Genomic DNA, 57,671 nt, shown 5'->3' on the forward strand with positions numbered 1-57,671 from the left:
CACCCCGAGTGGGCCGTCTACGTGTGGTCCGGGGCCCGGGCGGCGCTGCTGGACATGAAGTACCGCGAGGGCAAGGAGGTCATCGGCTACGCCGGCGCCCTGCACGCGAAGCCCGGCAGCGTCGTGTACTTCGGCACCGACGGCATGGGCCTGACCGAGCGCCAGCCCTGGCCCTACCGGGGGGAGCCCGGCGACTACCTCCTCAAGGGGCACCTGACCGGCCCGGTCGAGCACCCGAAGTCCCAGGAGGAGTACCTGAAGCTGCGCGGCCTGGGCCGCGCCGAACTCGCCGCCGGAGGTGAGCGGTGAGCCCTGCCGACCCGAATCGGCCGAACGAGGCCGCCCGCCTCACCCAGGAACTCGTCGACCAGGGCTACACCAAGCGCCAGGTCGCCGCGATGCTCGGCCGTGACGCCTCCCTGGTCTCCCAGTTCTTCACCAAGGGCAAGGGAGCCAGCATGGTCGCCGCGTTGCGCCAGGTCGTGCGCGCGGTGCGCGGGGGCGAGCGCGACCCCGAGGCACTGTCAGCCGTCGCGCGGGAGAACGTGCAGCGGCGCCGCACGAGGACCGGGCAGAAGGCGCGGGTGCGGGGCAAGGACGTGATCGGCACGCCGGGCGGGAGCATGGCCGGCCGGGCCGGGAGGCAGGCGATCAGGTCCGGCGCAGCGCACCTGGCCGGCGTCATCCACGCCGCGGCGCAGGCGGACGGCCGGGTCGCCCTGACCGTGCGCATGCTGTCCCGCTACTTCACCCTGCCGGCCGGCTCCCGGGAGGACTCGCCCGGCGTTCGGCGCGGCGTGGTCCCGCGCGCGGACGGCACCCAGGAGCGCAGCTACGGCTCCTCCGCCACCGGCGGTTTCCTTGCCGCCGAATGGTCCCGACGGGTAGCCGCCTCGCACGGCGACGTCGTCCACGCCGTGAAGACCTGGCTGGTGGAGACCGGCCGCGCCACCGAGGACGCCGAGATCGTCTACCTGGAGATCCGCACCTGGACTCCCACCGGCCATCAGGCCACCGAAGTCCCCATCGGCTGACGACCGGCCAACCGTCCGGCGCCCGCCCGCCCCCGGGCCACCCGGATCCGAAGCGGGGCGGGCCGACCGGTTGCGCGCCCACACCGTTGCGGTGAAGGCGCGCCCGGTGGAGACGGGCGGCGCCGTCGAGGACACCACCATCCTGTGGCTTCAGATCCGCAGGTGGGTCCCGGCGCCGCCGGCCCGTCGCTGACTTCCGGCCAACCGTCCAAGGAGGCACCCCCGATGCGCAGGAAGTTCGACTTCGACGCCGAGACCCGCACCACCACCTGTCGGACGTGCTGGCGCTCCGGCTCGGACACCGCCACCGAGGAGGAGGCCAAGGTCTGGCACGCCGGCCATCGCTGTCCGCTCCCGGCGTCGGAGCGCGACGCGAAGATCCTGCCGACGCGCCCCCGTCGGCCGCGATGAACCGATGATCACACTAAGTGTCATCACGGCTTCTCAGGGTTGCGCCATTAGGGATTGGCTTGCCATACTTGGCAAGCCAGTTGCTATCCATGGCAAGGAGAATGAGTCGTGCTCCCCGTACTTCCCTCGCATCTGCCCTACGTCGAAGGCCTCGTCCCCTACACCTCCGCCGACGAGAAGATCCCCGCCTTCCACCTCGGGCTGACCCCCCTGCAGACGTTCTGCCAGGTCCCCGTCCTCAAGACCCTCGACGGCCACCTGCCCGCCGATGCCGACCCCGTCGAAGCCCGCCCCGGCCTGTGCACCCACTGCCTCGACGCCCTGGAGGAGTACCGCCAGCTGACCTCCACCACCAAACGCGCCGTACTGACCTGGAACGAAGCCCTCAACCCCGGCGGACACCGCACGACCGAACTCGTACGCGCAGCCCTCAACGCCCGCGAACACCTCTCCCTGATCAACCACCGGCTGTACGCCGCCCCCGAGGACCAGCGCGCCGACACCCTGCTCGCCCTGCTCGGCCACGTCTCCGACGCCCAGAAGGCGTTCGACGCCCTGGCCGACGAACTCGTCCTCGCCCTGCGCGACGTCTGCACCCCCGCCCCCTCCTGGGCTCGCATGGGCCAGCGCCTCGGCGTCACGGACAGCGCGGTCCGCAACCGCTACGCCCGTGGCTCCCTCGCCCACCCCGAACGCCTCCAGCTGTGCACCATCGGCGGCACCGGCTGCGGCGAGCTCCGCCCGGCCACCCGACCCGGCGGCTTCGACCCCTGGAAGCACCACGACCTCGACCACGAAGGCAACCCCGAGCTGCCGCAGGGCGACGACGACAACGACAACCCCCGAACCCATTCCGTCGACAGCGTCCGGATCCTGGGCGAGGGCGTCGACATCGGGACCGTGGACGAGACCCCCTTCACCAGCCCCAGGAACACCCCCGGCGACGAGAACAACGGCTGACCCGTACGGAAGAGGAACCCTGACCGTGGACACGTCCTCCACCACCGCGCAGACCCCCGAACGAGAGCTGGGCGAGTCGGCCCGCGCACTGCCGAAGCCGACCCGCCGCCGCGGCGCCCCGCAGATCACCATCACCAGGCTGCGGGACTACCAGAAGAGCCTCGCCACCGCCGCGTGCCGGGAGGTCAAGAACGGCGGCCGCGCCACGGTCGAGATGACCTGCGGCTCCGGCAAGACCGCCGTGTCGGCCGAGTGCGCCCGCCGACTCGCCCGCTACGGCCGTGTCCTCGTCCTCGTGCCCACCATCGAACTGCTGGAGCAGACGGCCAACGCCTGGAGCACCCGCTTCGGCCGCCGCGGCCTGGCCGTCGCGGCGTGCTCACGCGACGAGGCCCTGGAACGCGCCGAGGCCGGCGGCCACATCGAGGCCGAGGTCACCACCGACGCCGCCCGCCTCGCCGACCTCCTCGCCTCCGTCCGCGGAAGCGGCGGCAACGAGGCGCTGATCGTCTCGGACAAGCCCGACCAGCCGATGACCGTCTACGCGACCTACGCCTCCCTGGAACGCCTCGTCCGCGCCCACAGGGACTTCGGCCTGCCTGCCTGGGACCTGGTCGTCATCGACGAAGCCCACCGCACCGCGGGCGCCGTCGACAAGCCGTGGGCGGCCATCCACGAGGACGACAAGGTCCCGGCCCTGCGCCGCCTCTACTTCACCGCCACCCCCCGCATCGCCGCCCCGCGCTCCGGCTCCGACGACCTGAACGACCTGGTCGTCGGCACGGCGGCGCCCGCCCTGTACTCCATGGACGACCAGCGGGTCTTCGGCAAGCCCATCACCCCCTACACCTACGTCCAGGCCCAGGACGAGGGCTGGGTCGCGGACTACCGGGTGCTGGTGCCGGTCGTCACCGACGAGGACCTGGCGAACCTGCTGATGCTGCCGGCCGTCGCGGACCTGCGTTCCCAGCGGACCAATGAGGACCTGCAGCGCCTCGCCCTCCAGGTCGCCGTGCTGCGCGCGGTCGCCGACCTTGGGCTGCGGCGCGTCATCACCTTCCACTCGCGCATCAGTGCCGCCCGGAAGTTCTCCGACACCCTCCTGGAGACCGCGGACCTGCTCGTCGATAAGGCGCGCCAGGCCGCCGGTGACCCGCTCGCCGACTGGGCCCGGCCTGAGCGGCTGTGGACCGCGGCCATCGCCGGCAACGACCGCCTCAAGGACCGCCGTGCGGCGTTCAGCCGCTTCTCCGCCCACACCGGCGAGGACGGCGAGGAGTGCGGCATCCTCTGCAACGCGAGGCTCCTGGGCGAGGGCATCGACATCGAGGCCGTCGACGCGGTCGTCTTCGCAGACCCCAAGTCGAGCGAGATCGACATCGTGCAGGCCTTCGGCCGGGCCGTGCGGCAGAAGCCGCAGCAGGGCAAGATCGCCTACATCATCGTGCCCGTCTACCTGCCCACGCCGGACGCCGAGACCGACGGCAGCGAGGCGGACGACCTCGCCACCTCCGACCCCGCCGACGTCATCGAGGCAGGCACGGCCGTCCAGGCCGAGGCCGAGGATGCGATCACCGCCAGCCCGTTCAGGCCGATCCTTCAGGTGCTGCGCGCCCTGGCCTCCGTGGACTCCCGGGTGGTCGGGCGTATCACCGAACTGCGCACCCGCCGTGCCGGCACGAGCGGCCCGCGCACCCTGCCGAAGGCCGGAGCCCACCCGCAGGGCGCCACCGGCGGCGCTGACGGCGCCCTCCTGGACGAGGCGCTGGAGGAATCGCCGGTCAGCTGGCTGCGGATCGACGCCGGAGACCACGAAGACGAGATCCTGCGCGCCCTGAAGCTGCGCGCGTTCTCGCCCCGCGCCCAGGAGTGGGAGCGCCTGTACAGGATCGCCGCCGCCTTCCACACCGAGCACGGCCACCTGGACGTGACCGACAAGGAGAAGTACCGCGAGCTCATCACCTGGCTCGACCAGCAGCGCTACCTCAACGCCTCCGGCACCATGGCCCCCGCCCGGAAGACGGAGCTCGACGAGATCGGCATGATCTGGTCCAAGCACGCCAACGCCTGGGAACGCGGCGTCGCCTACGCCCTCGTCTTCCACCGCCAGGAAGGACACCTGGCGATCCCGAGTACCCACACCATCGACGGCTACAAGGTGGGTGCCTGGATGGGACGCCAGCGGCTCAACCCGGACGCACTCACTGCCGACCAGCGCGCCCGCCTGGACAAGCTGGACCCACTGTGGCGCCAGGACCTGGACTGGAACCGCTCGGCCCGCCGCTACGCCGCCTACCTCGCCGCCGGCGGGACCGTCGAAGGCCCTGTCAACCGCGACGGCCTCGGCGACGACCCGAAGTTCCGCCCCGGAAAATGGCAGGCCAAGCAGGTTGCCGCAGCGAAGGACGGCACGCTCGACGCCCAGCAGATCGCCGTCCTGCGGTTCCTCGGCATCCTGCCGGCCAACACCGGCACGGCGCCGACCAACCCGCTCGCCCTCGCGCCCGCGACCGCCGGGCGCACCGGAAACGAGGACGAGGCCGGGGGAGCGGGGGAGTGAAGCGGGACCTCAACGCCAGCGACTCCGAGGCGTGGCGGGCCATGGCCCGGGAAGTGCTCCGGGCCTTCGACCTCGACATGACCCCGCCCCGAGGCCTGGGCGCCGAGCAGGGGAGCAAGGCCATGGCGGCGCACATCGAGCGCGGCCGTGAACTCCTGGACGAGATCATCGACCGGCACGTCGCCGCCGCGTGCACCGCCGTGGGCCGGGCCTGGCGCCGTCGCAGGGCGCAGCACGGCGTCTACGCGGAGGCCTTCGACGAGGCCGCCGCGTACGCCCGGGCGGTCCGGGACGGCCGGGACAGGGACCTCCCGGCCCCGGTCCTGTTCAGCCGGGGCGGACTGCCGCTCCTCGACCGCCACACCCATGACCGCATCGCGCTCTCGGAGCCGATGCGGTGACCGGAGACGAATCCGACGCGGAGCAGCGCCGGGCCTTCGCCGAACGCATCCGATCGGCGCGCCGCGCCGCCGGGCACCCCCAGAGCCGGATCGCCGCCGCCCTGGGCGTGCCCCGGTCCGCTGTCAGCGAGATCGAACACGCGCGGCGCGGCGTGAACGCGGTCGAACTGCGCCGGATCGCCGCCGAGCTGGGCGTCACCGCTGACTGGCTCGTCGGCACCGACGACCCCGGCCCCTTCGCCGCGCTCCACCCGGCTGACCGGCGCTCCGTCGAGCTGTACGCCGGCTACCTGCTCTGGCGCCGTACACCGACGACCTGACCGGCTTCCCGCCAGAGGACAAGCATCCCGGTCCGGGGGAGACCGTCACCCGCCCACCTGCGTCAGGGGAGACATCCAGTGGACAGCCCGAACCCGACCCTCGAATCCGCCGAGAAGCGGCGGCTGGTCGAGGGTGCCACCACCGCGCTGGGCCTGGAGCCCCGACTGCTGCGCCTGCTCAGCGCCGTACACGAGGCCGGGCACGCCATCGTCGCCCACACCGTCGGCCTGTCCGTCACTGGTGCCGCCGTGACCAGCTACGAGCTGATCGGCCTCGGCGGCGACCACATCGCCCTGGACTACTCCGCCTACGGCAACCGCATTCCGCTGCCCAGCCTGCTGGCCATGCGCGTCGGCGGCTTCCAGGCGTCCTTCCTGTGGATGGAAGGCCGCGGCATCGACGGAACCACCGAGCCGTACCAGGAGGTCCTGAACGGCCTGGCCGGCGGTGACCTCAACTGGTGCGCCGACGCCTGCCGGAACCTTCTGCCCCACGCGCACGCCCAGGACACGATCGAGATCGCGGGCCGCATCCTCCTCTACCGCTGGCGCTCGACGCTGCGTCTCGCCTACGACCTCGCCAAGGCCGGCTCGATGGGCGAGTCCACCCTCCGGCCGTACCTCGAAGCCGATCCGCTGCAGGCGCTCAAAGCGATGGATTCCTACCAGACCTGGCGGAAGGAGACCGCCGCCCACTGGACGGCCGCGACACAGCAAGGAGATACGCGATGACGGACCTGCCCCGACACCCGCCCAGGGAGAAGTCCATGACGGTACCCGCCGACCCGCCCGCCACGTCCCCTGCCTGGCCTGCCGTGTGGGGCGAGGGCCTGTACAGCAGAACCGCTCTGCTGTTCTGGCTTGTGCTGAAGGCACAGAACGACCAGGACGCCCAGGCCCTCGTCGCCGCGTTCGAGGCCGACATCCTGGACATCGCCCACCACCTCAACGACGTGATGCTCGGCATGGACCGAGGCCACGGCGAGGACTACGCCCGCGGCTGGAACGCCGCGAACAAGGCCCTGTACGACAAGCTGGGACCGCGCATCGACGAACTCCGCGACCAGGTCCGCGACTGGCAGCAGGGCCGCGGTACCCGCCTGGCCGACCAGACATCCCACACCTGGACCCGGGACGGCATCACCGCCAGCGAACTGCTGCACACCGCCCTGCCCCTGTACGCCGAACTCGCCGGAGCCCGGCCCTTCGACCTGGAGCTGACCACCACCATCGCGGACACCCTGGCCGCAGCGATCGCCGACGACGCCACCGCCTACACCGCCCGGCTGCGCGCCTTCACGGCCGCCCACCGCAGCCGGATCGAGGCGCTGCTGGCCGACTACGGCCCCGGCAGCAGCCACGACCGGCCCGGCGGCCGGTTCCAGCTCGCCCGGCAGCCCGAGCTCCTGCCTGTGCTGGAGCGGCTGCACACCGAACCGCTGAGCCTGCTCGGGGCGTTCGAGGACGTCCTACCCTCCACCTTGCTGCTGGACCTGGCCGCCGCCTGGGGCGTCTACCTGCCCGAACGTCCCTGACTCCCTGCCTGAACCCTCACCCGGAGCCCACCGTGACCACCCAGCCGTCCGCCGTACAGACCACCGCGACCACCGTCACCGTCCAGCCCCGCCCCCTGCTGCTGGTCGACATCGACGGCGTCCTGTCGCCCTACGGCGCCGCCGCGAACCTCCCCGGCTACACCACCCACCCGGTCAGCCCCCAGGCCTGGAAGGACTACCCGGCCTACCCCAAGCCCAAGTACCACTGGGTGCACCTCAACCCCGAGATCGGCGCCCGCCTGGAGGCTCTGCCGCTGGACCTCACGATGGTCGGTCCCTGGCAGCCGGAGGAGCTCGAAGAGCTGCTCCCGGCGGCCGGTCTGACCCGTCTTCCCGGCTTCATCCCTGTGCAGGACCGGTCGTTCTTCGCCCGCCCGGACGACCCGGGCCGGTCCATGTGGGACCCGAAGGCCACGATCCGCGACCGGAGCCGGGACGTGGTCGCCGCCACCTGCCTGGAGCGCGCCGGCGCCGACCTGCCGTTCGCATGGCTCGCGGCCGGCTTCCCCGAGAACCTGCAGCGCGATCTGTCCCGTGACCACGGTGCGCCGGTGCTCCTCCACGTGGTGGACCCGCGTACCGGACTCACCGATGCCGACTTCGCGGCGCTCACGCAGTGGGCCGCCGCAGTGGCCGCCCGCCCGCCGGCTCCGGAGCTGAAGCTGCTCCGGTGCCGAGATTGCGGCGATCGCTCGTCCATCGTGGTCGACGGCCGTCGCGAGGACCGGACCCACGAGGTGTGCAGGAGTTGCTGCGAGTGCTACTGCCCCGACCCGCAGTCGGACGGCGGTGACCGCTTCCAGCCCTGCGGTGACCTGGAGCGCGAGCGCTGCGAGGACTGTGGCTGGTGCGCGAACTGCGGCTGCGGCTGCTGAAGCCGAAACGGCGGGGCCTCCCGGGAGCCGGGAGGCCCCGCCGCTGCTTTCTCGGAGCCTGCACACCCTACCGTCGCTTCAGGGCCCGCCCGGACCGGACGAATCACCGGCCATCGGCCGGACCGGCCGGGGTGATGGTGACCAGGCCCTTGCCCTCGGCGATCGAGAGCAGGACGTCGCGTGCCGCCTGTGCGTCGCCCAGGGCGCGGTGGGGACCGTAGAGCTTGTAGTCCCGGTGGACCTCCCACACTGACCGGGCGTTCATCAGGCACCACCAGGAGGCCTTCTCCCCGAGGCGGCCCGGGCGGCGACCGACCGCGCGGGTGTGGTCGGCGATCACGCCCAGGTCGAAGGAGCTGTTGTAGGCCAGCAGCCGCCTGCCGCGGGTGATTCGGCGCAGCTTCGGCAGGATCTCCTCCCAGGTAGGGCAATCGGCGACCATCGCGTTGGTGATGCCGTGGATGTGGGTGGCACGATTCGGCACCTGCGGGTTGATCAGCTGGTTCAGCCGGGTCTTGCCGGTGTGGGCGTCGATCACCGCGATCTCGCACACCCGCGCGTCGTAGAGGTCGGTGGTCTCGGTGTCGATCACCAGCCCGGAGCCCGGAGCCGATACCTCCCGGGCCGTCAGCAGCGTCTTCAGCCGGGCGTCCTTCAGGCGCAGTCCGCGGGCGAGCGTCTCCAGGTCGGCGCTGCCGTCCGCGGCAGCGAGGAGCAGTTGCCGGGTGAGCGGCAGTTCGTTCTGCGGGGCGCAGGCGATGCTCCAGGTGTCCTGCACGTTGTCGTGGAGCAGGTGCACCGGCACCTGGTGCTGCTCGGCCACCGCGGTTGCGAGGCGGCGGGCGAGCTCGGCCCGGCTGGGCTTCTTCTTGGTGTGGGCGCGCAGGGCGGAGGTCCGGCCCGGCGGGACGGCCCGCACGGCTTCCCAGTCCACCCCGGCGCGCTCGCGCAGCGCGAGGACGTCCGCAGTCCGGTAGAGCCTGACCTCCACGGTGCGCACCGTGCCCGCCCGCTTGGACCACGAGCCTGCCGGCTCCAGCCAGCCGGCGGCCAAGATGTACGGGAAGTCCCGGGTGTAGCTGATGTCGAGGAGGTCCGCCGCGCGTTCCCCCGGGATCAGGCGCCGTCCCTCCACCAGTTCGGCGAGTTCGGTGTCCGCCGCCAGCGCTTCGACTGCGGCGACGGCCCAGCGGCCGAGACGCCCGGGAACCGCGCCGCGCTGCTCGACGGCCCACGTGAACTCGTCCTCGGTCTCCGCCCAGGGGCAGGCCTTCGCTGCGCCGGCAGTGGACAGCGAGGCCTCGATCCAGGCGGTGCGCTCGCCGACAACAGCGGCAAGGGCGGCCGTGTCCGTCCACTGCTCGGCCTCCAGCGCACCGTAGGTGGGGTGACCCTCGAAGGTGCCCAGGCGCCGCAGGAGGCCCTGGTCGGCCAGGATCGGCACGTCCTCGGCGGCGACGGCCGCCACACCGGTCACCTGGCGCAGCGTCTCGGCGATCCTGCGGGCGCCGAGCGGGCGCAAGGCGTCGAGGCGGGGCAGCAGCTGGGGCAAATCGGTGCGCAGTTGGTGGACGACGGCCGCCGACCAGCGGCCGCGGTCGGTGTCGGCGGCCGGGATGATCCCGGCGGCGCGTCCGAGGTCCCAGAGGTAGCGGTTGATGCCGGCGGTGTCGGCGGCCTGGTAGGAGCCGTGGTCGGCGCGTTCGTGCGCGGGGGCGGTCTGGGCGGGGGCGGTCATGTTCGGTGGTCCTCCCGTTCGGCGGCGTGACACATAGCACACATTCAGAACATTTGACCTATTAAGCATCAAATGCCTATGAACACAGGCTAATTGGGCCCACCGACAGCGCGGGACAACTACGGAACGCGGCCACGCGGGTGGCGGCGGCCCCTAAAGTGGGCACTTGGCACACCAGGGATTCGGGGAGGAGCAGTGAGCCGCCGCAGGATGGACGACGGACGTCACGGCATCCGGCACCGGGAGGACGTCGGCGCGTCCGTCCTCGCGGGCGAGCAGCGCACTGAGACCGTCTGCGAGTGCGGCGTCGTCACCGGCGACTTCGCCGGCCACCTCGTCCACGCCCGCGCCGTCGAGCACGTCCCCGGTCCGGCCTGGTTCCCCGTCGGCGCACGTCTGGCCGCCATGCTCCTCGGCGGCGTCGCACTGCTCTTCGGACTGATGGCCTTCGCCGACTCCGCGCTCAACGGCACCGCGCGCACCGTCGCCCTCGGGCTCTCGCCCGTGACCGTCTTCGCCCTGATGATGGGCGCCGCCCGCGCGCTGCGCCGCTTCATCGTTCCGCTCGCGCCGAGCGGACGGTAAGGGGAGAACGGCAGTGCCCGGCGGCCTCAGCCGCCGGGCACCCTCGTTGCTGGCTTCTCCGGACCCCGCTGCTACACCTCCAGCCCGGCCGCCCACGAGTGGAACTGGAGCCAGGACTCCACGGGGACGACGAGCGTCGGGCCGTCCGGGTCCTTGGAGTCCCCGATTTCGATCCTCTGCCCAGGCGTTCCACCCGGGGGGTTGCGCCACTGGACGCACTGGCCGCTGTCGCCGGAGTAGGACTCCCACTCGTCCGGCGGGATGAACGGTGCTGCTGGCATTGTGCCTCTCTCGCTGTGTTGCTACGCCGCGTGTGCGGCGCGTTCGAGGAACGCCTTGGACTCGTCGATGTCCAGGGCGAGGTCGCGGATCTGGTCGAACGCGGCGGTGTAGGTGGCCAGGGAGTACTCGTCCTCCAGGTAGAAGGAGTTGAGCAGGGCCTCCAGGGCGACGAGCCGGCCGCCGTCGGGGAAGTCGAAGAGCGTGAACGGGCCGTCGAGACCGAGGTGCGGGCCGCGGTTGCGCGGCAGGATGCGCAGCTCGATCTCCTTGCGGTCGGCCTGCTCGCGCAGGTGTGCGCTCTGGCGGCGCATGACATCCGGGTCGCCGATGTGGTTGTCCAGGACGGCACTCTCGCTGAGCACCACTTCGTAGGGATGTGCGTGGAGCCGGTTCTGGCGTTCGAGCCGGACGGCGACGCGTGATTCGAGCTGCTCGTGAGTCGGGTGGACGATGCCGAGGCCGGCCTCCAGGAGGCACCGGGTGTAGTCCTCCAGCTGCAGGCGGCCGGGGACCAGCGTCTGGTAGGTCCGCGTGCGTTCGGCTTCGCCCTCCAGTCCGAGGAAGTCCTGGAAGTTGAGGGTCAGGAAGCTGTTGTAGGAGTGCCACCAGCCGCGCTTGCCGATGTTGCGCGTCATGTCCTCCAGCGTCTGGCGAAGCCCCAGGTCGGAGATGTCGTACTCGTTCAGGAGCGCGCGCAGCAACGGGATGTCGATCTTGGTTCGCCCGAGCTCGGCGCGGCTGATCCTGTCGATCTGGATGCCGAGGGCGTCGGCGACTTGCTGCTGGGTGAGGCCGCGGTTCTCCCGCAGCCTGCGCAGGGTCTGCCCGAGCCTGCGCTTGCGGAAGGTCGGCGGAGGAGTCGGTGCCATGTGCTGCCTCCCAAGGTGATGGTGGGTCACAGTCTGCCCCCTGTACCGGATTACGCCAATCGAAGATATGCGAATTCGCAGTCTCTCGTCTTGACGCTCTGCGAACCGGGTAGGACAGTGAGTGGACGCTTGCGGCGAGTCCCGACTTGATCACTCACCGCAACGTGAACCAGCGCGCCCCAGCACGCCCGGGCGCGGATCAGCCAGCACGGACGGAGCGTTCGTCGTGGAGAGCACCACCAGCACCCTCACCGCAGAAACCCCCCACCGCCTGCCCGCGCCGCCGGTCACCGGACCCGCCCCCGACCCCGTGGACGGGGTCACCTTCACGTTCGCGGCCGTCACCCCGGAGCTGGTCCACCAGGCCCACCGGGCCGTCACGGCCTACTGCCTCGCGGGCCTGGCCGGCACGGACCGCGAGATCGAAGCGGTCAGCGACACCGCCCTGATCGTGGACGAGCTGATGGCCAACGTCCAGCGGCACGCCCCCGGCCCCGCCGACCTGGTCGTGACGTCCGAGCCCGGCCGCTGGACGGTGCTGATTCTCGACACCAGCCACCGGGAACCGGTCCCCGACACCGACGAGCCGGGGAAGAAGGAGTGTGGCCTCGGCCTGCACCTGGTCTCCCAGCTCAGCGAGAGCTGGGGCTCGTTCCAGACCGCCACCGGCAAGGCCGTCTGGGCCCGGTACCCCAAGCCGACGACCGACACCACCCCGCAGCAGCACCAGGAGCAGCCGTGACCCCGCCCGTTCCCAGACGCCCGCTCTACGACTTCCGCCCGCCGGCCCCGCAGCCGCCACCGAGCACCGTACGGTTGGACGACGGCACCGTGCTGGCCAAACCGGAGCCCGTCGGGCCCCGCCAGCTCGCCGTAGGCCAGTGGCTCCTGATCGACCGGCAGGCCTACCAGATCCTCGACCTGCGCTGGGGCGAAGGCGGCGGCCGGATCGTCCGCGTCGCCGGCCGCGCCCCGTTCTCCGTCCCGCACGCCGGCACCGTCCAGCGGTTCGACCTCGTCACCCTCCCCACCCCGGCCCGCCGCCAGCCCGACGCGGGAAACCCCCGTTGAACGGCCTCGGCGTACGGCTCGTGCCCCACGGTGAGCTGACGGAAAGCCGCAGCCCGTCCCGCTGCGTGGAGGTCGACCTGGGCCCGGCCCGGACCGAGCCGCTGCGGATCACGCCGGCCGAACTGGTCCGTCTCGCGATGGAGGCAGACACGGTGCTCGCCGAGATCCGGGCTCACACAAGGCAGGCGGAAGCCCACTGGCGGACGGCGCTCGGCCACTGGTTCGAGGAGGCCAAGGCGGCCGTCCAAGCCCAGACCCCGGAGACCGCCCTGCTCCAGCGCGTGCTGGAAGCCCTTCGCAGACCAGAGTCCCATCCAGCCTCAGCACGGCCGTAGGCGCGGCGGTGCCATCCGCAACTAGGGGCTTGGGGGTGCGCGGCCGCTGGCGCACCCCCAAGCCCCTAGGCTTGGCGACACGCACCCACCCCGCAGGGGAAACCCACCACCAGGGCGATGGAACCGCACCCGACCGCGACCCGCACACAGGTGGACCCCGCCCTGCTCTCGCTGGAGCTCCGGCACCACCACCACCTCACCGACCGGTCCGGCGACGGCCTGCAGGTCTGGTCGGCCCGCATCGACGCCGACGGCGAGCCCCTCGGAACCCCGAGCGCGGCACGCTGTCTCTCTACTGGCGCAGCGGCAACCTGTACGAGCGCATGACCGAAAGCGGCTTTCTCGCCCAATGGCCGCCGAAGCCCTGACCCCGACGGCCAGTTCACCTCCCGGTTCGAAGAAGCCGTCGAGATGCCCAGCAGCCTGCTGGTGGTAGACCACCTGGACCTGCCTCACCGTGGCAACACCCGGCCATCGCGGCCGCGCTGGTGGCCGCGCCCCTCCAGGGCGTTGGGCTCGGTCGGCCGGGCGATGATCGCCTCGCGCCCGGGCCTGCCTACGACGGAGGCCCGGAGGGAATTTCCTGTGACGGAACGTCAGGTGCCAAGACGTACTCCACCTGCTCCGCTCCGTACTCGACGAGGTGTCCCGTCACGCTCAACCCCAGCCTCTCCAGGAGGCGCCGGGAGCGGTTGTTGGCGGCCTGGGTCACCGCCACGATCTCCCGCTCAGGTTCGGCGGCCCGCACCCAGCGCAGGACCTCGGCGACGGCCTCGGCAGCCAGCCCGCAGCCGCCGGCGCTCGGCAGGAACTCGTAGGAGACTTCGGTGCGGCCCGCGGCACGGCGGTCCTGATCGACGGTGACCCGGCCGATCGGCGCCCCATCGAGGGTGACCGTGAAGTGCCCAGGCCATCCAGGGGCCTCCGCCAGACGCTGGGCGACCCGCTCAGGGTCGACGGGCCCGCCCAGGTAGCACCGGACGTCCGGATCCGACCACAGGGCCCGCAGCAGTGCGTGGTCGCCCGCTTCGACGGGGCGCAGCCGCAGCCGCGCGGTGGCCAGCACCGCCGGCCACTGGGCTGGTCGCCACCGCGGCGGCTCATCGGCCGGCACCTGCGGGCGGGCGGCGCCCCAACGGGCGAGGAGTGGTGGCAGGTAGTCCACGACGGGACTGAGGGCGGACAGCCGCGCCGAGGAGTTCACGACCTCGATCCGCTCCAGCTCCGGTTCGGCACCGGCGGCCAGGGTGGTGAGCAGTTCCTTGTGCTGCCGACGCACAAGGGCTTCGGGCACAGGCGGAGCCGCGAAGTGGATCCCGATGTTGCCGTGCTCGCCCTGGGACAACGCCCACGCTTGCAGGTCGTCGGGGTCGGTCCGCAGGCCGACCTCCTCCGCGAGTTCGCGAGCGGCATGTCGGCGCAGGAAGTTCAGGTCGAGCAGCTGGCCGACCGGTGGGGGTTCGACGCTTCCCCCCGGGAGCTGCCATCGGCCCGGGTGCGCCGTCCAGCCGGCCTCCCGCCCCACCACCAGGCCGCCGCCGGTCACCGGCTGCAGGACGGTGACGAAAACCGACGACGGCTTCCAGGCGCTTGGGATCCGCCGCAGCGCGCGGTACCGGTAGGTGACCGGTGCCCAGGACAGGACCGGCCGCCCGGAGACGCTGACCTGCAGCGAGACGCAGGCGACGGCCGGCCCGTCGAACAGGGCCGGGTTCCCGGCGGCATCTCGTGCCCAGATCCGGTCCATGGTGGCCCGCTCCTCGGCTGAGAGGGAAGGTGCCGCGGTTTCGACCAGTTCCAGGTGCTGGGCGTCGAACAGCCCGACAGCGTGGCTCACCTCGTACGGCCGGCTTCGTAGTCGCCCGCATCGCGGGGCAGCTGCGGGTCCGGCCAACCGGCGTCCGGTGCCCAGGCCGGCCAGGCTTCAACGAAAGGCCCTTGACGGTCCTGGAGCAGCCCGAGGGCCTGCTCGCGGGCGGCCTCGACGCGGACGTGCAGATCGTCGTCGATCAGACCGAGCCGTCGGCCCTGGAGGTATTCATCGGTGTCCTTCCACCGGTACGAACTCAGGTCGGGCTCGACGACCAGGTCGACGAAGAGGTCGAAGGTGTCCAGCCCAATCGGGGTACGGGTGCAGGGGAGCTCGAAGTTGACGTACCAGCGCAGCGGCTCGCCGGTCGCGGCGTCCTGGAAGGTGTGGACGCTAAAGTACGTGTCGGCTTCGAAGCGGGAGCGGAGCGTGGTCTTCTCCCATATCCAGGGACCGAGTTGCCAGTTCCCGGCCGCGAGGTCCTCCAGGCCGGACTGGCGCAGGGCGTGGTCGCCGGTGCGCATCGCGTCGGCCCACGTGGTCGGACCGAGGCTGGTGAGCCCGGGCCAGTAGAGGAGTTCGAGGACTTCGCCGTTGTCGGCGAGGGTGCGGTAGGGCTGGGCGGACCAGACGCGCCCGTTGTGGACGTCGCGGCGCACGGCAGTGCTGCCGGGCGCGAACCGGGCGGTGGCGGTGGTCATGGTGCTCCCGGAGGTCGGGCCGACGCCGCCTCGGCTGGGCCCAGTGTGCTGCGCCGGTCAGAGGGGCGTGCGGATCAGGAGGAGATCGAGTACCGGTCCGTCGGGGCCGGGCGGTGGAAGGCCGGCGTGCCGGTACCCCAGGCGATCGTAGAGCCGCCGGGCGGGCCCATCGCCTGGCATCGCGAGGAGCGACACCCATTCTGTGATGGTCACCGGTGCAGCACTGTCGCACCGGGACCTCACGCCGGGAGGCGCCATGGCCGTACGCTCCCAATGCCCTGCCGCCCCTGTGCCCGTCACCCTCGGCGGCAGCCGGGAACGGCGAGTTCGCCGGTCTTCCGCCGCTGCGGATCGCAGGCCACCACGACCCTGCTCTGGGACGAGCCAGTGCGTCCCCCCACGAGGTGCCTCCGATGCGATCACCATGTGCAATGCGGTGCGCCTGCAGACATATTGAGGACATCTGAGCGATGATTTTCAGTCGCTCGATGGGAGCGGAACTTTTTCTGCAACAAGGGAACGGAACAGCGACAAAGGGCCTATTCTTTTCTCATGACGAAGCCTGACGGTGGAGCAAAGTCAGTAAGTCGCCTCGTGCCGGCACAGAGAAGCCAGCCGGACGTACCGAACGTGCGCAACTTCCGGGATGCGGGAATTGCTCCCCTGCGCCCTGGGGTCTTGTACCGATCCGGTTCCTTGAACCGGCTGACCGAAGTGGGGGCCGAGCGCCTGCGAGACCTGGGCGTTCGCACGGTGATCGACCTGCGCAGCAGTGTCGAGAGCAATGTCTGGCCCGGGCAGATCCACGGACTCGCCATCGAATGGGTTTCGATTCCGGCGCTGCCCGGTCTGGATGCCCTGAAGGAAATGGGCCTCTCCGACTTCTCCGGCTTCGACGGCAAGCCGTGGCCCGTGGATCCCGCTGCCCTGTACCCGTTCATGGCCGCCTACGCGGCCCCAGCGATCGCGGCGCTGATAAAGCGGCTGGCCGAGCCGGCCTCGCTGCCGGCGGTCGTGCAGTGCGCGGTGGGCAAGGACCGGACGGGCCTCGCGGTGGCGGTGATCCAGTCGTTGCTGGGCGCCCCGCAGGACCAGGTCGTCGGGGACTTCGTGCAGTCCAATGTCGAACTCGCGCTGACGGCCGGCCCGACGTCCTTCCTGGACGAGGCAGGGGTCACCCGCTACTCCCACCCGGTCAGCGAAGCCCTGCTGGCCTCCGCGATGGACACGATCCTGACCGCGCACGGCTCCATCCCCGCCTACCTGGCACCCCACGGGGTCACAGCGGCCGACCTCGACGCCCTGCGCTCGAACCTGCTCGCCTGATCAGACTCGCCCAGCGGCGCCCGCGATCCGGAGGACCGCGGGCGCCGCTGCGTGAGCACGTCCGGCCGCCGCGGGGTAGCGCGTCGATGCCTCGTCATCCGTTGGGGTGACATTCGCTACGTGGCTGGCAAGGGGAGTGCCTTGCGGCTGCTGTGTACCGCCGACATCGTCGCAGGCCACACCCGGTGCAGTTTGATCAATTACGCGACCGGCGATCACCGAATGCGATCTTGGAAATGCCGAACTGTACACGCGGCGCGGCGAGTTGGTCACCCCGTGGCCGTTGTGCGGGGCGACTCGTATAACATCGATTGGGTCGCATGGCGAGCCCTGGTGTCCTAGCGTTGATTTGTGCTGCTGGTAGACCCATGGGCCGATTCGGGATCTAGGTATGGGAGCGGCTGAAATGGCTGATGCGCCTGGTGGTTCGATCGCGCTTTCCGGCGGGCGGATGACCGACGGTGTCGTCCGGGTCGACAATTCTGTGCGCCGGCCCGTCAAGGAATCCTCGGAATTCGTCGCGGCTCTTCTCAAGGTATTCGAGCACCAGGGATTCGAGGGTGCTCCGCGGTACCTCGGCCAGGCCGACGGGATGGATATCCTCAGCTACCTTCCCGGCGAGGTCCCAGCACGCTTCCAGTTGTGGGCGGACGAGCAGGTGGCCGCAGCCGGGCGACTGCTGCGGTCCATGCACGACGCGACGCGGGGGAGTGAACTCGCCGACCGCTCCCAGGTCGTCTGCCACCGCGATGCCGCGCCGAACAACGCGGTATTCGTCGACGGCCTGGAGGGTCTGCCGGTCGCCTTCATCGACTTCGACACCGCGTCCCCGGGCTCGCCGCTTGAGGACCTCGGCTACGCCTCCTGGACCTGGTGCGTGGCGTCGAAGCGGGGGGACCAGGTGGCGCGGCAGGCCGACCAAGTCCGGATCCTCGCGGACTCCTATGGCCTCGAAAGGCCGGAGCGGGCGGTCCTGGTCGACGCCATCATCGAGCAGCAGGCGCGCAACGCCCGGTTCTGGGCCGAGGTGGAGGCGTCGGGAACAGGCACCCCCGGGCCCGACGCCATCGCTCAGAGCATCGCCTGGAGCCGACGCGAGCTCGCGTTCGTCGTCGCGAACCGCGAGGTCTTCGACGCCGCACTCGCCTGACCTGCTGCCCGGGACTTACGCCTTCGGCGGTGTGAGCACCGGGGCCGGCGGGAGCCCGAACATCGCCCCGCTGGTTCGCGCCAGTGCTGCGACGTCCACAGCCCGCCCGTCCTCCGCCACGTACGGGGCGACGAGCTGGCCGAGCGGCGGGTTCACCAGGTACAGCACCGTGATGCGCTGCTCCAGGTGGTGGTTGCGAACCTGGTGGTAGAGCGGCGGGACCTGACCGGCGGTCATCGCGGTGAGCACGCTGCCGGGCATGACGAGCAGGCGGCCGTCCCCGACGGTCGCCTGCTTCAATTCCCTGCCGGTCTCGATCTCCAGTCCGGGACCGTCCGAGGTGGCGAGGGTGAACAGGTGGCCGTCCTCGTGGCGGTCCTGGAGCAGATCCCGTTCGGCGTCGCGGAGGTACCAGTTGACCTCCAGGTAGGACGAGGCACGGAAGTGCAGGTCGTCGCGGTAGCCGTAGTGGCCCGCCAGGCCGGCCAGCACCTGGTCGGCCGCGTCGGCGGCGACCTGCCAGTACATGCCCAGGGCCTTCAGGAACGGTGCGACCGAGTCGTCCTCGTGCCCGGGGACCTTGGCCGGGTCGTCGGCCCAGTAGGTGAAGGAGCTGTTCATGTCGGGTCGGTCGGGGCTGACGGAGTACTGCCGTCCGTAGGGCCGGTAGCCGAAGTTGAAGTCGTCGCTGCCGTGCCGGAGCTTGGTCTCCTCGTCCTGGGTGAAGAACCGCGCCGCCTGTGTGCGCAGCTCCGCGAGGGCCTTGAGGTCCGCGGTGGACAGGGGGATCGTCGTGTGGCCGCGGTCGAGGAGGTCGCGGGCCGGGTCGGTGAGGGGCATGCGGGTGCTCCTGGGTGTCTCGGGCTCGGGGTTACAGGAAGTAGAGCTGGCTGAGGGCGGTGGCTTGGGCGGGAGGGGAGCTGATCGGGTCGCCGTCGAGGGTGACCGTGCCGGTGCCTGGGTGGACGCGGACGTCGCTGAGCCGGTCGTTGCGGTTCATGTCGGCCAGGCCGATCGTGCGGGTGTCGCGGACGGCGACGCGGCGGCGCCGGGTCGGCAGGGTGTCGGTGCCGCTGTCGTGCGCGGCGCGGCTGACGAAGGCGACGGACAGGTCGGCGGCGGTGGCACCGTGCGCGCCGACCTGCGGGCCGAGGACGAGGGGCTGGCTGGTCTCGGTGGAGGCGTTGGGGTCGCCGGTGACGCCCCAGGCGGGGTAGCCGGCCTTGAGGACGAGCTGCGGCTTGGCGCCGAAGTAGGCGGGGTGCCACAGGACGATGTCGGCGAGACGGCCGGGGGTGAGCGCGCCGATCTCGTGGGCCATGCCGTGGGCGATCGCCGGGTTGATGGTCAGCTTGGCGATGTAGCGCAGGACGCGCTCGTTGTCGTCGCCGCCGGGGTCGGGGTCCAGGGCGCGCATCTTGGCGGCGATGGCGAAGGTGCGGCGGACGGTCTCCCCGATGCGGCCCATGGCCTGGGAGTCGGAGGAGGTGATGGGGATGACGCCGAGGTCGTGGAGGACGTCCTCGGCGCCGAGCGTGCCGGCGCGGATCCGGTCGCGGGCCATCCGCCGGCAGTCGGGGTCGTCGGGGTCGAGCCGGTGGACGGTGGCGATCATGTGGAGGTGCTCGGCGGCGGTGTCGCGGGTGTAGGGCAGGCTCGGGTTGGTGGACGAGCCGATGATGTTCGCCAGGCCGGCCAGCTGCAGGACGTTCGGGGCGTGGCCGCCGCCGCAGCCCTCGACGTGGAAGGCGTGCAGCGTGCGGCCGCCGATGACCGCGAGGGTGTCCTCGACGAACATCGCCTCGTTGAGGGTGTCGCTGTGCAGCGCGACCTGGACGTCGTGGTCGTCGGCGACGGTCAGGGCGGTGTCCAGGGCGCGGGCGTGGGCGCCCATGTCCTCGTGGACCTTGAACCCGGAGGCACCCCCCTGTTCCAGGGCCCGAAGCAGCGGGCCGGAGTCGGAGGAGGAGCCGCGGGCCAGCATGGCGATGTTGACCGGCCAGGCGTCGAAGGCGCGCAGGGCGTGGCGCAGTTCGGCTGGGCTGGTGACGCCGCAGCCCCAGGTCGGGCCGAAGTTCTGGGAGACGATCGTGGTGACGCCGGCGGCGAGGGCTGCGCCCATGATGCCGGGTGAGCAGAGGTGGACGTGGGTGTCGACGATGCCGGGGGTGGCGATGAGGCCCTCGCCGGGGATGACGGTGGTGCCGGTGCCGGCGAGGACGTCGACGCCGTCGAGGGTGTCGGGGTTGCCGGCGCGGCCGACGGCGGCGATGCGGCCGTCCTTGATACCGATGGAGGCCTTGCGGATCCCGAGGACGGGGTCGACGAGCAGGACGTTGCTGACGATCAGGTCGCAGGTTCGGTCGGTGAGGCGGGCCTGGTAGTGGATGCCGTCGCGGCCGGTCTTGGCGTAGCCGGTCAGGAACTCCTCCCCTCGCCGCTGGGCGTCGGCTTCGACGCGCACGGTCAGACCGGTGTCGGCCAGGCGGACGAGGTCGCCGGTGGTGGGGCCGTGCTGCTGCGCGTAGGTGAGGTGGCCGCTGTTCACAGGTCGCCTTCCTGCTCGGTGGTGGGGCCGGTGTCGAGGTAGCCGGCGACGTGGGCGCGGGTGAGCGCGGCCTCGTACGCGCCGGGGGCGTCGAGGGTGCCGTCGACCAGGCCCGCGAAGCCGATGATGATCCGGTCGCCTCCGATCGGGATCAGCTCCACCTCGTGGGTCGTGTCGGGTTCGAAGCGGGCGCTGGCGCCGACGGGCAGGGCGAGGTGGCGGCCGTAGGCGGCGCCGCGGTCGAAGGCCAGGGCCCGGTTGGCCTCGAAGAAGTGGAAGTGTGAGGTGACGGCGACCGGCACGTCAGCGGTGTTGGTGACCTCGATCCGCACGATGTCGGCGTTCGCGGCCGGCGGTTGGTCGGCGGGCAGGACGGCGCCGGGTAGCGCTGCGGGGTCGGCGGCCGGGCCGATGGGGCGGGTGATGACGATCAGCTTGGAGCCGTCGGCGAAGACGGCCTCGACCTGAACCTCGGTCAGGATGCCCGGCACCTCGGGCAGCACATCGTCGGTGGTGAGGGCGGCGCGCCCGGCGGCGACCGCGTCCTCAAGCCGGCCGCCGTCCCGGGCGGCCTCGCACGCGGCGTGCGAGATGAGAGCGGTCGCCTCGGGCACGTTGAGCTTCACGCCGCGCTGGTGGCGCTCGCGGGCCAGCAGGGTGGCCGTGTACAGCAGCAGCCGGCCCTGCTCGGCGGGGGTCAGACGCATGGGAACTCCTTTCGGACTGAGGCGGTCGGGGTCATTCGCCGATGACCACGCCGCACGCCTTGGCGTGGGAGCGGATCGCGGTGCGGGCCCGGGCGAGGTCGTCGAAGCCGATCTCGGGCATCAGCGCGAGGGTGTAGTCCCGCATCGCGTCCTCCGGCATCACCACGTCCTGGTGCGCCCAGCGGGCCGAGACCGCGGCGAGGGTGGCGTCGTCGGCGACGGTGAGGCCGAGTTTCGCGGCGGCCTGCCGGGCGGCGTCCGGGGTGGTGAGGTAGGTGTAGTCGCGGGCGCCGGGCTGCGGGGAGAGCACCTCCACGTCGACCGCCGAGAACACCCCGTGCTTGCCGCCCTCGGTGATCAGGGCCAGGATCCGTTCGACGTTCTCGTCCAGCAGGGCCCTGGTCATGCCGAGGTGGCCGACAACGAACCCGGCCCGGATCAGCATGCCGTGGTCGCGGGCGACGGTGATCGCCTCCGAGTTGAGCTCGTACAGCTTCTCAGCCTCCGCGAGGACGTCGCGGCGCCGGCCGCCGACCGGCTTGTTCATGGCCGCGAGGGACAGCGGGGCGCCGGCGTCCATTCCGATCATGATCTGGCGCACCCCGAGGGAGGTGAGCAGCGCGGTCTTGCGGGGGTCGGCGATGCCGTCTGCGCGTCCGTACCCGACCAGGAGGGGCTGCTCGTCCTCGCGCAGGGCGGACCACCAGGCGGGCGCGTTGTCGGCCATGCCGAAGAGCAGCTGGGAGAAGGTGAGCGGGAGTTCGTCGGCGGTCAGGTAGTGGTAGTCGTAGCCGGCGCTCCAGGCGGCCTCGATGGCGGCCCACGCCTGGGCGGGGGTGAGCTGGTTGCGCCACAGCTGCCCGGGGTGGATGGAGCAGAACGTGCAGGCGTCGTCGGCGGCGAATTTCACGCAGCCGCGGCCGATGTCGACCGGCACGCCGGCCGTCACGGTGCGCCCGAGCAGCTCGTGGATCCGCGGGGCGATCCGGTGGCCGAACTGGCGGGTGTACAGCGGCGTCTGGGGGAAGGCGCGGTCGACCAGGGTGTAGTCGTAGCCGGAGAAGACCGGCTCGGCCCGCGCAGCGGTGGTGTGCACGCGGCCGTCTGCGCGGTACACGAGGCCGGGGAACGCGGCCGGGTCGATCGGCGCTCCGGCGTGCAGGGCGCTGATCAGGTTGGTGAACGGCCGGACGACCTCGTTGCCGACGAAGCCGTAGTCCAGGCTGGGGGAGGCGTTCATGCACGCCGTGGCCAGGGAGCTGAAGTGGTCGTTCCCGGCGACGGTGGTGATCCGGGCGTCCGCGGCCTTGGCGTGCCGGGCGATCAGGACGCCGGCCTCGTAGTTCGCGGTCAGCATGCCCAGGCAGACCGCGAGGATGCGGTCGGCGTGGACAGTGATGTACTCCAGGACCTCCTCCAGGGGCGTGATCGTGCCGTCGACGTAGACCGGCGTCAGCGCCGGGTTCTCCGCGAGGGAGGAGACGAGGGACAGCGCGCCCAGGCACAGGAAGTCCGACCAGTCGGAGTGCTCCTCGGGGCGGGTGACGGTCAGCAGCCGGCCCTCGATGACGGTGTTGGAGTTCGGCGGGACGACGACCAGGACAAGATCACGAGGCATGGCGGTCTGCTCTCTGCAGGGTTCGGGGGCGCACCCGGCGGGGCGCGCGCGAGGTCATGGGCGGCTGGCCGGGCTCACGGCTGAAGCTGCGGCCAGCGGTCGGTGAGGGAGACGGCGAGATGGTGTACTGCGGCGGCCGAGCGCCCGGCGGGCAGGCGGCGGTGCTCCTGCTGCCAGCGGTGGCGGCGCAGCGCGACGAGCACGGCCGCGTACAGGGCCGCGTCGCGCACCAGGGCGGCGTTCAGCGTCGTTCCGCTGCCCTGCTGGTAGCCGGCCAGCAGGTGGCGGGCGCGGCGCGGGGAGAATCCGCGCCGGTGGCACAGGCCGAGCAGCGCCATCCCGACGTCGAGGTGGGGCAGGTCGAGCGAGCCGTCCTCCCAGTCGAGGATCACCAGGCTCCGGCCTCGGACGATGATGTTGTCCGGGAACAGGTCGCCGTGGACCGGTACGTGTGGGGCGTCGTGCTCGGGGACGTGGGCGACGGCGTGCCAGGTGGAGTGTGCCCAGCGGGCGAACGGCCCGTCGGGCAGCGCAGCCAGGGTGGCGGCGTCGGCATCGTGCAGCCGCAGGTGCGGGTGCAACGCACTGTCGAAGCCGGCCGCCGTGGTGCGGTGCACCTGCCCGAGGAGGAAGCCGGCCTCGTGGACGAGGCGGGCCGGCAGGCGGTCGGGGCTGCGCCCGTCGACGAAGTCGCAGACGATGACCGGCCGGGCGCCGTACCGGGTGACCCAGCCGCCGTCGCGCAGCGGACGCAGTTGCGGCACCGGAGCGCCGGTGAGTTCCAGGTGCCGTAGGAAGCGGGCGTACTCCTCGGCCTGGGCGGGCGTCTTCTTGTTCAGCACGGTTACCACGACCGTGCCGCTACCGGTCTCTGCCTTGAGGTGGGTGTTCTCCATGCCGCCCGGCAGCGGCCGCGCCCGTCGCAGCGTCAGGCCGTACGCGTCGAGCAGGCGGGCGGAGTCCTGCTCGGTGAGCGGCCCGTCGGCCTGGGCGGTGCTCACCGGGCCTCCGTCGTCGCCCGGGGCAGGGTGGTGGTGATGTCGGCGATGGTGGTGTGGGGGTTGGTGACGGTGCGCATCGCCTGGTCGAGGCCGGTGAGCGTGGCCGCGATGCCGGGCCGGGTGGCGGTGTCGGTGCGCCAGGTCAGCGTTCCGGCGAGGTGACCGGCCCTCTCGTCCAGGACCCAGCGCTGTTCGATGCTGGTCGGCGTGCGCCGGGGGCCGTGCCGCTCCAGGTCGATGTCCTGGCAGTGCAGGCCGTCCAGGGTCAGCGACCTGGTGCGCATCGAGTTGAGCGCGAGCGTCACCCGGTACAGCGGGCCCTGCCCGAGGGCGTCGGTGTCGCGCAGGTCCTGGTAGAGGTCCTGGATGGGCAGGGCCTGGTGCTCGATGGCCTCGGTGACGGCGGTGTTCGCCGCCGCCACCAGGTCCCCGGCGGTCATCTGCGGGTGGACGTGCAGCCGGATCACGGCGGTGTTCACGAAGTAGCCGATCAGGTGCTCGGCTCCGGGCCGGGCCCGGTTGGAGATCATCATGCCGATCCGTACGTCCCGCTCGCCGCCGTGGCGGTGCAGGACCACGGCGAGCGCGGCGAGGAACGGCCCGGCCACGCCGCCGCGCCGCACGCTGGTGGCCGCGGCCGCGCGCAGGCCCCGGACGAGGTCGGCCGGCACGAGGACCGGCGCGACGTCCACTGGGCTCAAGCCGTCGGCTTGCGGCTCGGTCGGGCGGCCGGGCAGCGGCGGGGCGAGTCGGCGTCGCCAGTAGGCGAGCTGGCGTTGCTCCTCGGGGCCGCCGCGCTCGGCGCGCATCTGTCGGCTGTGGGCGGCGAAGCTGCGGGTGATCGCAGGCAGGTCCGCGTCCCGCCCGGCGTGGGCGGCGTTGTAGAGCTCGGACAGGTCGCTGTAGAGGACGCCGATGGACCAGCCGTCGCTGACGGCGTGGTGGATCTGCAGCAGCAGGACGTGCCGCTCCTGGTCCAGGCGCAGCAGGCGGGCGCGGAAGAGCGGGTCGTGGCGGGGGTCGACCAGGCGGGCCGGGGCGTGGCGCAAGAGTTCCTCCGCCGTGGGCAGGTCCTGGCCGGCGCCGAGGTGGAGCGTCTGGCAGCTCATCGGGCCGGGGGTGCGGTCGGTGACGAACTGGACGGGGGTGCCGTCGGGACGGCGGCGGAAGGTGGTGCGCAGCGCGGACTGCCGGGCGACCAGCGCGGTGACGGCGCGGCTGAGTGCGGCGGTGTCCAGGGGGCCGTCGATACAGATGGCGGCGGTGTCGATCGGGCGCAGCCGGGTCGGCGTGCCGGGGGCGGGCCAGGAGCCGTCGGGCAGGACGAACTCGGCGTCGAACAGGCGCTCCTGGCCGGGCGAGAGCGGCGCGATGTCGGTGACGACGGCCGGGAGCTCGGTGGCGGTGGTGGTCATGCGGGCTCTCCTCCGGTGGCGGGGTGGTCGGGGATACCTCCGAGGAGGGTGTGCAGCAGGACGAGGCGTTCGCCGCCGGGCAGCAGCCAGCGGATCCGGTCGAAGGCGAGGCCGTGCACCGGGGCCAGAGCGAGGCCCGCATCGATGGCGGCGGTGCACAGCAGTTGGCCGATGTAGCCGGCGTTCAGCAGGGCGAGGGGCTCGGCGTCGGGCCCGTACAGCGGGGCGGAGTCGGCGGGGTCGGTCGCCAGGAAGATGCTGAACGCCGCGGTGCCCGCGAGGGGCCGGTTGGCCGGGCCGAGGTGGATGCCGGGGTCGAGGTCGACGTCCGGGGCATGCGGGGTGAGGTCGTGCGCGTCGGGGTGGTACTGGTACAGCCCGCCGGGCAGGCCCTGGACGCGTCCGGGCCGTACGTGGAGGTGGACCTGGACCCCGTACAGGCCGCCGGCCGAGGGGTAGAGGAAGGCGGGCCGGCCACCGGCCTCGGTGCGGCGCAGGCTGTCGAGCAGGTCGGCGAGCGCGTCCAGGGTGACCGGGCGGGGGTCGAAGGCGTACGGGGTTCGGCGCCGCGCCCGGACGTCGAGGTTGCCGGGCGCCCGGTTGGGCAGGGTGCGGGTGGCGGGGGCCGGGCCGTGGGCGGGCCGGGCGGCACGGAAGGCGGCCCGTTCGGCGGGGTCGGTCAGCTGCGGCCAGCCGGACCACACGCCCGGCGCGGCAGGCACCGGGGTATCGGTGGGCTCATCGACCTGCTGGAGGAGGGTTCGCAGGGTCGGGGCGGCGTAGAAGTCCTTCAGGTCCGGGCGCCGGCCAGCGTGCTGCTCGACGGTGTTGGCGAGACGGATCACATCGACGGAGGTAATCCCGAAGGCGAGGAGGTCATCGTCCAGCCCGGGCCGGCCCGGCACGATCGCGGCCAGCGCCGCCCGCACCTCGTTCTCCAGGGCGGTGTCGTGGCGGGCCGGCCCGGTGGCGAGCTGTGGTGCCCGGTGGTCGAGGTCGGCGGCGAGGCGCTCCAGCGCGCCGCGGTCGACCTTGCTGGTGGCGCTCAGCGGTAGGTCAGGCAGGACCGTGAGAGAGGCCGGGAGCATGTGGGCGGGCAGGCGGCGGGCGAGGTCGGCGCGCACCGCGTCCAGGGGCCGGGCGGTGACGGCGAAGGCGGCCAGGCGCCGGTCGGTGCGCTCCCCGGTGGCGACGACGGCGGCCTGCTCGACGCCGGGAACCGCGCGCAGCGCCGTCTCGACCTCGTGCAGCTCGACGCGGTAGCCGCGGATCTTGACCTGGGCGTCGCGGCGGCCGAGGAACTCCAGGGTGCCGTCGGGGCGCAGCCGGCCCCAGTCGCCGGTGCGGTACAGCCTGCGGCCGGTGCGGCCGTCGAAGACGAACGCGGCCCCGGTCAGCTCAGGGGCCCGCCAGTAGCCCAGCGCCGTGCCGTGGCCGCCGATGTACAGCTGGCCGGGGACGTGCACCGGGCACGGCAGCAGCCGGTCGTCGAGGACCTGGACGCTCTGCCCGGTCATCGCGGTGCCGTACGGGATGCTCGGCCAGGCCGGGTCGACGTCGCCGATCTCGTGGAGGACCGACCAGATCGAGCCCTCGGTGGCGCCGCCGAGGCTGACGATCCGGCACTTCGGTGCGCGCTCGCGCAGCCGCCCGGGCAGGTCCAGGGGGATCCAGTCGCCGCTGAGCAGGCACACCCGCAGGCCCTCCAGCACCGCGTCACCGGCGGGCAGGGCGTCCAGGAACAGGTCCATCAGCACCGGCACGCTGTTCCACACGGTGACGTGCTCGGCGCGGGCCAGTGCCGTCCAGGCGGCGGGGTCCCGGCGCTGGTCGCGGGTGGGCACCACCACGGTGGCGCCGGCCGCGAGGGTGCCGAACAGGTCCCAGACGCCGAGGTCGAACGTGGCCGGGGACACCGCCAGCACCGCATCCGTCGCCCCGATGCCGAACCGCTCGTTGACGTCGAGAATCGTGTTGAGCGCGCCCCGGTGGGAGATCATGACGCCCTTGGGACGGCCGGTGGACCCCGAGGTGTAGATCACGTACGCGAGGTCATCCGGCGTGCGACCCCGCTGCGCCCGGCCTGCCGCCGTGTAGCTGGCGGTGGTGGGGTCGTCGGTGAGGAGGACGGTCAGGCCGGCGGGCAGGCGGGTGCGGGCCGACGTCTCCTGCTCGCTCACGACGACCGCGGCGCCGGTGGCGTCCAGGAGGTCATGGAGGCGCTCGGCGGGCCAGGCGGGGTCCAGGGGCACGTAGGCGTATCCGGCGAGCAGGACACCGAGAGTGGCGGCGGCCTGTTCGCGGCCGGGCCGGCACAGCACGGCGACGAGTTCGCTGGCAGACTCGGCGGCGGTGATCCGGTCCGCGATCTGCTGGGCCGCGGCGGCGAGTTCGCCGTAGGTGGTGCGCTCGCCGTCGCAGACAAGCGCGGTGCGCCGCGGGTGTCGCCTGGCCTGTTCGAAGAACGGCTCGTGCAGGAGCCGGTCGCCGCCGAGCGGCGCGGCGAGCTCGGGCGCCGGGGCAGCGGCGGTGAGGCGGGGGCGCTCGGGGGCGGCGGGGTCGTCGATCAGGGTGCGCAGCTGGGCGGCGTGGTCGTCGAGCATCGCCTGGACCAGACCGTCGGGCAGACGGCCGTCGACGGTGTCGAAGTTGATCACCAGGTCGCCGGCCACCTGGTAGGTCTGGTAGTCGACCAGGACCTGCGGAGTCTGGCCGATCCCGAAGCCGATGGTGCCGGGGAACGGGGTGGCCGGCTCGGCGCCGGGCACCTCCAGGTCGAGGGTGCTGGTGAACACGACGGGCGCGGCAGCCGCGGTACGGTCGCGGGCCTCCCGCAGGTCCCGCAGGACCTCGACTCCGCTGTAGCGGGCATGGTCGAGGTCGGCCCACAGCTGGCGCTGCAGCGCGCGCAGCCGCTGGGCGAACGTCGGCGCGCCCAAGTCGATGCCGGTCAGGACAGTGGAGGTGAAGTCGCCGACGATCCGGTTGATCTGCGGGTGAACGTCGGGCCGGTTGTAGATGGTGGTGTTGAGCAGGAAGGCGCGGCTGTTGGTGAACCGGCCGAGCGTCTCGGCGAAGACGGCCATCAGCAGCGCGGACAGGGTCGCGCCGTGCGTGGCGGCAAGGCGGCGCAGCGCGGCGAGGTCGTCGGCGGGCAGGCGCAGCTGCAGCCGGGAGAACCTCGGCCCGCTGGCGGTGTCCGCGGGCTCGGGCAGGAACGGCAGCGCGGGCGGCGCGGGCAGGGCCGGAAGCTTCGCCCGCCAGTAGGCTCGGTCGCGCTCGTATCGCGGGCCGGTGGCCAGGGCGGGCAGGTGGGCCACGTAGTCGGCGAAGGTCACATCGAGCGCGGGCAGTTCGGCGCCCGGGTCCTCGTAGAGGGTGCGGGCCTCGCGGTAGAGGATCTGCCAGCTCAGCGCGTCGCCGATGAGCAGGTCGAGGCTGAGGAACAGACGGGTGGCCCCGTCGGGCAGCAGGGCCGCCTCGATGGTGAACAGCGGCCAGGTGCCGGTGTCGCGGCGGGCGTGGGCCAGGCGCTCGCGTATCCGGGTGAGCTGTGCCGCGGGGTCGGCGTCGGTACGCAGGTCCGCAGTGCGGATCCGGTACGGCGGGACGTCGGTCAGGATCTGCTGGCGGCCGTCGGGGGTGGTGACGGCGCGCAGCATCGGGTGCCGGTCGATCAGGGCCCGCCACACAGCGGCCAGGCGCTCCAGGTCGACCTCGGGCAGGTCGGCCTCGGTGTAGAGGTGGGAGTCGACGCCGCCGAGGTCGAAGTCCGCGCTGCGCCCGGTCCAGTAGGCCTGCTGGATGCCCGTCAGCGCGAACGGCTTCCCGGCGTTGGCGGGTGCGGGGGTGAGCGGGGGCAGCGGGTCGGGCGCGGCGGTGTCGGCGGTGAGGAGGTGGCGTACCCGGGCGGCCAGCGCCCTGGGGGTACCGGCGGTGAGGAGGTCGCCGAGGGTGAGGTCGACGCCGAGGGCGGCCCGCAGCCGGGTCGTGAGCCGCAGCGCCAGCAGTGAGTGTCCGCCCGCCGCGAGGAAGTTGTCGTTGGCACCGGCCGGCTGGCCGAGGACGTCGGCGAAGGTGTCGGCCAGCACCCGCACCAGCGGGTCGCCGTCGTCGGCGGCCCGGCCGGACACCGGGTGGTCCGCCGGTGCGGGCGGGCGGGGCTGGAAGGGGACAAGGCCGCGGGCGGCCGTGACCAGGTCGGTGACCACGGCCGGCGCCCCGCCGTCGAGTCGGCGCAGCACCGCGTGCAGGGCGTCCAGCGCGGCGCGGGCGTCGTCGTCTCCGACGCGGGCTCGGTCGTTGACCAGGCGCAGCCGCAGCCCGTCGAAGGTCTCGACGACCAGGGCGAGCAGGTGGCGGGTACGCCCGCCCTCGGACCGGATCCCGGCCGTCTCCAGCACCAGGCCGGTCCCGGAGCCGCTGTCTCCGGTGTGCGGGTAGTTGGCGATCGACACCACGCTGTCGTAGAGCTCCCCGCCCGGCGCGAGCCCGGCCCAGGCGTACAGGTCCGCGGTGGAGCAGGCGCTGTTCCCCTCCGCCTCGGCGAGAAGGTCCTGGATGCCGCTCACCCAGCCCGCGGCGTCCCCCGCCTGGCCGGGCAGCCGGATCGGCACGGTCGTCGCGACGGGCCCGACCACGTCGGCGACGCCGGGGAAGGCGCTGGTGCGCCCGGAGACGGTGACCCCGATGGCGACGTCGTCGCGGCCGCGCTGCCGGGCGGCGACCAGGCCCCAGCAGGCGATCAGCACGGCCGCCGCCGTGGTGCCGTGCGCGCGGGCGAAGCCTTCCACCGCCTCGGCCGTGGCCGCGTCCAGATCGAGCCGGTGCTCCCCGTACCGCTCCTGGCCGGGGGCGAGCGGGTGCTCGGCGGCTGCGGGCAGCACTTGGTAGTCGGCCAGGTGCCCGGTCCAGTACGCCTGCTGCCGGGTGCGGTCCTGGGCGGAGAGCCATCGCGCGTATGCGCCGAACCCCGCCCGCCCGGCCGGGACATCGTGGCCTGCGTAGCGCTGCAGGAGTTCGTTGACGAGGGCGAGGTGCGACCAGCCGTCCAGCACGCCGTGGTGGTGGGTCCACACCAGGTGGTGCCGCTCACCGTCGAGGTGCTGGATGGCCAGGCGCAGCAGCGGCGGCCGCGTCAGGTCGAACGGGTGGGCCCGCTCGGCGCGCAGCAGTTCTTCCAGGTCGGCCTGCTGGCGGGCGGTGTCGTGGCCGCGGCTGTCCACGACGCCGATCGTGATCTCGCCGCGGGTGAGGACGACTTGCTGCGGGTCGGCGGCCAGGTTCCAGGCGAGGCCGGTCCGCAGGATCTCGTGGTCGGCGATCATGCCGGCCACGGCGCGCTCCAGGCGGGGCGCCTCCAGCGGCCCGGCCAGGGGGAGGACGGCCTGCTCGACGAACAGGGTGTCGTCGGGGGCGGCAGCGAGCGTGCCGAGGAGGAAGCCTTGCTGTGCGGGGGTGGCGGGGTGGACTGCGGCGATCGTGCGGTCGGTCATGATCGTCATCCCTCGAACGTGGCGGTGATCCGGCTCAGGTCGGCGGCCGAGAGCCCGGCCGGCCCGGCGGTGGTCTGCGGGCGGCTGGTGAGCGTGGTGGCCGCGCGGCGGGCGAAGGCGTCGGCGAGCCGTATGACGGTGGCGGCCGGGATGAACGCCTCGTCGAAGCGCCACCTGACCTCGACCGCGGCCGGCCCGGTCCACACGACGGCTTCCAGGCCGAACAGCGGGCTCACGCCGGCGTCCGGAAGGTCGGGGCTGCGGCCAGCAGGGAGGTCGCCCAGGTAGTTCAGTGCCACCGGCGGCAGGGCCCCGGCCCAGTCGTGGGGTTCCTCGATCCGGTGGTAGAGGGCGGCGGCCAGCGCCGCCGGATCGGCCAGCAGGTGCTGCTCGGCCCGCAGCGGCCGGAAATCGGTGAGCCAGCCCACGGCGGCCGCCAGGTCGAGCCCGGGCCGGTCGCGGCCGTGGAGCTCGGCGCACAGCGCGACCGGGAGATCCGGGCGCACCTCGGCAAGCGCACCCAGCACAGCGGCCCCCAGCACGGCCAGAGCCCAGCGCGGCGCGGCCTGCTGCGCATCGTCCAGGTCCCGGCGGGCGTCCGCGCCCAGCCGCGAGGCGGCGGTCCGACACCAGGCCGGATCGCCGGACCCGGGCCAGCTGGGGAAGGATGTGGCGGGCCGGCCGCCCTGGTCCCGCAGCCACGCCGCGTACCCGTCCCCGCGCCGCTGCGCCGACCCGTCCGGGCTCGCGTAGGCGTGCCACAGCTCATCGTTGAGGCTTTGCAGGGAGACGACGTCGGCGACCAGGTGGTGGACGGCCCACACCACCCGGTCCGCCCGGCCGCTGGCACGGACAAGGCACAGGCCCACCAACGGTCCGGCGAGGTCGATCCGGTCCTCCACCTCCTCCAGGGCACCGGCGACGGCCCGCTCCCGCCCAGCGGCCGGGACGCCGTCCAGGTCGAGGACGCGCACCGGCACCGGGCCGGGCTCGCCCAGCCGGGCCGCCCACCGGCCGCCGACGTTGGTGAACGACGTCCACAGCGCCTCATGCCCGGCGACGGTCACGGCGAGCGCCCGCTCCAAGCGCCCGGCGTCGACCGGGGCGGGAGCCTCGGCGCTCCACCGCACCGTCCACCGCTCGGGCCGGACGACAGCGCGCGCGAGGAACCCGGCCTGGTGCGGCGTCAACGGCACAGGCCCAGGCTCCACCCCGTCCCGCGCGCCGGCCGGACGCGCGGCGGCCGCGATCCGGCGCAGCGTCCGCCGCTGAAGGATGTCGTGCACCGTCAGCTCCAGACCCGCCCGCTGCGCCCGGCCGGCCAGTAGGACTGCTTTGATGGAGTCGCCGCCCTCGGCGAAGAAACTGGCGTCTGAGCTGCTCGGCGGTGCGGAGAGGACCTCGCTCCACAGCACGGCGACCACGGCGAGCTGCGGGTCGGCCGCGTCCAGCGCCTGCTCCTCCACGGCGGGCGTGGGGCGGGCGGCCAGGGCCCGGCGGTCGACCTTCCCGTTGCCACGAAGTGGCAGCTGGTCGAGGACCTCGTGCCGGTCGGGGCAGGCGTAGAACGGCAGCCGGTCGGCCGCGAGCGCAGCTGCAGCCTGGGGCAGGGCGGCCGGATCGGCGCCGGGGGCGGGGACGAGGAACGCGGCGAGCACCGGCGTGCCGCTGGTGCCGCTGGTGACGACGGCGGCCGCGGCGATGCCGGGGTGGCCGGTCAGGACGGCTTCGATCTCGCCGGGTTCGACGCGGTAGCCGTGGATCTTGAGCTGGTCGTCGCCGCGGCCGAGCATCACCAGGTGCCCGCCGGGGCCGAGGACGGCGAGGTCACCGGTCCGGTAGGAGCGGGTGCCGGTGTGCGGGTCGGTGGTGAAGCGGGCCGCGCTCTCGGCGGGCAAGCCCAAGTAGCCGGCCGCGACGCCGGGCCCGGTGACGACGAGTTCCCCGGCGGTGCCGGGCAGAGCGAGTCGGCCGTCCGGCGTGCGCAGCTCGATCGTCGCGTCCTGGATCGGCGTGCCGATGGGTACCGGGCCGTCCGCCGGGTGCTCGCCCAGGCGGAAGGTGTGGGCGCAGCAGCCGACGGTGGCTTCAGTGGGCCCGTACTCGTTGGTGACGAGCAGGCCGGGCGCGTCCAGGAGGTTCAGGGTGGCGGCGGTCAGCTGCTCGCCGCCGACGACCAGGTGCCGGGTGGCCCGGGTGATCTGGTCGCCGGTCAGGTAGGTGGTGAGCAGGCGCAGGCCTCCGGGGGTGACCTTCAGCGGGCTCAGGTCGCGGGCCCGGGAGAGGGCGTCGGCCAGGTCCTTGGGCTCGTCGCAGGGCAGCAGGGTGACGGCCTGCCCGGTCAGCAGCGGCAGGAACAGGCTGGTGACGGTCATGTCGACGCTGATCGACGAGTGGACCAGGGTGCCGCTGCCGTCCGCCGTGCCGTAGTGGCGCGAGGCCCAGCCGAGGTAGTTCATCAGCGCGGCGTGGGTGATCGGCACGCCCTTGGGACGGCCGGTCGAGCCGGAGGTGTAGATGACGTACACGTCCGTCTCCGGCCCGGCCGCGACCGGCTCGGGTCCGGCCGCGGGGGAGCAGGGCGGCAGCGTGTCGATGCGCAGCACGGGCGTGCTGCCCGGCGGGAGGTCGGGGCGGTGCTGGTCCGTGACGATCAGGCGCGGGTCGGCATCGGCGAGCAGGTCGGCCACCCGGCCGCCAGGGAGGGTCGGGTCGATCGGCACGAACGCGGCGCCGCAGCGGGCGACAGCCAGCAGCACGGCCAGCAGCGGCACCCGGCGGTTCATGCGCACGGCCACCCGGTCCCCGGCGGCCACGCCCCGTTCGGCCAGCGTCCGGCCGAGCGCGGCGCTCGCGGCGTGCAGGTCGCGGTAGGTGACCTCCTGGTCGTCGTCGCGGGCGGCGCAGGCGAGCGGGGTACACGTGGCCTGGGCGTCGAACGCCTCCACCAGGGTGGCGGGTACCTTGGTGTCGGCGCCGGGCCGGTCGGCGCCGCGAAGTCGGCTGCTGGAGGTGAGCGGGTCCAGGATCCGCCCGACTGCCGCCGTGGCCGGGGCGTCGAGCAGGTCCGGCAGACCTGTACACAGGGCGGCCAGCCAGTTCGCCAGGCACCGGGCGCTCTCTTCGGCAACGGCTGCGCCGTCCACGTCGAGGGCGAGATGGAGCCGGCCGTCGGTGTGCAGGGAGTGCAGATCGAGGCGGAGGCGGTCGGTCGCGGCCCGCAGCGTCTCGACGCTGGCGTCCAAGCCCGGACCGAAGTCGAGCCTGGGCGCCTCCACGTGCTGGACGCCGACCGTGTACTCGCCGCCGGGCTGCGGGTGGGTGAAGAAGTCACCGAGCCGGGCGGCGAGCACGATCTCGCGGTGGCAGGCGCGGACGGTGTCGACGAGCGAACCCGCGTCGTCCGGACGCACCGGCACGGGGACGCAGCGGCCCAGCAGGCCGATCATGTCTGGCAACTGCTCCACCGGCCCAGGGATGAACAGGCCCATCGCCCCGTCCTCGCCGGGGGCGACCCGCTCCAGCAGGAGCCGCCACGCCGTCACCACGACGGCGTCCACACCGACCTGGAGGTCCCGGGCGAGACGAATGATCCGGGTGCCGGCCGCGTCGCCCAGCGGCACGGGCAGGTGCAGCCGGGCGCCGGGTGCGGCGGTGCGCATCACCAGGGCGCGGGCCAGCTCCTCGGCCCCCGCCTCCAGCCGACGGGCCTGCCAGTGCTCGCGGCCGCCAGCGGCACCAGGGTCGGTGAGCAGGCCGGCAAGGAACGCGTCGACCGTCTGCGGATCCGGGCCGCTCGCCCCTGCCACCGTCCCGGTCCGGTATCCGGCGGCCACAGCGGCGGCGGTGCGCAGCAGCCCGGTGGTGTCCACCGAGCCGAGCGCCGGGCTCAGGGTGAGGGTGTGGCTGCCGTCTGCGAGGCGGGCGAGCCGGACCAGCGGCTGCTCCCCGTCGCCGCCGGCGGTGAAGGGGAGGCGGCGGCGCAGCGCGGGGTGCTCGCGCACGGTGGGCTCGGCGGCCGCGCGGAGCCGGTCGGTGTCCAGCGGCCCGGTCAGGCGCAGTTCGAGGAGCGGGGCGGTGAACGCAGCGGCGGGGTGGGCGGCCAGGTGGCGGTGCTGTGGCGCAGTTGTCGGATGGGCCGGGCCGTCGGCGGCGGCGTTGAGCTGCCACACGGTGTCGCTGTCGGCGGGTTGGGGGCTCGTGGTGGTCACCGGGGTTCGCCGTCCTCTCGCAGGTTGGCCAGTCGGTTGCGGACCAGGTCGTGCACGGTGGCGGCGCCGGGCCGCAGGAGGTCGCGCAGCCGGTGCAGGGGCAGTTCGGGCAGGGTGCAGAGCGCGGCCAGGACGAGCGGGTACGCCTCGGCCAGCCACGGCGGATCCACGGGGTGGTGGGCGTGAGCGTCGAAGCGCAGCAGTGCGCTCGCGCCGTCGGCGTGCTCCTGGACGTCGAGCATCAGCGGGTACGGCACCGGCCACAGCGCCGGCTCGCTCCACGCGACGGTGCAGCCGGTCAGGCGCAGCGGGTGTGTGGCGGGCGGCTGGAGGGTGAAGAGCGTGTCGAACACCGCGCCGGCGCCGTCGGCGACCATCCCGTAGGGCACCTCGGCGTGGCTCAGCGCCTCGATCGCGGCGGTCACCGCTGTGTCGAGGTGTCCGCGAGCGGTGGCGGACCAGTCGATGCGTGCCGGGACGGGGACGAGGTTGGCGAAGAAGCCGACCGTGTCGGTGAACGCTTCCTCCGTGCGGCCCGCGACCGGGCAGCCCGTCACCAGCGCGTCGCTGCCGGCCGTGGCGGCGAGCAGGAGCTGCCAGGCCGCGAGGTGGATCGCGACCGGGGTGGTGGAGCGGCTGCGCGCCGCCGCCCGTACCGAGGCCACCAGGTCGGCGTCCAGTGCGAAGCGCAGGTGGCGCGGCTCGACGGGCAGACCGGCGGGGGTGATCCAGGGCCGGGCTGCCGTCCGGTCGAGCGCGGCGCGGACGGCGGCCCAGCCCTGGTCGAGCACGCCGCTCTCGCGCCGCCGGGCCGCCGCGGCGCTGTACTGGGCGAACGTGGCGCCGTCCGGAGTGCTGGCCAGGGGCTGCGGGTTGGCGTACGCGGCGCCCAGGTCCCGTTGGAGGATGTCGACGGACCAGCCGTCGGCAGCGCTGTGGTGCAGCGTCAGCAGCAGCACATGGTCGTTGGGGGCCAGCCGCAGGAGGGCCGCACGCAGCATCAGGTCCCGGCCGACGTCGAACGGTGTCTGGAAGAACCGGCGGGACAGCAGGTCCGTCCGGTCGGCGCGGTCGGGCTCCGGCATGCTCGACAGGTCGCTGACCTCGACGTCGACCTCCTGGGCGGTCAGCCGCTGCTGCACCAGCGTCCCGCCGTCGTCGACCAGCACGGTGCGCAGGGCCGGGTGTCGGGCGACGACCGCCGCCAGCGCCGAACGCAGCCGGCCCAGATCGAGCGGGCCGGCGATCCGGTATGCCAGGGGGATGACCTGGGCGTTTCCGCGGTCCCCGATCGCCTCCGCCGCCCAGATGCGCTGCTGCCCGAGCGACGCCGGCCCGAACTCCTTGTCCGCTGGCAGCTCGATCGCCGGCCGCTGTCCGGCGCCCGCTTGCCGGGCCGCCCCGCGGACGGTCGGCTGCGCCAGAAGCTCGTGGACCGCCAGGTCCACACCGTGGCGGCGAAGGCGCGCGCAGATCACCGCGGCGGTCAGCGAGTCGCCGCCCAGCGTGAACAGGTCGTCGTGGACGCCGATCGGCGCGGCCTTGAGCGTCTGCTCCCACACCTCGGCGATCCGGCGCTCCGTCTCGGTCTGCGGCGGGACGTAGGGAGTGGTGGACACCGTCTCGCCGGGGCGCCGGTAGGCGTCCGCAGCCAGCGCGGCGGCCTGCTGCGAGACAGGCCACCGCACCTGCGACGGCGCCCCAGCGGCCGGGGCCGAGGTGGTCTGCGGTGCGGTGAGGAGCCGCCACTCCAGGGCTGCGGCGGCCGACGCATCCACCAGGTCTGGGGCATCGGCGAGGCTGAACCTGGTCCGGGCCGCGTCGGCGAACTCCAGCGCCGGCCGGTTGCGCGGCCCTGGCGTGCCGGTGAGCGCGATGCCGTCCAGGCCGAGGGCGGTGGCCCGCTCGGCCAGCTCTCGCAGGATGCACCACTCGACGTTGCGGCCCAGCGCGCGGCAGCTGACGAAGAAGTCCCTTACCCGCAGCACACGCCCGTCGGCCTCCGCCGAGACGAAGCCGACGAGCCCGTAGTCGCCGAAGCGGTCGCGTACCCGGACCGAGAGCGCCACCCCGGTGCCGGCGAGCACCTGACGGACCGTTCCGGGCGTGTGGCTGTGCAGCGCCAGGTTGAACTGGGTGGTGCGGGCCGCGAGCTGTGCGATCCGCTCCACCTCGTCCTCCGTCGCGGGGGACACCTCCACGCGGAGGTCCAGCTGGTCCAGGTACTCGGCCGTTGTCGCCGTCTGCGCTGCGGCCCGGCGGCGCCGGGCCTCCGCCGCGAGCAGGCCCGTCCTCGCACGGTCCTCCGCGGTCACGGTCCCCTCTAGCGCGAGCTGCCACGTCCCGCGCAGGGCGGCGGGGAACTCCCGCGGGTCCGCCGGCAGGTTGACGACCGTGATTCCCGGGTGCGCGATGGCCACCTCGGCGCGCTCGGCGGTGCTGTCGTCGACGAAGACCAGCGACTCCACCGCGAAGCCGAGCTCGTCGGCGATCTCACCGATGGCGGTCGACTTCGGGCCCCAGCCCACGCGCACCGGCCCGAAGTCCCCAAGGCCCAGCGGCATGTCCGGGTGAGCCGCGAACACCGCCTCCACGTCGGCCATGTTGTTGCGCGAGCACAGGCACAGCACCCGCCCGGCCGCCAACTGCTCCCGCAGCGCCTCCTGCACCTGCCGGTAGGGGCCGCCGGCGTCCACGTTCTCGGGCCCGATCTCGCCGCACACCCCGCCCCATAAGGTGTTGTCGCCGTCCACGACCACGGCCTTGGTCACCGGCCGCTGCGCGGCGGTCGTCCGCCGCAGCACCGCCTCCGCCCACGGCAGCACCGCCTCCGATGCCTCGGCACCGGTGCCGGCCGGAGCGCAGGAGGGTGGCGGTTCTACCCAGGCGAGGCCGCGTGCCTCGACGGCCCGGCGGGCCTGCCGCGACTCGGCGGCGCTCGCTCCGGGCGCAACGGTCACGTACAGCGGAAGGTCCGACGTGGCGGCCCAGCGCTCGGCAGCCTCGATCTGGCGGCCCAGCCAGGGGGCCTCAGGGCGCGAACCGCCGGGCCGCAGGCCGTACAGCATGTAGATCTCGGACCCGGTGAACAGCGCGTCCTGGTCGACGACCGTCTCGAAGCCCCGGCCCTGGAGCAGGGCCCGGAGCCGTTCCACCCGTCCGTCGAGGTCATGGACTTCGACGACGACCTGGTCAATGAAGGTCCAGTGCTCGTCATCGATCCCGGCGAGGACGTCCTCCTCCGCCCGTTCGGCGTCGACCTTCAGCAGGTGGATGCGGCCCACGGCGTTGTCGCGGATCCAGTCCGACAGGCGGATCACCGGCACCGCCAGCTCCTGCCGGTCAGCCGTGCGCGCGAGGGCCGCCGGTTCGAGGACCTCGGCGGCAGCCGCCCGCAGCTCGGCCGGAAGTCCGGGAAGGGCCTCGGCCTGGTGGCGGGCGTACTCGCGCACGATGTGCCGGTCACGGTCGGCATCGGTGTAGAAGCCGGACTGGAGGGACGACTGCGGGTAGAACGTGAGCGTGCGGACGCCGGCGCTCGCGCCGGCGGCGGCCCGGGTCACCGTGCCGCTGACCTTGTAGAGGCTCATGTTCGCCTCCAGCGCCTTGGCCACGGCGGGGACCGGCTCGAAGGCGTGCACCGTGACCCCGGCCGCCTGCGCGGCGGCGAACAGTGCGAACACGCCGACGTTGGCGCCGACGTCGACCACCACGTCGCCGTCGCAGACCTGAAGGCCATGCCGTAGGTACTGGTTCCGGACCACGATCTCGTCGTAGAGCTCGCGGCTTTCATTCGGGTGCATCTCCGCGATCGCGCGCCCGTCCGGCAGCGCGCCCCAACCCGCCGAGGGGATCTCGTGCTCTGCACGGGCAGGGTGCGGCTGCGGCAGAGTGCCCAGGGCCCGGCCGACGACGGCGAGGTTCGCGCCCCAGCCGGCCGGCTGAAGCCCACCGTCCGCCGTGGCAGGCAGGACCGCGTCCCCGGGTTCGACACGGCGCGCGGACACGGGCAGGCCGATGGCCTTCCCCCAGGCGTGCAGGGCCTCCGCGGCCGTGCCCGTGGCGCCAAGGACTCGGATCTCGAACGCCAGCGACCGCACCGTCCCGGCGACCTGCTCCACCGTCACGTCCGGGTTGTCGGCCAGCGCTCGCAGAATCGTTGCGACCTGGTCGGCGAGTGCGTGAAGCAGGCCCGGGTCCGCGGATCCATTCCGTGCGGTGACCGTCCACTCCAGGCCCTCCGGGACCGTACGGAACACGCAGCTCAGAGGGGACAGGAGGTCAAGGGGTGCCTGCCCGTCTCCGGCGAAGTGGAACGCCGGCGCTCCGCCCACACCGACCAGCCGCCGCAGCGCCCCCAACGAGCCGGTCCCGGCCGGCAGAGCGCTCACCCAGCGGTGGGAGAGCTCCCGCAGCGAGACATGCGGCACTACCTGGAGCTCCTCGACCTGCAGCTGCTCTCCGGCCTCCTCGCTACCGCAGGCCAGCCGCACATCCTTGCTGCCGGTGGCGATCGCCAGGACAACCGCGAAGACCGTCCGTGCGAGCAGGCCACGCTCGCACCCTTCCACCGTTGCTCCCCAGCACGCGGACGGGGACACGACGATCGAGACCGCAGACTGGCCATGCTCGTGGATTTCGCCGACGAAATCATCGGCCTGCCTCAACGTCCCCGCTCGCGACAACCCGAGTTCGGGCTGATCTGCCCGTGATGACGCCACTCTTCCCCCTGACGACGTGAACGACCCGAACGTGCGTCAAACCGATTCGCCGACCGAGCGACCGCGGTCCGAGACCTGCGGTTCCGACCTGGACTGAGCGTCCCGGCCGTTCTAGGAGACTCCTGACGGGAGGTCACAGGAAGGGCGCCAGCGTCATCTCGGGTGGCCTCCCGGTCATCCAGCGGTCATCCACCTTGGCCGCCCTCTCCCGGAAACAGCTTCACGCAGGGACACTGGGACCGTCGATCCGGCAACGGAGGTGAGTGCACCGTTGAGCGATGTCGGGGCCCTGCTGGAGTACCTCGTCAGACACCACGGAGGGAAGGCGGAAGCGTTCCTGAAACGGGTTGGGGACCGGCACCAGCACCTGGGGTTCGGCAACTTCGCCACCAACAAGCAGAAGCTACATCGGTGGAAGAACGGCACCACGCCCGACCGGGAGGCACAACTCGCACTCGCCCATCTCCTCAGCGTTCCCCAACGAGATGTCCTGGAGCTCGGCTGGCCTGCCTGGCTGGAACGGGCCGTCCCCGATGTCCTACTCGCACAGCACCGCGCGACCCCGACCGCGCTGAAGGCCCGAAAGGCCGGTGAAACCGTGGAACGTCGTCGGTTCATGATCACAACCGCGGCCAGCGGCATGGCCATCGCCCTGGCTCCCCTCACCCCCACCCCCACCCCCACCCCCACCCGCACTGGTGCCGGCCGCCGGGTCGGCGACAGCGTCGCCACCCTCCATGAAGAGCGCCTGGAAGCCCTACGCCACCTCGACGACAAGTTCGGCTCCGGCCACGTCTACAACGCTGCCGTCAACGAGTTCGACATGATCGCCAGCGCGCTGAACAGCACCACCTACAACGAGAGCACCGGCCAGCGTCTGCTCGCAGCCGCCGCCGACGCCCAGCGCGCCGCGGGCTGGACCGCCTACGACAGCGGACACCCCGACCGCGCAGAGGAACACTTCGCCGACGCCGCCGAAGACGCGGTCGCCGCCCACGCTCCGGAGGTGCTCGCCAACACCTTGGCCTTCTGGGCGATCAAGTGCTACTCGACCGGCGATCCCCGTGCAGCGGTATCTCTCGTCGCAGCGGCCCACGCCCACGGCCAGGCCACCGGCTCCGCCCGAATGCTCGCCATGCTCCACGCCCGGGCCTGCCGCGCATACGCCAAGGCCGGGGACCTGCGCGCCTCCGACCGGGAAGCTAACGCAGCGCTGGACGCCTACAGCCGCGCTGTCCCCCTCGACGAGGACCTGCCGTCCATGTACTGGGTCAACCTGGGAGAGATCCACCAGCTGCTCGGTAGCTCCGCGCTCAACCTGGGCCACCCCACCCGCGCCCTGGTCCACTTCCAGCAGGCCGCCACCGCCGGCAGGGCCGAGATCTACGACGACTACGACGGCGACTCCTTCCCCCGAGGAGCAGCGATCTACGAGGCCCGGGCTGCCGAGGCGTATCTCGAACTCAATGACGTCGAGCAGGCCGTGGCGGTGGCCCACCAGGCCGTGGAGCACATGGGTGGCGTGAATTCCGCGCGCGGCAGCACTGCTCTGGCCGAGCTTCGGGCGAAACTGCGACAGCACGCGGGCGCAGCTGAAGTCAGGACCTTTCTGGAGTTCACCGCGTAGGACGTTGCTGAACACCTTCGTCGCGAGCCGGGTACCGACTGTCTGGACGCCTACCTCGGCTGTGTCCCGGACGGCCATGGCCTCCTTTCCGAACAGCGCTGGCTCAACGGCGTCGGGTGCACCGCCGCCGAACTCCACCGCCACGCCTAGGCCGCCTGACCCCGGAGACTCCTTTGACCCCCAGTCCGAAGGCGACCGTCGACGCGGTCGTGCTGACCATGAACGACCGCCCGGCCGGGTTCCCGCCGGCGATGGCCTCCCTCCTCGCCCAGCAGACATCGACCTGCGCGCGGTCGTCGTCGGCAACGGCTGCCAGCCCGACCACGTCCCCGACGGCGTCCAAGCCCTCGCTCTCCCGGAGAACCTCGGCGCGAACGCCGCCCCATGTCCTGGAACACCGCGCTGCGCCTCACCCGGGCCGGCCGCCCGCCGATCGTGTAGACGCTCCGCTCGGCTGCCGCGGTGCGGCCCTACGCGGGGGCCGACACCGTCGTCAGGATCGGTCAGTCCACCGGAAGGCGTTCGCCGCGTCCCCCGATTGGGCATCCCCGTCGCGGCCGCCCAGCCGCTCGGCTCCGGCGGCCTGATCGTGATGAGCCTGGGGCCCGGCGTCTTCCGGACGGGGCTGGCCACCGAGTGGCCCGAGTACCGTCAGGCCAACCCGCAGGACCTCGTCGGCCACCCCACGACCCCGCTGCTGGTCGACTGCCGCACCACCCTCGACCCCGACCCGTGGCGCGCTGCCGGCTGGACCGTTCACCAGCTCGGCCGCCCGGGCAAGTAGGGGCTGCGCAGCTTCAGCAGCGCCCGGAAGCCCGACAGGGCTTCCGGGCGCTCGCCATTGGGGCGGAGGGTGCCGCCCCCACTGCCTGGCAGCGCGGCCTACTCCGGCACGACCTCGTACCACGACAGCTCACCGGTCGCGAGCAGTGTCCGGCTCGGCCCGTCCGTGAGCCCGGCAGGCCACATCCAGGAGCCACCGGGAGTCCGGTCCTCGTCGATTCCCACCCGTAGGCTCCCCGATTGCCGTGCATCACGCACGACACCAGCCCGTCCCCCTCGCCGCCATTCCCTCGTCGAGCCCACCCGCTACGGTGGCCGACCGGAGCGCCCCGCCCGAGACTGGGTTCGTGCTTCTCCACACCCCGACCTGCGCCGAACTGGACCTGATCGTGGCCGCCCGCACCACGACCGATCCGGGCGACGGGGCCGCGGCCCGAATCGTGCTCGCCCAGGGCCGGCTGTTCACCCCCAGGCCCTGGCCCCCACCGGCGCACCCCGCCGCGGAGCGCCCGCCCACTGCTTCGCGAACGCCCTGCGCGTGGCCCGCCGTGTCGGCGGCGGGTACGTCGAGGGCTTTGTCCTCGCGGCCGGGAGGCTGCGCCGCCATGCGTGGTGCGTGCGGGCGGACGGGGCTGTCCTCGACCCCATGTGGCCGCGGGGCGAATCAGCGCAGGCATACCTCGGCGTGCCGATGGCGGTCTGGTTCGTGGAGGCCTTCCAGCAGCGGACGCTCACCAAGACGCGCTTCGCGGGACTGCTGGACGCCCGGGTGCAGGCCGAACGGGATGCGGGGCGCATCTACCGGGCCGGCGTACCGTCCGCGGCGCTCCTGGACCTCGGCGCCGAGGTGCCCCGGACGCCCGGATCCTGACGGCGACCGCCGACGGCCCCGTACGGCGCGCGAGAGGGCACCCGACCCGTGTCGCACGCGATTCCCGCAGCCCACTGCGGCGACCGGACTGAGTGCGCCCCGGGGCTGGGAGGCCTGGTGGGTGGCCGGGGAGGGAGCGATTGGGGCGGTCACCACTTGTGACGAAAGGGTCCGAACCCGACCTCGGCGGCCACTGCGTCGAGGTCGAAGGGAGGCCGAAATGGCGTCATCGCGCCGGGAGCCGCATGCTCGATCCTGTTGCGGGTGAGACGGTCCTCCCAGCGCAGACGCCCGCAGACGCAGCCGATCGCCCCACGTCCGTCGATCAGGATGAGCAGCCATCGGCTCTGGCCGCAGTCGCAGACGACGTGCTCCACGGTCGGCAGGAGCGAGACACCGTGCTTGCTCCGGGGGGACGGGACGTAGAACCGCCCGTCGAGGTAGAGGTTCTCGGCGCTCATCACTTCGACGACCTCGGCCTGACGCAGGGCCATGTCGAAGCTCTCGCTGGCGCGCGCTTCGAGGATGCCGATGAGCACGTGGCAGTCCGACTCGGCGTCGAACGCAGGATCCTCGTCGGCCGTCTCCAGCGTGCGGGCGAGCAGCAGCAGGCGCTCCCCGAGGAGAAGCCGGCTGGTGGAGAGCTGCTGGTCACGCCACAGAAGCTCGTCCCGGATGTCGCCAGGCGCGTCCTCAATGGCCCGGGCCGCGGCCCGCGCGCGGCGAAGGATCTCCTGGAACTGCTCGGGAAGGCTCCTCGGCAGGAAGTACAACCCCTCGAAACGGTGGGCGATCCCCCACAGTGCGCCCCTCTTCGAGGCCGGCGTGAACAGGGAACCGGCCCTCCAGCGGCGCAGCTTCCCGGACGGCGAGGGCAGATCGGGACAGCTCTCAAGTGCGCGCCGGTGGGCCCAGCTGACGCGGCGGGGGTCAACCAGCGGCTGGTCCCAGAGCGTGACCGAGTCCCGGACGGGTACCTCTTCCTCGATGGCCGCGACAGCAGAGGGCGGGGCTGGTCGGCGGGCAGAACGGACGGCAGGAGCGTGTCCCAGGACGGGCCACGTCGTCACGCCGGCAGGCACTCCGGAGCGCAGGACCTGGTCGATCTCGGTCGCGATGGCAGTGGGGCCGGCCGGAGCACCGGAGGCGCTTGCCCACGACGTCTTCGCGTCCCACTGGCACCACGGATACTCCTCACCGGCGGCGACGCCGTAGGCCAGGGACGGCCCGCCGTCGCTGGGCATCACCCAGAACCGGTCACCGGCGTGGTGCTCCTCCGTCCACCCGGCCGCCTGGTCGGTTAGCAGGATCTCGACGCCGGCCGGGAGCTCCTCGCCGATCTGCCACCCGAGAGCGCGAAGCCTGGAGACGGTGACGGACAGGCGCTCGCGTTGGAAGTCCGAGAACTGCCTGGCCTTGCGCATCGACGGGTACCGCGGCTTCCAGGGGCCGCCCTTGGCCTTGAGGAGATGCTGCTGCCAGGCCGGCATCGCCTGGTACCGCCTGCGGACGGCGCGTCTGCCCGCTCCGGTCAGCTGCATGTCCACCGCAGAGTCTCTGCCCCGGCGGATCAAGACCGTCCCTGCGACCATCGCGGTCCCGTCGGCGGCACGGAGCTCGAACTCCCACTCCGACCTGCCGGCCCGGACCTTGTGCCAACCGTCGGGCCAGGTGACGCTGACGTAGTCGCCCGCGAACCCGGCCACCTCGATGCCCAGCAGACGGTAGGTTTCCCAGGATTCGGACTTGTCGAAGCGACGCGTAGGGAGGAACTGCCCGTGCCGGTCGGCGATGAAGTCCTGAAGGCTCTGCTCCGCGTAGTCCACGTCCTCTGCCACCCGCACCCCTTCCCGGCGTCGACGTCCGACTCTATCCCCGCTCCCGCTGCCCGCTGAGTTACCAGCTCGCCGTCAGCGCCGGACCGTACCCTGCGCGGAGAGGCGGTGCAGTGCCTGCTCGGCGGCCGGATCTCCGGCCAACTCGGAGCGGGGACGGCTGATCGCAGCCCTGTGCACCGGTTCGGCTTCGGCGAGAAGGCCGTCGAGCATCGCGCCGGCACGCTTGGTCGTGCGCAGCGCCAGCAGGGTGAGGGCGTCCATGTCGATGCCCGGCATCGGGGTGAGGGAGACCTTCGCACCAGCGGTCCCGGGCGCCGGCGGGGACGGCAGCGGCGGCCGGGCGGAGGGGTGGCGCCGGGCGTAGGCGTCGTCGGCCGACACCTGGGGCAGCGCGACAGGGGCACCGGGCCGGAAGCTCCGTGTGAGGCTGTGGTGGTCGGGATCTGCGACGCCGGCCAGGAAGTCCGCGGCGGCCCGGCCGCGCAGGAGCAGCAGTGCGAGTGGATCGGTGTCCAGCACCCGGGCCACCTGGAGAACCAGGGTGACCGCGTGCTTGCACAGCCCGCCGCGGGAACCGCAGTGGCAGTTCACGTGCAGGTCGTGCGGCGTCGGCAGCAGTGGTAGGTCGTGGCGCCGGGCTTCGGCGAGCAGCCGTTCGGTGATCTCGGCGCCGTTCAGCTGGGCCCAGCGCGCCGGGACGGCGCGGGCGATGTGGGTCAGCTCCCTCCAGGCCGTGTCCGGCATGGTGCGGATGGCCACCGCGACGGGGGTTGCAAGGCTCCTGTAGGGCCAGTGCGACGTGTCGTCGTCCTCGGATAGGGAGCAGCTGACGATTGCGGCCTTGTTCGTGATGTTCGGGTGGTGCCGGGAGAGACCGAAGGTCAGATCGGTGATCCGGATGCTGCGGGCGTAGGAGCGTGCGCGGGCGATCCGGCTTCGGGTCTTCTGGTCGGAGGTCAGCTCGTCGATCCAGGCCAGGCCGGTTGCGGTGTCGGCGTCCGTCTTGCCCTCAGGTGCGGTGGCCGGGGGATAGGTCCGGTGGTAGGAGGCGGGGGCGGCGAGGTTCACGGGTGCCTGCGCAGAGTGACGAGGTCGGCCAGCTGCTGGTTGGTCAACTCGCTGAACCCGGCCTCTTGGCCGGGCAGGACGAGGTTGGCCAGCCAGCGCTTGTCGGAAAGTACCTCCATGACGTTCTCCTCCATCGTGCCGGCGGCGATCGGCCGGTGAACCTGCACCGTCTGGGTCTGGCCGATCCGGTAGGCGCGGTCGGCGGCCTGATCCATGACGGCGGGGTTGTACCACTGGTCGAGCTGGACCACATGCCCGGCCCGGGTGAGGGTCAGACCGGTCCCGGCGGCGCGCAGCGACAGCAGGAACACCGGGAACTCGCCGGCCTGGAACCGGTCGACCATCCTGGTGCGCTTGCGGGCTGTCAGCTGGCCGTGCAGCAGCTCGTGGGAGATGCCGCGGGTGCCGCCCAGGTGCCCGGACAGCAGCTTGGCCATTCGTACGTACTGGGTGAACACGAGGACGGCCTGGCCCTCGGGGATGATCACGTCCAGGAGCTCGTCGAGCAGCGCGACCTTGCCGGAGCGTTCGGCGAAGGAGCGGCCGGCCGGGTTGTCCTCGTCCTGGAGGTACAGGGCGGGGTGCAGGCAGATCTGCCGCAGTGCCGTCAGCAGCTTGAAGACCAGGCCCTTGCGTGCGATGCCCTCGCTGGAGGCGATCAGCGCCAAGTGCTCGCGGACGACGGCCTCGTACAGGGCTGCCTGCTCCGTCGTCAGGTCGACCCGCCGGTCGGTCTCGATCTTTGGTGGCAGTTCCGGTGCGATCGCCGGGTCGGACTTGAGACGGCGCAGGAGGAACGGTCCGGTCAGGTCCCGGAGCCGGGCCGCGGCCGCCTCGTCTCGCTCGGCCTCGATCGGCCGGGCGTAGCGGGTGCGGAAGTCGGAGTCGGAGCCGAGCAGGCCGGGGACGGCGTAGTCCAGGATCGACTTGAGGTCGGCGAGCTTGTTCTCCACCGGCGTTCCCGTCAGTGCGACCCTCGCGTCCGCCGGGATCGCCCGGACGGCCTTGGCGATGGAGGTGTGCGGGTTCTTGGCGTGCTGGGCCTCGTCCAGGACGGCCAGTGACCACCGGCGGGCGGTCAGCGGCTCCAGGCGGCGGTGCAGAGTGGTGTACGTGGTCAGGACGACCGCGTCGGCGGGCAGGTCGTCGGGGAGGTTTTCGGGGCCGTGGACCCGGTGGACCGGGATGTGCGGGGCGAAGCGGGCGAGCTCTGAGGCCCACGAACCCAGCAGGGTGGCGGGGCAGACGATCAGCGCCGGTCCGGCCGTGGCCGGCTGCTCCTGCCGGGAGAGGTGCAGCGCGATGACCTGCAGTGTCTTCCCGAGGCCCATGTCGTCGGCGAGCGCACACCCCAGGCCGACCGCTGTCAGCTGCTGCATCCACGCCAGGCCCACCTCCTGGTAGGGGCGCAGCGTGGCCTTCAGCGTCGTGGGGACGGCGGCCGGGCGCTCGCGGGCACCGGCCACCGCCTGGCGCAGGGCGGCAAGCCGGCCGTTCACCGGGGCGAGGTCGACCACCTCGCCGTCGGGTCCGTCGATGGTCCCGGTGATCGCGGCGGCCAGGCCCTGGATACCGGTCAGGTCGCCGATGCGTCGCCGGCGGAGCTTGGCGACCAGCGCGGCGTCGACCCGCACCCACTGGTCGCGCAGCCGCACGAAGGGCCGCCGGGCCTCCGCGAGCCGGTCCATCTCTGCCTGGCTGAGCTCCCTGCCGCCCAGCGCGACGCGCCACCTGAACTCCAGCAGCTTCTCCTGGCCCAGCAGCCGGCCGGCCAGCGCCGAGCCCGGGCTCTTCGCCGACAGCTGGGCACGCACCGTCAGTGCCCGGACCACGTCGCGCGGCAGCAGGACGTCGCAGCCTGCGGCCGCGAGGTCGGCCGCGCTCGGGCCGAGGATGTCGTCCACCTCCTCGGGGGACAGGTCCAGAGCCGGAAGGCCGGGGAAGTTCAGGAACTCCCTCATCGGCGCCCACGCCTCGGCGGCGGCGTGCAGCGCGACCTGGGCGTGCACCCGGACCGGGTGGAGCGCCGGATCGCCGTCCTCGCCCCACAGCTGTGTCGGGCTCAGCAGAGCCTCGTCGACTCCGGTGCGGCGCACCTGCAGCACCGCGCGGACACCGGACGGCCCGTCCTCGTCGATCTCCACGAGCAGCGAGATCTGGGCCAGCGGGACCGGGGCGGGGGCGTCGCGCAGGGCTAGCTGCGGTACGTGCTGTGCCGGAAGGGCCGTGAAGACCGGCGTGCCGGCCCGCTCGGGGCCTTCGGGCGTACGGGCGACGGTGTCCGCGACCGCGTCCAGGTAGGCCTGTAGCAGGAACGCCGGCTCGGGCAGCATCGGCCGCCCGCCGTGGAGGGCCTGGAAGGGGATCGCGTGCGCGGTCGGCGGCATCGCCCGCGCGAACGCGGCCAGCTGCTCCCGCTCCTGGTCGGTCTGCGGCACGCACCGCCAGGTGTCGAAGCCCGCCTCGGTCACGTCCACGTCCAGCCGGCCCCGGGAGATCAGCTCCAGGGCGAACAGCGAGACGCCGCCCCAGAACCGGCAGGCCTCGTCGCCGGTGCCCCGGAGCCGGGCCCGGCTGAGCAGCGGAAGGGCCAGGTCGACCGGCACCGACCAGCATGGGACCCGTGTGCTGCGCACGCCGTTGGCCTGGTGCCGCACCACCGCCGTCTCCTCCCCGAAGGAGTACTCGACGCCCTCCGGCGGTTCATCGGGAAAGGCCGTCATCACGTTCGGCCGCCAGAACCGCATCCGGCCGTTGCGCGGTGGGTCCGCCGGCTCGAAGGCGGCCGGCAAGGCCGTCAGGTCCGTGCTGCTCACCGCTTCTCGCTTTCTGCGCCGGGGACGACGCCATGGTGTCCTGGCCGCTCGACGACGGGCCCGGGGAACGGGAGGTTCACTCCATTGGGTGAATCCGGGGCGGGTTCGCCGGAAGGGGCCCGCCTGCCGGGCCCGTGTCGACGCCGGCGAGTCGGGGCGGTGGAAGCCCCCGGCCCGTCCGTCGCCGCCCATTGCCGTCAACGCTAGTGCCTGGCAGGGCGGGCTCTGTGCAAGGCCGGGGCCGCAGCGACGGCCCCGGCCCCTGGGACGATGTCAGGCCGAACAGCCGGACGGCGAAGGCTTGGAGAACGGCAGCTCGTCCCACGCCCGGGCCAGGACCCTAGTTTTCGGTGAACAGCGGCATGGTCGGGTCGGGCGCTTGTGCGGGTCAGCGGGCGGGATCGGGAAGTGCGGGACGGCCCAGGAAGTACCGGTCTCCGGTGAGTCGGGTGAAGCCGGGGTGCTCGCGCATCGCGGTCTTCAGCCGGGTTGCGGGGATGCGGGTGCCGTCGGCCGCCAGCGCGTCCCGCAGTTGTCCGGGGGTCAGGGCGGTCCGTGCGCGGGCGAGGTGGCGGGCGGCGAGCTGCTCGGTGGTCGCCTCACCGGGGGCCTCAACCACCACCAGGCGGCCGCGGGTGAGGGCGTGGTCCTCGCTGGCTGCGGCGAACCGCTCCAGCAGCGGCCCTGCCGCCTCCCGGAGAGAGATCGCGCCGGCCCGCCACCGGGCGCCGTCCAGCAGGCCCTGGTGGCGGCAGACCAGAACGGCCAGGGCAACCACGGCACCCGCGAGGACCGGATGGCGCGATGCGGCTCGCCCGGCCCAGGCGGCGGCCTGCCAGGCGAGGCGGGCGGCGACTTCGGCAACGCGCACCGACACGTCCAGGTTCGCCTCGAAGCCGGCCGCGCGCAGCAGCCCGTGGGCCATCCCGACCCACCTGTCAACCGGAACCGCCAGGCCAAAGCGAGCGAACACCGAGTCCTGGGTCAGGATGACGGTGGGGGCGAGAAACTGCGCGAGGGCTGCGGTGGGGGCGTCGTCGGCGTCGCCGCGGGCGATCGCCGGCAGCGACGGGTCATCGCGCAGCAACAGCCGGGCGGCGGGGGAGAGGTGATCGCCGATGGCGAGGTCGACGATCGGCACCCCGGGCAGCATCCGCTTCCACAGCTGCTCCTGCGCCAGGTCGAGCGGCACACCGGTGTCCGCCGCGATCCTCGGGAGATGCCGTTGCAGCTCCGCCACGATGTGCGCGGCGCCGAAGGTGTTCGAGCGGCCGGTGTCGGACAGGGCGCTGATCAGATCGACAGGCTCGGCGTCGCGCACCGCCCCGCACGCCACCTGGGCCAGGGCGCAGGCGTCCACGACGGTGACCACGGTGGGGCAGGTCAGGCCGGAGGTCAGCGGGGCGTAGAGGACGGCCGGCGGTCCGGCGGGCGGGGAAACCATGGCGCTCAGTGTCGGACCGCCGAAGCCCGCCCGTCGAGGGATTTGGGGAAGAAGGTGCTCCTGGGGCCGGGGCGGCCGGGGTTACCGTCCGGTCAGGGTGACGATCCGAGAGTCCCGGTCCGGGCCGCCGTCCACGATCGCGCTCAGGACGAGGTCGGTGTGGTGGGTCCACGCGTCCACGGGCACCCGCCTGTTGGTCTCGCACGTCTTGGTGATCTGGTCTCCGCCCAAGTAGGAGCCCCAGTGCATATTGACTGCCTTCAGCTCCACACACCCCCTGTCCGACTCCACCCATCCCTTCAGGCGGAAGCCATTGTTCTCTGCGGCGGCCGTCAGCCGGGCGCTCCCGGAAACCGAACCGTCACCCGCGCTCGCGTCCAGCCCGATGGACTGCACGCTGCGCTGCCCGCCCGCCGCAGCGGGGGACGCGACCAGCAGCACGGCGGCCGCCGCCGCCCACACCCACTTCCGCACAGGTCTTCCCCTTCGTCCCGTTTACTCCTGCTGTCCCAGCAACGGGCGCGCAGGCGGCAGGTCACGACCCGTTGGCCCGTTGGTGGTGCCGCTCGGCGGGACGGCGGCGGTGCCCGGCCGGGTGGTGCGCGGCGAGCGGACCCGCCCACACCACCCGGCCCCCGGTCAGGCCGCTACGCCCCTGGCGCCAGCTCGTTGTGCGGCGGACTTCGCCCGGCGGGCGCAGCGGAAGAGGATGTTGCGCGCCTCGACCGTGAAGCGGGAGGTGGCCATGATGTCGCTGGTGGCCATCGCCTGGCCGACGCCGTCCACGGCCCGTTCCAGAGCCGTGATCCAGCGGTCGAAGCCGGACCCGGGCGCCTGTGCCACGTCGTCCCAGGCGTGCCCGCTGCCCACGAGCCGACCGAGCGAGGAGCTCTGCCGCGGCTGGACGTCCTTGATCCGCTGGCGGAAGGCGTCGGCGCCGGCCCCGTAGAGGGCGCGCTGGACGTCGTGGGCGAGACGGGCGACGGCGCCCAGAGCCGCCCGGCCGCCGTCGTCGGCCAGGTTCCCGGCGCTGCCGAGCGAGGAGGTGACCTCGTGCATGCCAGCGATGGACGCGCGGTGCTGGTTGGAGTGCACGACCTGAAGGAGCTCGGCGGCCAGGCGCAGCCCGGAGTCGAGGGCTCCGCGCTCGGCGGCCCGCAGGACGTGCTCGACCACCGCGCTGGTGGCCCGTGCTTCCCCGGCCGGGTCGAGCAGGAGCCCCGCCGACCAGGGGATGGTGAACCCGGCCGCGTCGGCGACCGGCAGGGGCGAGCCCTTCGCGGTGCGGGCGGTGAGCGGGTCGTGGGTGTGCGCGCCTGCCCGGGGATCGGCCATCCGGTCGCCGTCATACAGGGCCAGGCCCACCACCTGGCCGTCGTCGCCGGCGAAGAGCCGTACACGCCGGGTGGTCCACGTCCACAGGTCCAGCCGGCCCTCCGGCTCCCGCGCACCTCCGGCGGTCCCGGGGACTGGGCGCTCCCACACCGGCCGGTCCTGTGAGGTCCGGGGGCGGGGCGGGAGGTTGAGCAGCAGCATGTCCTTGAGCGTGGCCCCGGGCGCTCCGACGACCAGGTTGGTCACCACACTGAGGTGTCCCGGCTTGGACCCGTAGAGGCGCCCGCCCGTGCCCCGAGGATCCGACGGGTGCGCGCCCTGGATACCCCCGGGGTGGACCGCCTGCAGCATCAGCAGGGCCAGCGCCGCCTCCGCCGGGTCGAACACCCGCGGCTCCCCGGCGAGGGAGTGGTCGAAGAACTCCCGGCTGCGGCCGCCCCAGCGGCTCGGCTTGAGGTGGTGGGTACTCCGGTTCGCCTCCGTCAGCCCGGCGCACTGCCCGAACGGCTGCTCCCCGAACAGGTTGAACCGGTGGGCCCAGCGGTCGAGGTAGGCGGCGATGCGGTCGGCGGGCAGCGTCGGCGCGGCCCAGGCGATGTCCCAGTCGGCGTCGTCCACCGGGCCGGCGGCCGCGTCGAGGACGGCCAGCAGCAGGCGCAGCAGGACCTGCTGCTCCAGCCCGGGGGCGCCCAGATGCAGGCGGTGGGCATTCAGCAGGGCGGTGGAGATTCCGACGTGGGTGTAGCCGTGCGAGGTGTCAAGGACGGGGATCCAGGGCTCGGTGCGCAGATCGAACGAGGCGGCTGCGGTGGTGTCGGTGGTCACGGGTGCTCCCTTTGGTCAGCGGGTGGCGGGGGTTCGGACGGTGGTGCTCGGCTGCGGGTCGCCACCGAGGGACCGGAGGACGGGAACGGCCCAGCGCGGTGTGGTGGCGAGCGCCTGGGCGAACAGGTCCGGGTCGGCGGCGAGGTCGAGCGGGTGGTGGCCGGCGGTGCGGGCGGCGCGGCGCAACTCGGCGGTGTCGGCGGTGCGGTGGAGCTCGGCCAGGCGCCGGGCGGCGGCAGGGGAGAGGATGCGGGAGTCGAGCCGGGGGTCGCGGTTGTCGTTCGACCAGCGCAGGACGTCCAACTGCCCCTGCTCGGACCCGCGGTCGGCGATGAACCGCCACAACAGGTCCTCGGCCGCCGGGCCCTGGCGCCAGCTGGTCCAGCCCTCGGCCAGGGCCTGCTCGCTGACGGCGAAGTAGGCAGTGGTCACCGCGCGCTCGATGCTCTCGTCCCAGCACCCCACGGTCACGTTCATGCCCGAGCCGCTGGTGGCGCTGCCGTAGGGCAGGGCCCACAGGGCGATCCGGCACGGGCGGCACAGCGGGTACCCGCCGCTGTAGACGGCGGAGTTGTTGATGTGCTGCGCCGAGTCGGCGAGCGGCAACCGGTCCTTGCCCCAGCGGATCGAGGCGCCGGGGGCCTGGCACATCCAGCACGGCCACACCCGCCCGCCCTGCTCGGCCACACGCTCGGGGTCGGGGTCTGGCCCGAGGAAGTCGAGGACCCGGGCGCCGATCGGCCGCGGGTTCTTGGCCCGGGAGGGGTGGACCGGCGGCGACTGCGGATACATGCCGGCCAGCCGCACGAGCCAGGCCCAGCCGGGCTCGCCCTTGGCCAGGCGCCCGGCCCGTTCGCAGTCCTCGGCAATCCGCGCGGCAACCCGGTCGAGGCCGTCGCCGTCGAGCAGACCCGGGTGGGACAGCCCCGCCAGCAGGGCCGCTGCCCAGGCGCCGGAGCGCTGGAAGGGGTGGTGGGAGAGCAGCAACACGGTCCTCCGTCGATCGGCAGGAACAGCGGGCCCGGGCCAGGCAGCGGCCCGGGCAGTACGCGTGAGCAGCGCCGGGACCCGCAGTGTCAGACCCATGGCGCACAGTGATGGAGGCACGGCACAAAGCACCGCAGACCATCTGAATTCGATGATGACCTGACCCACTGACAATTCGACCGGGCCCCAGCCCGGTTGAAGGGGGAGACGACGTGAACGCCAGCAGGAGCCCCGGACGCACCCCGGCCGCAACCGCCCAGCGAACGGCCCCCGACCCCCGCACCCCCGTGCCGGTCCTGGTGCCCCCGGTCCCGGACGGGCGCAGCGGCTGGCGGCTCCTGGTCACCGCCTGCCCCGAAAAGGCCGACAGCGTCCGTGCCCTGGAGGGCGAGTGGCTGGAGGCCGGCTACCGCTGCACCCTCCCCTTCGGGGCCCTGGTGATCGGGGCTGACCGCGCGGGCGACGACGTCGAGGTCGCCCTCCGCCGCGCCGACCCGGCCGCACCCGGCGGCCTGGCCCTGGTGAAGTCCTGGAGCCGCCGCAGCCCGACCGGCGCCCGCGAACTCACCTACCTCCGGCGCCGCCTCGCCCCGGACGCCGCCCGCCACCACGCCGGCGCGACGGAACGACGGAACCGCGACGCGGGCCGCTGCAGCCGCTGCGGACAGGGCGTCCCACCGGGCGAGGGCACGCTGACCGGCCAGCGCGGCGCCTGGACCCTCACCCACCGCGACGACCTGTGCCCGCCCCGCCCCAAGATCCTGGGCGCCAACCGGTACGCCGCGCCCTGCGGGAACTGCGGGCTCTGGGTGCCCAGGGGAACCGGCCAGGCCCAACTGATCGACGACTCCCAGCCCCACCCGGAGCCGTCACCGGCACCCGGCCCGCGCCCGGCCCGCTACCGGGCCGTCCACCACCACCCCTGCCCCACCGACGCACCCCCCGGGCCACCCACCACCGCGACCGCCTGGTGCACCGACTGCGGCCACCGCATCCCACCCGGCGACGGCCACTGGGCACACGGAGCCCGCCACACCGGCCCCTGCCCCGCCATCCCGCCCGTCACCGGACCCTGGTGGACCCTGCGCCACACCACCCGCGGCCACGTCCCGGCCGGCCAGGTCCTGCGCGTGCGCTTCGTCCCGCGCCCCGAACAGCCGCCCGTACCCGCCGAAGCCCCCGGCGTCCGGGTACTGGACGACAACGGCTACACCGAGCTGATCGCCGTCGTCCTGGACCACGCGCAGCGCTCCGGTCGGCGCACCACCGTGCAGGTGCGCCCGGCCACCTGGCCCGAGGCCGAACCGCTGCTCGCCGCCGACCTCCAGCAGGCACTGGACACCCGCCCGCTGACCACCCGCTACCGGGCCCGGTGGATACGCGAGCGGATCTGCGGCGACCGGCCCTGGGTCGCGGAGATCACCGGCCGGGACGCCAAGTTCGGCCTGCGGCGCGACTTCCTGACCGGGGAGCTCGACTACGAGGGCGCCCTCGACAACCGCGGCTGGCGCGGGGTCCTCTGCTGCTGGACCCTGCTCACCGGCCACCTCTACGAGGCCAGCTGGCCCCTCGACCCTCCCGTGAAGAACTGGAGGGGCCTGCGCAGGATGGGCTTCCCGGGTCGTGTCACCGAGGAGGAGCGTTCGTTCCTCCAGGTCAACGAGCAGGGCGACATCGTGGAACTGAGCCGCGAGGAGGCGGAGGCGTGGCTGAGCCACGGACCGGAATGGATCGGATAGAAGTGAATATGAACAAGTTGACGGCGCCGTCAACCCTGACATATTCTTTATCCAGAATCGAGCCCCCATTTATCCAGGAGCCTTCATGAGCACCGTCGAGACGTCCTCCGGCGGCCGACCGTCCGTCGGCGACCGAGTCCCCCTCCGTCTGCCCGACAGTCTGAAGACGACTGTCGACCGGATCGCCGGCCGCCGGGGAGGACGCGAGCGCGCTGCCGTTCTCCGCGAACTGGTCGAGCGGGGCATCAACTGCCCGGACCCGAACTCCGGCCACACCCTGATGACCGACCACCCGACCGCCGACCTCCTGGAGCAGATCCTCAACGACGACGAGGACTGCGGCATCGACGTCTACGGCGACGGCACCAACTACTGGGTGATCGGCCACGACGGCGGTGACGTCCTCACCCACACCACCCATGCCCGCTACGCCGCGATCGTCCAGGGGTTCGCCCTGGTCGCCTTCGAGAACACCTACCGCTCCGACCTCCTTTCGGGCATCGACCCGGACGAGGACGGCCCCGCCTTCCCCGAGCTGGTCAGGGCGGGCCGCGACATCCTTGACGACCTCGCCGCCCAGGAGAGGCAGCTCACCAGCAGGAACATCCCTCGCCCCCAGCACGGATAGCGCGGCGTGCACCGCACGACCCCGCGAGCCCCGAAAGGGTTCCCGATGGACACCACAAGGACGGAGACGCAGAGGTGGCCGGGCAACAACCCGCCGGCGCGGCACGGCCGCTGAGCCGGACCAAGCGCGGCCTGGGCATCGATGTGCTCACCGCCGCCGTGCGCCGCATCCGCAGGCTCTTCGACGACTTCCCGGTCGTCTACACGAGCTTCAGCGGCGGCAAGGACAGCGGGGTGCTGCTGGAACTCGCGGCCCGTGAGGCCCGCGCCCGCGGCCGGCGTCTCGGGGTGCTGATCGTGGACCTGGAGGCCCAGTACCAGCACACTGTCAACTACCTGCACGCCATGCTGGAGCGGCACGCCGACGTCCTGGACGTCTACTGGGTCGCCCTGCCCCTGTCGCTGCGCAACGCCGTGTCCCAGTTCCAGCCCCAGTGGCGGTGCTGGGATCCCGAGGCGCGGGAGATGTGGGTGCGCGACTTCCCCGGCCACCCCGGCGTCATCACCGACCCGGACTTCTTCGACTTCTTCACCCCGGGGATGGAGTTCGAGGAGTTCACCCCCGCGTTCGGGAGGTGGCTGTCCGAGCGGCACAACGGCCGGATGACGGCCTGCCTGGTCGGGATCAGGTCCGACGAGTCGATCAACCGCTACCGGACGATCGCCCGCCGCGACAAGCACCGCCACGACGACCTGCCCTGGACGACCCGGATCTCGAACACCGTGTACAACGGCTACCCGATCTACGACTGGCGCACCGAGGACATCTGGCGGTTCTACGGCAGGGAGCGCGTCCCCTACAACGTCATCTACGACCTGATGCACCGGGCCGGGGTGAGCATCCACCAGGCCCGGCTCTGCCAGCCCTACGGGGACGACCAGCGCCAGGGCCTGTGGCTCTTCCACGTCCTGGAGCCGCTGACCTGGGGCAAAGTCGTCGCCCGCGTCCACGGTGCGGCCTTCGGCGCCCGGTACGCGAGGGAGACCGGAAACATCCTCGGCCGCATCCAGATCACCTGCCCCGAGGGGATGACCTGGGAGGAGTACGTGCAGGCGCTGCTGGCGGACATGCGGCCGCCCGAGGCCGAGCACTACCGCGACAAGATCGCCAAGTTCCTGCGCTGGTACGACTCGCGCGGCTACCCCGGCGGGATCATCCCCGACGACGGCCCGATGACCAAGGAATCACCGAGCTGGAAGCGGATCGCGAAGATGATCCTCACCTACGACTACTGGGGCAAAGGGCTGTCCTTCGCGCCGCCGGCGAGCAGCAAGTCCCTCAAGGCCTACCGCGAGAAGATGGCGATCCAGCGCAGGGAATGGGGCTACCGTGGCACGCTCTGACCTTCTCGTCCTGACCAACGAGAACCCGAACTTCTACCGCCTGGTCGGCCCGTTCCTCGCCAACCGCGCGGTCCACGAGTCGCTCGGGGGCGTGCCCTGGGACGAGCCCGGCAAGACCTGGATCATCGCCCTCGCCAGCGACGGCACGGTGGACGGCTTCATCGGCCTGACCGCCCCCGGCCGTGCCGGCGCCAGCCGCGTGGAATCCCTCTACACCCCGCCCGGCCGCCACAGCGTCGCCCCGCGCCTGGTCGAGGCCGCCGTCAAGGAAGCCGGCGGCCGGCCCCTGGACGCCACGGTCGCCCGGCCCAAGGCCGACGCCTACCTCGCCGCCGGCTTCACCCTCGTGCGCGAGAAGAGCGCCAACTTCCTCATCCTGCACCGCACCCGGGAGGCGACCCCGTGACCGACCACCAGATGTCCCTGACCGACCTGACTCCCCCCGCCGACGAACCCGGCTCCGGCACCGAGACCGTCGCCGAGGAGGCCGAGGCGATCATCGCCGAGGCCCGCGCCGCCTTCGCGCGCCTGGCCGCCCTCGACGACCAGCTGCGCATCGACACCATCAACGTCCTGGGCCAGGACCTGAGCAGCCACTCCCCGTTGAAGGAGCAGCCCACGGCCCGCGTGGTGTGGGTCCCCGCCGAACAGGTCCGCGGCAACGCGT

The 57,671-nt window shown here is 72.8% G+C and carries 47 protein-coding genes (2 of these 47 cut by a window edge); 25 read left to right on the top strand and 22 right to left on the bottom strand.

The genetic code is table 11. The annotated features are described in order from the left end of the window. From ACWDRR_RS22410 to ACWDRR_RS22455, 10 genes are all read left to right on the top strand, one after another. Positions 1 to 309 carry the 3' portion of a hypothetical protein gene (locus ACWDRR_RS22410; RefSeq protein WP_449773953.1) on the top strand. Its footprint begins 1,893 nt before the window's first position, so the window shows 309 of its 2,202 coding nt (coding positions 1,894-2,202); its start codon lies beyond the left edge, outside the window; the stop codon is at positions 307 to 309. Beyond that, positions 306 to 1,034, top strand: a complete 729-nt coding sequence (locus ACWDRR_RS22415) for a helix-turn-helix domain containing protein (RefSeq protein WP_449773954.1) — start codon at positions 306 to 308, stop codon at positions 1,032 to 1,034. Before ACWDRR_RS22410 ends, ACWDRR_RS22415 begins: the two co-directional genes overlap by 4 nt. A 225-nt stretch (positions 1,035 to 1,259) precedes the next feature. Then, entirely contained in the window at positions 1,260 to 1,445 is a 186-nt protein-coding gene (locus tag ACWDRR_RS22420) for a hypothetical protein (protein WP_449773955.1), read from the top strand. 108 nt (positions 1,446 to 1,553) lie between these two features. Further along, positions 1,554 to 2,405, top strand: coding sequence for a hypothetical protein (locus tag ACWDRR_RS22425; protein WP_449773956.1), 852 nt, complete (start codon positions 1,554 to 1,556; stop codon positions 2,403 to 2,405). Between the two features lie 25 nt (positions 2,406 to 2,430). After that, positions 2,431 to 4,965: a Helicase associated domain protein gene (locus tag ACWDRR_RS22430; protein WP_449773957.1), complete on the top strand. Its 2,535-nt coding sequence runs from the start codon at positions 2,431 to 2,433 to the stop codon at positions 4,963 to 4,965. Beyond that, positions 4,962 to 5,366, top strand: a complete 405-nt coding sequence (locus ACWDRR_RS22435) for a hypothetical protein (protein ID WP_449773958.1) — start codon at positions 4,962 to 4,964, stop codon at positions 5,364 to 5,366. The genes ACWDRR_RS22430 and ACWDRR_RS22435 overlap by 4 nt, the downstream gene beginning before the upstream one ends. Next, positions 5,363 to 5,686, top strand: a complete 324-nt coding sequence (locus ACWDRR_RS22440; RefSeq protein ID WP_449773959.1) for a helix-turn-helix domain-containing protein — start codon at positions 5,363 to 5,365, stop codon at positions 5,684 to 5,686. Before ACWDRR_RS22435 ends, ACWDRR_RS22440 begins: the two co-directional genes overlap by 4 nt. A gap of 78 nt (positions 5,687 to 5,764) precedes the next feature. Further along, positions 5,765 to 6,418 (top strand): hypothetical protein, encoded by a 654-nt coding sequence (locus ACWDRR_RS22445; RefSeq protein ID WP_350569945.1) that lies wholly within the window; start codon positions 5,765 to 5,767, stop codon positions 6,416 to 6,418. Beyond that, positions 6,415 to 7,221: a hypothetical protein gene (locus ACWDRR_RS22450; RefSeq protein ID WP_449773960.1), complete on the top strand. Its 807-nt coding sequence runs from the start codon at positions 6,415 to 6,417 to the stop codon at positions 7,219 to 7,221. The genes ACWDRR_RS22445 and ACWDRR_RS22450 overlap by 4 nt, the downstream gene beginning before the upstream one ends. A 32-nt stretch (positions 7,222 to 7,253) precedes the next feature. After that, on the top strand, positions 7,254 to 8,117 hold the full coding sequence (locus ACWDRR_RS22455) for a hypothetical protein (protein WP_449773961.1): 864 nt from the start codon (positions 7,254 to 7,256) through the stop codon (positions 8,115 to 8,117). A gap of 103 nt (positions 8,118 to 8,220) precedes the next feature. Here the strand turns inward: ACWDRR_RS22455 and ACWDRR_RS22460 are convergent, their stop codons facing one another. Further along, a complete protein-coding gene (locus tag ACWDRR_RS22460; RefSeq protein WP_449773962.1) occupies positions 8,221 to 9,855 on the bottom strand; it encodes a 3'-5' exonuclease in 1,635 nt (544 codons plus the stop codon). A 210-nt stretch (positions 9,856 to 10,065) separates the two neighbouring features. Between ACWDRR_RS22460 and ACWDRR_RS22465 the strand changes: the two genes are divergently transcribed. Beyond that, the gene (locus ACWDRR_RS22465) at positions 10,066 to 10,440 is read left to right on the top strand and encodes a hypothetical protein (RefSeq protein WP_449773963.1); all 375 of its coding nucleotides are present in this window, start codon (positions 10,066 to 10,068) and stop codon (positions 10,438 to 10,440) included. A 71-nt stretch (positions 10,441 to 10,511) separates the two neighbouring features. Here ACWDRR_RS22465 and ACWDRR_RS22470 read toward each other — a convergent pair whose 3' ends face one another. Both ACWDRR_RS22470 and ACWDRR_RS22475 read right to left on the bottom strand, forming a co-directional pair. Further along, positions 10,512 to 10,721: a DUF397 domain-containing protein gene (locus ACWDRR_RS22470; protein WP_449773964.1), complete on the bottom strand. Its 210-nt coding sequence runs from the start codon at positions 10,719 to 10,721 to the stop codon at positions 10,512 to 10,514. A 21-nt stretch (positions 10,722 to 10,742) separates the two neighbouring features. Continuing rightward, positions 10,743 to 11,591: a helix-turn-helix domain-containing protein gene (locus ACWDRR_RS22475; RefSeq protein WP_449773965.1), complete on the bottom strand. Its 849-nt coding sequence runs from the start codon at positions 11,589 to 11,591 to the stop codon at positions 10,743 to 10,745. 226 nt (positions 11,592 to 11,817) lie between these two features. On the opposite strand from ACWDRR_RS22475, the gene ACWDRR_RS22480 reads away from it, so the two are divergent. The 4 genes from ACWDRR_RS22480 to ACWDRR_RS22495 all read left to right on the top strand — a co-directional run bounded on the left by ACWDRR_RS22480 (position 11,818) and on the right by ACWDRR_RS22495 (position 13,324). Beyond that, positions 11,818 to 12,333 (top strand): ATP-binding protein, encoded by a 516-nt coding sequence (locus ACWDRR_RS22480; protein WP_449773966.1) that lies wholly within the window; start codon positions 11,818 to 11,820, stop codon positions 12,331 to 12,333. Next, entirely contained in the window at positions 12,330 to 12,662 is a 333-nt protein-coding gene (locus ACWDRR_RS22485; protein WP_449773967.1) for a hypothetical protein, read from the top strand. The genes ACWDRR_RS22480 and ACWDRR_RS22485 overlap by 4 nt, the downstream gene beginning before the upstream one ends. Positions 12,663 to 12,727: 65 nt before the next feature. Continuing rightward, positions 12,728 to 12,997 carry a hypothetical protein gene (locus ACWDRR_RS22490; protein WP_449773968.1) on the top strand — a complete coding sequence of 90 codons (270 nt, stop codon included), beginning with the start codon at positions 12,728 to 12,730 and terminating at the stop codon, positions 12,995 to 12,997. Positions 12,998 to 13,114: 117 nt separating this feature from the next. Further along, the gene (locus ACWDRR_RS22495; protein ID WP_449773969.1) at positions 13,115 to 13,324 is read left to right on the top strand and encodes a hypothetical protein; all 210 of its coding nucleotides are present in this window, start codon (positions 13,115 to 13,117) and stop codon (positions 13,322 to 13,324) included. Positions 13,325 to 13,553: 229 nt separating this feature from the next. Here the strand turns inward: ACWDRR_RS22495 and ACWDRR_RS22500 are convergent, their stop codons facing one another. Next, on the bottom strand, positions 13,554 to 14,834 hold the full coding sequence (locus tag ACWDRR_RS22500; RefSeq protein WP_449773970.1) for a GNAT family N-acetyltransferase: 1,281 nt from the start codon (positions 14,832 to 14,834) through the stop codon (positions 13,554 to 13,556). Next, on the bottom strand, positions 14,831 to 15,508 hold the full coding sequence (locus ACWDRR_RS22505; protein WP_449773971.1) for a DUF402 domain-containing protein: 678 nt from the start codon (positions 15,506 to 15,508) through the stop codon (positions 14,831 to 14,833). Before ACWDRR_RS22505 ends, ACWDRR_RS22500 begins: the two co-directional genes overlap by 4 nt. A gap of 552 nt (positions 15,509 to 16,060) precedes the next feature. On the opposite strand from ACWDRR_RS22505, the gene ACWDRR_RS22510 reads away from it, so the two are divergent. Both ACWDRR_RS22510 and ACWDRR_RS22515 read left to right on the top strand, forming a co-directional pair. Then, positions 16,061 to 16,834, top strand: a complete 774-nt coding sequence (locus tag ACWDRR_RS22510; protein ID WP_449773972.1) for a tyrosine-protein phosphatase — start codon at positions 16,061 to 16,063, stop codon at positions 16,832 to 16,834. Positions 16,835 to 17,240: 406 nt separating this feature from the next. Further along, the gene (locus tag ACWDRR_RS22515; protein ID WP_449773973.1) at positions 17,241 to 17,984 is read left to right on the top strand and encodes a phosphotransferase; all 744 of its coding nucleotides are present in this window, start codon (positions 17,241 to 17,243) and stop codon (positions 17,982 to 17,984) included. A 15-nt stretch (positions 17,985 to 17,999) separates the two neighbouring features. Here ACWDRR_RS22515 and ACWDRR_RS22520 read toward each other — a convergent pair whose 3' ends face one another. From ACWDRR_RS22520 to ACWDRR_RS22560, 9 genes are all read right to left on the bottom strand, one after another. Next, positions 18,000 to 18,824 (bottom strand): hypothetical protein, encoded by an 825-nt coding sequence (locus ACWDRR_RS22520; protein ID WP_449773974.1) that lies wholly within the window; start codon positions 18,822 to 18,824, stop codon positions 18,000 to 18,002. Between the two features lie 31 nt (positions 18,825 to 18,855). After that, complete coding sequence (locus ACWDRR_RS22525) at positions 18,856 to 20,532, bottom strand: urease subunit alpha (protein WP_449773975.1); 1,677 nt, start codon at positions 20,530 to 20,532, stop codon at positions 18,856 to 18,858. Then, complete coding sequence (ureA, locus tag ACWDRR_RS22530; RefSeq protein ID WP_449773976.1) at positions 20,529 to 21,239, bottom strand: urease subunit gamma; 711 nt, start codon at positions 21,237 to 21,239, stop codon at positions 20,529 to 20,531. The genes ACWDRR_RS22525 and ureA overlap by 4 nt, the downstream gene beginning before the upstream one ends. Positions 21,240 to 21,270: 31 nt before the next feature. After that, positions 21,271 to 22,857, bottom strand: coding sequence for a hypothetical protein (locus ACWDRR_RS22535; protein WP_449773977.1), 1,587 nt, complete (start codon positions 22,855 to 22,857; stop codon positions 21,271 to 21,273). Positions 22,858 to 22,931: 74 nt separating this feature from the next. After that, positions 22,932 to 23,858, bottom strand: a complete 927-nt coding sequence (locus ACWDRR_RS22540) for a phosphotransferase (RefSeq protein WP_449773978.1) — start codon at positions 23,856 to 23,858, stop codon at positions 22,932 to 22,934. After that, positions 23,855 to 25,273 (bottom strand): condensation domain-containing protein, encoded by a 1,419-nt coding sequence (locus ACWDRR_RS22545; RefSeq protein ID WP_449773979.1) that lies wholly within the window; start codon positions 25,271 to 25,273, stop codon positions 23,855 to 23,857. The genes ACWDRR_RS22540 and ACWDRR_RS22545 overlap by 4 nt, the downstream gene beginning before the upstream one ends. Beyond that, complete coding sequence (locus ACWDRR_RS22550) at positions 25,270 to 30,768, bottom strand: amino acid adenylation domain-containing protein (RefSeq protein ID WP_449773980.1); 5,499 nt, start codon at positions 30,766 to 30,768, stop codon at positions 25,270 to 25,272. The genes ACWDRR_RS22545 and ACWDRR_RS22550 overlap by 4 nt, the downstream gene beginning before the upstream one ends. A gap of 5 nt (positions 30,769 to 30,773) precedes the next feature. Next, positions 30,774 to 34,979 carry an amino acid adenylation domain-containing protein gene (locus ACWDRR_RS22555; protein WP_449773981.1) on the bottom strand — a complete coding sequence of 1,402 codons (4,206 nt, stop codon included), beginning with the start codon at positions 34,977 to 34,979 and terminating at the stop codon, positions 30,774 to 30,776. Beyond that, positions 34,976 to 39,550, bottom strand: coding sequence for an FkbM family methyltransferase (locus ACWDRR_RS22560; protein WP_449773982.1), 4,575 nt, complete (start codon positions 39,548 to 39,550; stop codon positions 34,976 to 34,978). Before ACWDRR_RS22560 ends, ACWDRR_RS22555 begins: the two co-directional genes overlap by 4 nt. 421 nt (positions 39,551 to 39,971) lie before the next feature. Here ACWDRR_RS22560 and ACWDRR_RS22565 point away from each other — a divergent pair, with 421 nt between their 5' ends. Beyond that, positions 39,972 to 41,327 (top strand): transcriptional regulator, encoded by a 1,356-nt coding sequence (locus ACWDRR_RS22565; protein WP_449773983.1) that lies wholly within the window; start codon positions 39,972 to 39,974, stop codon positions 41,325 to 41,327. A 538-nt stretch (positions 41,328 to 41,865) separates the two neighbouring features. Continuing rightward, complete coding sequence (locus ACWDRR_RS22570; protein ID WP_449773984.1) at positions 41,866 to 42,111, top strand: hypothetical protein; 246 nt, start codon at positions 41,866 to 41,868, stop codon at positions 42,109 to 42,111. 98 nt (positions 42,112 to 42,209) lie between these two features. Here the strand turns inward: ACWDRR_RS22570 and ACWDRR_RS22575 are convergent, their stop codons facing one another. Further along, positions 42,210 to 42,335 carry a hypothetical protein gene (locus tag ACWDRR_RS22575; RefSeq protein ID WP_449773985.1) on the bottom strand — a complete coding sequence of 42 codons (126 nt, stop codon included), beginning with the start codon at positions 42,333 to 42,335 and terminating at the stop codon, positions 42,210 to 42,212. Positions 42,336 to 42,648: 313 nt separating this feature from the next. Here ACWDRR_RS22575 and ACWDRR_RS22580 point away from each other — a divergent pair, with 313 nt between their 5' ends. Continuing rightward, positions 42,649 to 42,981, top strand: a complete 333-nt coding sequence (locus ACWDRR_RS22580; RefSeq protein ID WP_449773986.1) for a hypothetical protein — start codon at positions 42,649 to 42,651, stop codon at positions 42,979 to 42,981. A gap of 149 nt (positions 42,982 to 43,130) precedes the next feature. Here ACWDRR_RS22580 and ACWDRR_RS22585 read toward each other — a convergent pair whose 3' ends face one another. The 7 genes from ACWDRR_RS22585 to ACWDRR_RS22615 all read right to left on the bottom strand — a co-directional run bounded on the left by ACWDRR_RS22585 (position 43,131) and on the right by ACWDRR_RS22615 (position 53,297). Then, a complete protein-coding gene (locus tag ACWDRR_RS22585; RefSeq protein ID WP_449773987.1) occupies positions 43,131 to 44,819 on the bottom strand; it encodes a hypothetical protein in 1,689 nt (562 codons plus the stop codon). Positions 44,820 to 44,891: 72 nt separating this feature from the next. After that, positions 44,892 to 45,887, bottom strand: coding sequence for a hypothetical protein (locus tag ACWDRR_RS22590; RefSeq protein WP_449773988.1), 996 nt, complete (start codon positions 45,885 to 45,887; stop codon positions 44,892 to 44,894). Further along, positions 45,884 to 48,703 carry a DEAD/DEAH box helicase gene (locus ACWDRR_RS22595; RefSeq protein WP_449773989.1) on the bottom strand — a complete coding sequence of 940 codons (2,820 nt, stop codon included), beginning with the start codon at positions 48,701 to 48,703 and terminating at the stop codon, positions 45,884 to 45,886. The genes ACWDRR_RS22590 and ACWDRR_RS22595 overlap by 4 nt, the downstream gene beginning before the upstream one ends. A gap of 388 nt (positions 48,704 to 49,091) precedes the next feature. Beyond that, positions 49,092 to 50,147: a hypothetical protein gene (locus ACWDRR_RS22600; protein ID WP_449773990.1), complete on the bottom strand. Its 1,056-nt coding sequence runs from the start codon at positions 50,145 to 50,147 to the stop codon at positions 49,092 to 49,094. Between the two features lie 81 nt (positions 50,148 to 50,228). Further along, complete coding sequence (locus ACWDRR_RS22605) at positions 50,229 to 50,621, bottom strand: hypothetical protein (RefSeq protein ID WP_449773991.1); 393 nt, start codon at positions 50,619 to 50,621, stop codon at positions 50,229 to 50,231. A 165-nt stretch (positions 50,622 to 50,786) separates the two neighbouring features. After that, on the bottom strand, positions 50,787 to 52,307 hold the full coding sequence (casA, locus tag ACWDRR_RS22610; RefSeq protein ID WP_449773992.1) for a type I-E CRISPR-associated protein Cse1/CasA: 1,521 nt from the start codon (positions 52,305 to 52,307) through the stop codon (positions 50,787 to 50,789). Positions 52,308 to 52,322: 15 nt separating this feature from the next. Continuing rightward, the gene (locus ACWDRR_RS22615; RefSeq protein WP_449773993.1) at positions 52,323 to 53,297 is read right to left on the bottom strand and encodes a hypothetical protein; all 975 of its coding nucleotides are present in this window, start codon (positions 53,295 to 53,297) and stop codon (positions 52,323 to 52,325) included. A 209-nt stretch (positions 53,298 to 53,506) separates the two neighbouring features. On the opposite strand from ACWDRR_RS22615, the gene ACWDRR_RS22620 reads away from it, so the two are divergent. From ACWDRR_RS22620 to ACWDRR_RS22640, 5 genes are all read left to right on the top strand, one after another. Next, complete coding sequence (locus ACWDRR_RS22620; protein WP_449773994.1) at positions 53,507 to 55,033, top strand: hypothetical protein; 1,527 nt, start codon at positions 53,507 to 53,509, stop codon at positions 55,031 to 55,033. A gap of 85 nt (positions 55,034 to 55,118) precedes the next feature. Continuing rightward, positions 55,119 to 55,661 (top strand): ribbon-helix-helix domain-containing protein, encoded by a 543-nt coding sequence (locus ACWDRR_RS22625; protein ID WP_449773995.1) that lies wholly within the window; start codon positions 55,119 to 55,121, stop codon positions 55,659 to 55,661. Positions 55,662 to 55,735: 74 nt separating this feature from the next. Continuing rightward, a complete protein-coding gene (locus ACWDRR_RS22630; protein WP_449773996.1) occupies positions 55,736 to 57,004 on the top strand; it encodes a DUF3440 domain-containing protein in 1,269 nt (422 codons plus the stop codon). Continuing rightward, the gene (locus tag ACWDRR_RS22635; RefSeq protein WP_449773997.1) at positions 56,991 to 57,410 is read left to right on the top strand and encodes a hypothetical protein; all 420 of its coding nucleotides are present in this window, start codon (positions 56,991 to 56,993) and stop codon (positions 57,408 to 57,410) included. Before ACWDRR_RS22630 ends, ACWDRR_RS22635 begins: the two co-directional genes overlap by 14 nt. Beyond that, positions 57,407 to 57,671: the start of an IbrB-like domain-containing protein gene (locus tag ACWDRR_RS22640; protein WP_449773998.1), read on the top strand. Its footprint extends 671 nt past the window's final position; only the first 265 of its 936 coding nucleotides appear in the window; its start codon is at positions 57,407 to 57,409; its stop codon lies off the right edge, out of view. The genes ACWDRR_RS22635 and ACWDRR_RS22640 overlap by 4 nt, the downstream gene beginning before the upstream one ends.

It is taken from the genome of Kitasatospora sp. NPDC003701 (assembly GCF_053587085.1).

What these genes read in the sequence shown, in the direction of transcription:
- ACWDRR_RS22420 (WP_449773955.1), top strand. Translation starts at nt 1,260, where the DNA reads ATGCGCAGGAAGTTCGACTTCGACGCCGAGACCCGCACCACCACCTGT.
- ACWDRR_RS22450 (WP_449773960.1), top strand. Translation starts at nt 6,415, where the DNA reads ATGACGGACCTGCCCCGACACCCGCCCAGGGAGAAGTCCATGACGGTA.
- ACWDRR_RS22460 (WP_449773962.1), bottom strand. Translation starts at nt 9,855, where the DNA reads ATGACCGCCCCCGCCCAGACCGCCCCCGCGCACGAACGCGCCGACCAC.
- ACWDRR_RS22465 (WP_449773963.1), top strand. Translation starts at nt 10,066, where the DNA reads ATGGACGACGGACGTCACGGCATCCGGCACCGGGAGGACGTCGGCGCG.
- ACWDRR_RS22470 (WP_449773964.1), bottom strand. Translation starts at nt 10,721, where the DNA reads ATGCCAGCAGCACCGTTCATCCCGCCGGACGAGTGGGAGTCCTACTCC.
- ACWDRR_RS22475 (WP_449773965.1), bottom strand. Translation starts at nt 11,591, where the DNA reads ATGGCACCGACTCCTCCGCCGACCTTCCGCAAGCGCAGGCTCGGGCAG.
- ACWDRR_RS22495 (WP_449773969.1), top strand. Translation starts at nt 13,115, where the DNA reads ATGGAACCGCACCCGACCGCGACCCGCACACAGGTGGACCCCGCCCTG.
- ACWDRR_RS22505 (WP_449773971.1), bottom strand. Translation starts at nt 15,508, where the DNA reads ATGACCACCGCCACCGCCCGGTTCGCGCCCGGCAGCACTGCCGTGCGC.
- ACWDRR_RS22510 (WP_449773972.1), top strand. Translation starts at nt 16,061, where the DNA reads ATGACGAAGCCTGACGGTGGAGCAAAGTCAGTAAGTCGCCTCGTGCCG.
- ACWDRR_RS22515 (WP_449773973.1), top strand. Translation starts at nt 17,241, where the DNA reads ATGGCTGATGCGCCTGGTGGTTCGATCGCGCTTTCCGGCGGGCGGATG.
- ACWDRR_RS22520 (WP_449773974.1), bottom strand. Translation starts at nt 18,824, where the DNA reads ATGCCCCTCACCGACCCGGCCCGCGACCTCCTCGACCGCGGCCACACG.
- ureA (WP_449773976.1), bottom strand. Translation starts at nt 21,239, where the DNA reads ATGCGTCTGACCCCCGCCGAGCAGGGCCGGCTGCTGCTGTACACGGCC.
- ACWDRR_RS22535 (WP_449773977.1), bottom strand. Translation starts at nt 22,857, where the DNA reads ATGCCTCGTGATCTTGTCCTGGTCGTCGTCCCGCCGAACTCCAACACC.
- ACWDRR_RS22545 (WP_449773979.1), bottom strand. Translation starts at nt 25,273, where the DNA reads ATGACCACCACCGCCACCGAGCTCCCGGCCGTCGTCACCGACATCGCG.
- ACWDRR_RS22550 (WP_449773980.1), bottom strand. Translation starts at nt 30,768, where the DNA reads ATGACCGACCGCACGATCGCCGCAGTCCACCCCGCCACCCCCGCACAG.
- ACWDRR_RS22600 (WP_449773990.1), bottom strand. Translation starts at nt 50,147, where the DNA reads ATGGTTTCCCCGCCCGCCGGACCGCCGGCCGTCCTCTACGCCCCGCTG.
- ACWDRR_RS22625 (WP_449773995.1), top strand. Translation starts at nt 55,119, where the DNA reads ATGAGCACCGTCGAGACGTCCTCCGGCGGCCGACCGTCCGTCGGCGAC.